Below are 57,671 nucleotides of genomic sequence, written 5' to 3'. Positions count from 1 at the left end.
GGGGTGCCGCGCAGGTGGCGGCGGTGTACGGGGTTCTTGCTGCGGGAGCGGCGTATGTGCCGATCGCCGGGGACCAGCCGGTACGGCGTCGGAACGCGATCCTGGAGCAGGCCGGAGTCTCCGCGGTACTGACCGACGACACCGGCCGATTCACCACCACTACGCATCCCGGCGACACCGGCGACTATGACGAGCTCTCCGAGCGCACCCCGCTGATTCGTTCCGGCGACCCTGCCGAAGCCACTGACACTGTTCGCTCCGACGGCATTGCCGGAGGCGCCGGTCCAGCGCGTGTAGCCGCCGGTTTCGCACCGAATGGTGGTGTGGCCGAAGGGGGTGCAGGCCCGGCCGGATCCGGCGGCGAGAGTGCCGATGCCGATCGAGCGGCCGGACCGCGGGCCGGTGGGGTGCCGGTGGTGGCGATCGCGAACGCACGGCAGCACGAGCCCGCGCCGGTATACCGGGGCGGTGGCGCCGATCTTGCGTACGTCATCTTCACCTCGGGTTCCACCGGCGTCCCGAAGGGAGTCGAGATCGAGCACGGGCAGGCGGTGAACACGCTTCTCGACCTGGAAGATCGCTACGAGCTGGGCGAACGGGACCGGGTGCTTGCGGTGGCGGCTGTCGATTTCGATCTGTCGGTGTTCGATCTGTTCGGTGTGCTGGGTGCCGGTGGGAGCGTGGTGATCGTGCCGGACGAGGATCGGCGTGATGCGGAGCGCTGGCTCGAGTTGGTGGGCGAGCACGGTGTGACGGTGTGGAACACGGTGCCGGCGATGCTGGATATGCTGCTCACGGTGGCCGAATCCGGGCCGGGGCTGTCGTCGACGCTGCGGTTGGCTCTGGTGTCCGGGGACTGGGTGGGGCTGGACCTGCCCGGCCGCCTCACCGAGTTGTCCCGGAATTGCCGTCTCGTCGCGCTGGGTGGTGCTACGGAAGCGGCGATCTGGTCGAACTATTTCGAAGTCGATTCGGTGGACCCGGAGTGGACGTCGATTCCCTATGGCCGGCCGTTGCGTAATCAGCAGTTCCGGGTGGTCGACGAGAACGGCCGGGATCGGCCCGATTGGGTGCCGGGGGAGTTGCTGATCGGTGGTGCCGGAGTCGCACGGGGCTACCGGGGCAGGCCCGACCTCACTGCGGCCTCGTTCTTCGACGATGGTGGGACTCGCTGGTACCGGACCGGCGATCTCGGCCGGTATCGGCCCGATGGTGCGCTCGAGTTTCTCGGTCGTGCGGATCGTCAGGTGAAGATCCGTGGTCATCGGGTGGAACTGGGGGAGATCGAGCAGGCCATCACCGCTCATCCGGAGGTTCGGCGGGCGATCGCGCTCGCGGTGGGGGAGCGCGCGCAGGCGCGGCTGGTCGCCTTCGTCGAACCGGAGGCACCGGCCGATCCGGCGCGGCTCCCGGACAGTCTGCCCGGCTTCCTCGCCGGCCGTATTCCCGCCGCCTGGGCCCCCGAACTCATCCCACTCCTCGAGCCGCCACTGACCGGGAACGGAAAACTCGATCACGCCGCTCTGGTGCGCCGAGCCGAATCAGCCGCCGGCCCAGCGATTTCCGAGTGCAACGAGCCGATTCGTCCCGGGCTGGAGACCCGGATGGCGCAGATCTGGTCGGAGACGCTGGGTAGTGGGCCGGCCGATCGGCATACGAGTTTCTTCGGCTCGGGTGGTGATTCGCTGTCGGCAACCCGTCTCGTGGGCCGCCTCACCCGGGAACTGGGCATCTCGGTGACGCTGCGCGAATTCTTCACGACTCCGACTATCGCCGGACTCGGCAAAAACCAACCGCATACCGGTATCGATCTAGAAGAAGGTGCTTTGTGAACGTCCCCGGCCTGGTAAACGATCTACGACAGCGCGGAGTTCAGCTCTGGGGCGACGGTGAGCAATTGCGTTTCCGAGCTCCCCAGGGTGTGCTGACCGCCGAGCACCGGGAAACGCTCGTGGCGAACAAGCCCGCGGTCCTGGAGTTCCTCGCTCGGGATCAGGCGATGATCAGCGTGTCCGCCGATTCCGCTGCCGCGCACGAACCGTTCCCGCTGACCCCGGTCCAGCAGGCCTACCTTGTCGGCCGCGATCCCACCTATCCGTTCGGTGGTGTCGCCTGCGCCAGTTACCTCGAAATATCCTATGCCGGTGCCGAGCCAAGGAGCGTCGAAGCGGCCTGGAACGCACTGGTTCGCCGCCACGACATGCTGCGGGCGACCGTGCACGGCGACGGCTACCAGCAGGTCGCGGCGACCGTGCCGTACTACGAGATCCCGGTGACCGACATCCGAGGCGACGAGCCCGCACAGGTCGGCCTCGTGCTCGACCGGCAACGCGACGATCTGCTGGGCCCGGCGGGCGCCCCCGATACGTGGCCGTTGTTCGCCCTGCGCATCACCCGCACCGACACCGCGTGCGTTCTGCACGTGCTGGTGGAATTGCTGGTGGTGGATGCCGCGAGCCTGCACATGCTGCTGGCCGAACTCGACGAACTCGTTCACGAGACCGGCAACGAGAGGGTGGCGCGGCCCGCACCCGGGATCGGATTCCGCGACTACGTCCTGGGTGTACAGCAGTTGCGTAACGGATCGCGCTACCAACGAGATCGTGACTACTGGCACGAGCGGATCGACAGCTTGCCGGCCGCGCCGGAGCTGCCCACCCGGGCGGCCGAGGACGGTAGCCGAGTCGACGCCGACCCCGCTTTCGACCGGCTGCACCACTGGCTGCCGGGCCCGGTGCTGGCCGGTTTGGCCCGCAATGCGACCCCGCACGACGTCACGCCCTCCGGTGCGGTACTCGCCGCCTATGCCGAGGTCGTCGGGCGCTGGAGCCGGAAACGGCAATTCACCCTCAATCTGCCGGTGTTCAACCGGCTTCCGGCGCATACCGAGATCGGTGCGGTACTCGGCGATTTCACCTCGGTCAACCTGCTCGGCATCGACCTCGACGCACAGGACACTTTCGCCGAGCGTGCCCGCGGTATCGGTACCCAGTTGTTCACCGACCTCGATCATCGGCTCTTCGACGGTGTCGAAGTACTCAGCGAACTCACCCGACGCACGGGCAATCCGGTCCTCATGCCCGTCGTGTTCACCAGCACTCTCGGTAGCGGCAATCCCGACGCGCCGCCGAACCGGGGCCGGATCCTGCGTGGACTCACCCGCACCCCACAGGTATGGCTCGACTGCCAGGTGACCCCGTACGACGACGGCCTGATGATCGCCTGGGACGTGCGCCGCGATGTCCTGACAGGCGATACCGCCGCCGAGGCATTTACCGCATTCGTGGAGCTGATCATTCGATTGGCCGATATGCCCGCCGCGTGGACCGAGCAGTATCCGGTCGCCCTGTCGTCCGGGCAGCAGCGCTGCCGCGACAACTACAACGACACCGCCGCCGGCACAGCACCACGTATGCTGCATCAGCCGATTGTGGAACGAGCGGAAACGGACCCGGCCGCCCCCGCGGTGATCCACCGGGACACCGTCCTCGGCTTCGGCGAGCTGCGCCGCCGTGTCGCCGCGACCGCCGCGGCCCTGCGCGAAGCCGGCGTTCGCCCAGGGGACCGGGTGGTTGTCCTGATGGAAAAGGGGCCCGAGCAGGTCGTTGCCGTGCTCGCCACATCGGTGGCCGGCGCCGCCTACGTACCGATCGCGGTGACCCAGCCGATGGCGCGCCGCCGGCGAATCATCGACCGCGCCGGTGCGACGGTGATACTCACCCAATCCTGGCTCGGCGAATCCGGCCAAACCCCCACGACCGCACGGTCCGTGGCCGTGGACCGGTTGACCGGCATCGACACCCTGCCCGAAGTGGCCGGCGACCCGGACGCCCCGGCCTATGTCATCTACACCTCCGGCTCCACCGGAGAACCGAAGGGTGTCGTCGTCACCCACCGGGCCGCGGCGAACACCCTCGACGATATCGGCGAGCGCTTCGCCCTCACCTCCAGCGACCGGGTACTCGGCGTCGCGAGCCTGGCGTTCGACCTGTCCGTATGGGATATCTTCGGTGTGCTCGCGGCCGGTGGTGCCGTGGTGCTTCCCGAACAGGACCGCGCGACCGACCCTTCGCACTGGCTCGAACTGGTACAACAGCATTCGGTCACCCTGTGGAACAGCGTCCCGGGCCAGCTGCAGATGCTGCTGGATGTTCTGGACTCTCTGCCCGATTCGGGGGCTTCGGGGTCGGCTGGGCGGCTACGCTCGCTTCCAGCACCGGGCCGGCCCTCCGCCGCCGGGCCCGGAGGCCGTGCCGAATCGCTGCGGCTGGTACTGCTCTCCGGTGACTGGATCCCCCTGGATCTGCCCGGCCGGATGCGCGCGAACCACCCGGATCTGGCCGTGGTCGGACTGGGCGGCGCCACGGAGGCCGCCATCTGGTCCATCCACCACCCGGTGGGCGATATCGACCCGCAGTGGCGCAGCATCCCCTACGGCTCACCCTTGCGGAACCAGACCGTGCATGTGCTGGACACCGCCCTGCAAGACTGTCCCGAGTGCGTCACCGGTGAGATCTATATCGGCGGCAGTGGCCTGGCCGAGGGATACCTGGGCGACGACGAGCTGACCGCTCACCGGTTCATCCGGCATCCGCGAACCGGTGCCCGGCTCTACCGCACCGGAGATCTCGGCCGCTTCCACCCGGACGGCCGACTCGAATTCCTCGGCCGCGAGGACACCCAGGTCAAGATCCGCGGACACCGGGTCGAGCTGGGCGAGATCGAATCGGCATTGCGCCGCCATCGGGCCGTGGCCGATGCCGCGGTGGTGGTGAACGGCCGGGGGCCGGGGGTGCGGTTGCTCGGTTTCGCCGAGATCGCCTCCGATGCCTCCGCCGCTCAGGATCTCGGCGAGCAGGCCGCGGCCGATGTGCTCGCCACCGCCGAGAAGGCGGCCACCGCGGCGCAGCAGGAAGTCGACGGCGAATCCTTCGTCGCGCTGATGCAGGCAGTCGACGAGATGGCCATGCTGTCCATCGCCGCCCAGTTGCGCAGTGGGGGGTTGTTCGGTGATCGCGACCGCTGGCACGACCTCACCGAAATCGCAGCGGCCACCGGTGTTTCCGAGCGTCAGCACGGCCTGCTGAAGCGCTGGCTGGCGGCCCTCGCGGAGGGGGGAGCGGTGGTGCACGATCCGGACACCGGCCGTTACAGCGACCTGATCGCCGCCGGACCCCGTGCTGTCGAGGCAGCGTGGAAACGGATCGACCAGCTGGAGGAGATCGTCGGCTACGGCAGCGAAACCCTGTCCTATATCCGTGCCTGTAGTAGCCGGCTGGACGATCTGTTGCGCGGTGCGCTCGATGTGCGCGAATTGCTGTTCCCCGCGGGGAAGCCCGGTGCCGCGCACGCTGTCTACCGTACGAACCTGGTGGCACGCAGTTCCCACCGCATCGTGATCGATACGGTGCGCGAGCTGGCCCGGCAGTCGCCGCATCGGCTGCGGATACTCGAAGTCGGTGCGGGTATCGCCGGCACCAGCACCGATCTGATTCCCGCGCTCGCCGAGTTCGAACCGGACTACCAGTTCACCGATGTATCGGAGTACTTTCTCGGTGAGGCCCGCAAGAAGTTCACGGACTATCCGTGGGTGCGCTACGGACGCTTCGATATCAACGCCGCTGCGCCGGCTCAGGGGCTGCGGCCCAACTCGGTCGATATCATCCTGTGCGCGAACGTATTGCACAATTCCGTCGACGCCGATGAGGTGCTCGCACGGCTGCGCGATCTGCTCGCACCGGGCGGCTGGCTGGTATTCCTGGAACCCACCCGGCAGCACAACTACGCGCTGCTGGTGTCGATGGAGTTCGAATTCTTCAGCGAACTCACCGCTTTCACCGACGTCCGCGCGGGTACCGGGCAGGCGTTCTTCACCCGCGATCAATGGCTGCGCCAACTCGATACCGCCGGCGCCGACCACGTCCGGGTGCTGCCCGCCGAGAACACTCCACTCGCCGCCTCCGGACAGGGCGTATTCCTCGCCCGGTTCAAAGGCGAGCGCCACACGGTCACCGAAGAACAGCTCATCGAACACGTCTCGGCCCTGCTGCCCGATCATATGGTGCCGGATGAGATGACTCTTCTGGACGCGCTGCCGCGCTCGGCGAACGGCAAACTCGACCGCGCGGCACTGGCCGGACGGGGGACCGCGGCCTCCACCGGCGACGACGCGGATTCCGCCTACATCCCGCCCGCCGACGAGATCGAAGAGCGGATCGCGCAACTCTGGCAGGAAATGCTCGGTGTCCCGAAGGTCGGCCGCGACCAGAACTTCTACACCCTCGGCGGCGATTCGCTGCTGCTGTCACAGATGGTCGGCAAGCTTCGCGACCGGGTGCCCGAGGTCGCCGATATCGAATGGCAGGAACTGCTCCGCGATATGTTGCGAAACCCCACCGTCGCCGCGCTGGCCGCCCGCCGCCATCGCGCACAGACACCGGCGGCGCCGGCGGCTCGGCAGACGGCGGTGCGGTCGCTGGGTGGTGAACCCGGGCACGGTAACGGCACCTGGGTGCTCGTGCACGGCGGCACCGGTACGTTGTCGCCCTACGATGCGCTGCTTCCGCATTTGCGGCAGGCGCACCCCGGTCCGCTGCTCGGGCTCGAAGTCGCCGATCCGGCGAAATACCTGGATCTCCCGGCCGATACCGTGATCACCAGGCAAGCCGCCGACTATGCGAAGGAGTTGGTCGAACACGACCGGCGCTTCCGGATCATCGGATACTCCGTCGGAGGCCTGCTCGCGGCCGAGGTCGCGCGCAACCTCACCGAAGCAGGCGCGGCGGTGGACGAGCTCACGGTGATCGGCTCCTACCAGCCGCCCGCGGTGCACGACGAGCTGGTGACCGAGTACGTTTTCGCCCAGTCCCTCGGTATCGCCCCGGCCACAGTCGGATTCCCGGCCGACGCCGAAGAATTCGAGGCCGCGCTGCGCACAATCCTGGCGCGCACCCCGGACCGGGTGCCCGCCGGCGCCCTCGCCGGGTTGAACGGCGAGGCGGCGACGCTGGCGCCGAAGCTCCGGGCGTTGGCGGCCGTCCCGCGCGCGGATCGTGTCGCGGCGTTGTACACCGCCGCCACTTCGGGGACCGGACCATACCGGTCTGGTGACCTCATGCTCGAGGAGTTCGGCAGGCAGTTCGATATTTTCGCGCACAATCTGCGGGCGATGGGCGCCCATCGGGCCGAGCCGTACTTCGGCCCGATACGGGTGCTGAGCAACAGCGGGACCGCGACTCTCATGGGTACGCGCGCGGAAGTGGACCGGTTCTGGTCCCGGATCGGGCTCGGCGCTCTCGTCATCTCCGATATTCCCGGCGACCACCTCACCAGCATGTCCGCGACCCATGCCGCCGAGGTCGCCGCCCAAATCATCGCGCCACTCCCGGCGTAGCGAGCTGCCGGCGTCACCGTCGGTCCGAAAGATCACGAGAAGGATTCATGACCGAGTACGAAGAGCCGGCCGCCGGTCCGGCACCGGCGGTTGTGCCCGCGGCCGTGCCGTCGAGGAGATGCGGTAATGACAGGGACCGGTAGCCGGATAGCGGTGCTCGGTGCCACCGGTGTCGTCGGGCGGGCGGCGGTGCGGATGCTCACCGGGCTCGGTATCGGTGAACTGCGGATCGGCGCGCGAACTCTCGGCGGGATCGACTCCGCGGCCGTGCCGCCCGGGGCCGAGGTGCGACGGGTCGATGCCGGCGACCCGGTATCGCTCGAGCAGTTCTGCGCTGGAACACGGCTGGTGCTCAACTGCGCGGGCCCGTCCTACCTGTTGACGGACCGGGTGGCGCGGGCTGCGCTGGCGGCCGGCAGTGACTATGTCGATGTCTCCGGGGACGGGCCCACTCACCGGCTGCTCGATGGGTCGCCGCTGCTGAACGGTGGGCGGACTGCGGTGCTGTCCGCCGGTATGTTGCCCGGGCTGGCCAACGTCGTCCCCCGGCTGCTGGTAGACGACCTCACCGGCGCCCGGCTGGTTGTCTACGCGGGCGGTATCGAGCCGTTCGCGCCGGCCTCGGCGGCCGACCTCGCCCTATCGCTCGACAGTTCCGACGGCGCGGGTGTCGACGGCCACTGGTACGGCGAGACCCGCACCGCGTGGGCCGGCGGCCGGCGCCGTCGCAATGCCCTTCCGGTGCGTGAGGACGTCGAGGTCGCCGGGTTCCCCGGCCGGGTGACCACGATGCCGTTCCTGACCGCGGATGCCGAACGGCTCGCCCGCACGACCGGGCTCGACGATCTCCACTGGTACAACGTGTTCGTAGGCACTGCGTTGCGGCTCACACTCACCCGGCTCCGCGGCCGTGTCCGCAGCGACCCGGTTGCCCTGGCCGCCATCGCCGGCGAGATCAGCGCGGCGGCCGGACTCGACCTGGCCGGACTCGACCCGTTCTATCTGATGGCGTTCACAGTGCACCGCCCGGACACCACCGTGACCGCGGTGTTGCGTACCTCCAGCAGCTTCGAGCTCACCGCCGCCACAGCCGCGTACACGGTCGAATCCGTGCTGGCCGGGAAGGTCGCTGCGGGTCTGCACTATGCCGACGATGTCCTCGACCCCCGCGGGCTTGTCGGCGCGGTGACCGGCCTCGGCGCGCTACCGGTGTTTCAGACCCATCGTCATGCCCATGACGCACCCATGGAGATCGGCAGCCTGTGAACGAACCGCCAGAAATGCCGAGCCGGTACAGCATGCAGTCCGCGCCACCCAAAGTTGTGGTCTGCGGTACATCGTTCGGCCGGGTGTACCTGAAAGCCGTGCACGAAGACCCGGGAGCCGAACTCGCGGGCGTCGTCTCGCGTGGCAGTGCCGCGTCGCTGGGGTATGCGAAATCCTATGGAGTGCCGCATTACCTCGGCGTCGAGCAGCTCCCCGGTGATATCGATATCGCCTGCGTCGCGGTGCGGGCCGGCGCCGCGGGCGGCGACGGCGCGGAACTGTCGCAGAGCCTGCTGAACCGCGGCATTCACGTATTGCAGGAGCATCTGCTGCATCCCGATGAGCTCACCGATTGCCTGCGCACCGCCCGCGACAACGGGGTGTGCTATCGGCTCAACTCGTTCTATCCGCATCTACCGCCGGTCGAGCTGTTCTTGCAGGCGGCGGAGATCCTGCGGGAGCGGCAGCAGCCGTTGCATATCGACGCCGCGGCAGGCAGCCAGGTAGTCTTTTCGCTGCTGGATATCGTCGGCCGAGCGGTCGGCCGGCTCCGGCCGTGGGCGATCGGCGACCCCGCACCTGTCTCGCCGGAACTGGCCGCACTGGCCGATCCGCCGATGCCCTACACCCACCTCACCGCGGTGATCGGCGGTGTTCCGGTGTCTTTGCGGGTGCAGAATCAGATTCACCCTGCCGACCCGGACAACCATGCCCTGCTGCTGCACCGGCTCGCGATCGCCTTCGAAGGCGGAGTGCTGTCCCTCGCCGATACCCACGGTCCGGTGCTGTGGAGTCCGCGACTGCACACCGATCGCGACGCGACCGGACGATTGGTCATGTCCGGACCCGGTACCGAACGGCTCGAAGTACCGAGCACCCAGATTCTCGGCCCGGCGGACGTATCGACGTTCCGGACCGTCTTCGACGAACTCTGGCCGGGCAGTGTCCGGGTAGCACTCGATCTCTTGCGCGCAGATATCGCCGATCCGCGCCGTTGCCTGGGCGCCGGCCAGTGGGCCGTGACCGTCACCGCCATATGGCAACGACTCACGACGGTGCTCGGGCAACCCGAGTTGATCCGGCCGGCTACACCCGTGCCGGTGCCACTGCCCGGACTGCTGGCCGCCCGTCCGCCGTGGACCGGTGATGCCCGATGACGACCACCGGCTCGCTACGCGAACTGGCTGATCTGCAGGCCTTCTCGGCCGACCCGTTCACCACGATGCAGCGGCTCTATCGAGACAACGGTGCGATTTCCACAGTGGGCGCCGGACCGATGCGCTTCCGGGTGGTCCTCGGCACAGAGGCGAGCGCCTACATCCTGGCGAACAGTCACGTTTTCAGCTGGGAAGCGGCATTCGCCGCGCTGACTCCGCTGACCGGACGGTCTGCCTTGCTCGTCAACGACGGTGACCGGCATCGCCGCCTGCGCCGGCTCGTTACCCCTGCTTTCACCGCCCGCCGGGTCGCCGACCACCTCGATACCGTCACCCGGCATATCGAGACCGCCGTGGCGGAATGGGCACCGGGCGATGCTGTCGACGTGTATCCCGCACTGCGGCGGGCCATGCGACTGGCCACCCTGGAGAGCTTGTTCGGCTCGGCCGCCATGGAACGTTCAGAGGGCCTCGACGACTGGCTACGCGATATCCACCGCGCCATCGACACCGACGTGGTGGGCGGCAGCATAGAACGCGGATCGGGGTCACCCGTCTGGCGCCGGGCGCTGCTGGCGCGTTCTTCCGTCCACCGCTGGGTGAGCGCCGAGATCGAGCGACGGGCCACCCAGGACGATCCGGGTAACGACGTCCTGGGTGCCTTGCTGCGCGGGGTGGACGGTGCCCGGCTCACCGACGACGAGATCACCGACCAGCTGGTCAGCCTGCTCGAGGCGGGCGCCGAAACCACGGCGGCGCAGCTGTCGTGGCTGCTGTACTGCACGCTGCGCGATCGTCCCCTCTGGACGCGGATCACCGCGGCGATCGCCGAGCGGCACGCGGTCGAGCCGGATCCGCCCGGTCTGGATCATGTCGTCTCCGAGACCATGCGGCTCTACCCGGCCACCGCCATCATCTCGCGTACCGTCGCCACCGAGTTCACCCTGGCCGGACAGCGGTTCGCCCCCGGTGATCTGTTGATCTTCAGTCCATACCACACCCACCGGCTGGAGTCGGTGTGGCCCGAGCCGCACCGTTTCGACCCCAGCAGATGGGATCCGGGTTCGGAGCGCTATCGCCGTCCGGCGCCGCACGAGTTCCTGCCCTTCGGGGTCGGCCCGCACCGCTGCGTCGGCGCCAATTTCGCCACCATGGCGATCAAAGCCGCCTTTACTGCCATCGCGCGACGAATCGACGGTGAACTGATGACCACCGATGCGCGGCCCGTGGGATTGATCGGCATGCACCCGAGCGGTGGCATCGTCATACGTATCGACGAAAACCACTGAAGGATCGGGATGTACCCGCGGCCCGTGCCACGGGTACATCCGCTCGGCTCAGTTGCGCAGAGCGCGCAGGACACCGGCTTGGGCGGTGAGCTGTTCGCCGGTCAGACCCGTTTCGTCGGCCAGATCCTCGATGCCGAACGTATGCCACTCGCTGATATTCCGGACAACCCGAGTGGGTACCGCATCGCCACTTATCTGCCACGTCGACGTCATCCGGATCAGATCGCCACCGGCCGGCTCGGCCTCGAGTGACCCTTCGTAGAGGAGATCGCCGATCTGTTCACGGGCCAGTTCCATTGTGGGCAGCGTCGTAGGGCGGGTGACCGGTAGCAGTTCCACCAGCACCGGCGCTCCGGGCGCCAGCCGGGGGAGTACTCGATCCCACAGTGCACGGCGCTCTTCGGCTCCGATATGACCGAGTACGCCGAAGACGATCAAGGCCGAGATGGAGTCGGGCAGGACAACCGATTCCGCCGGCTCTGCCACGATGGTGACTCGGCGCCGGAGGTCCTCGTCGGCGACCACGTCGTGGGTCAGGACCGCCCGCATCGCCGGAGCGGGTTCGCAGGCAAGGATTTTCGCCGTCGGGAGCACCTCGGCGACGATGCGGCAGGTGCGCCCGGTACCGGCGCCGATATCGACCACCGGACCAGCGCTCGGGTCGACATCGGTCAGTATTTTCCGAAGGGCGGCTTCACCTTCGGCGTGCGCGCGGGGGACCAGGTCGTAGAACTCGGCGACCGGCGAGTAGAAGTCGTCCATGCACATCTCTCCTGCTTCATGACCACAGCCACACGGCTGCTTAATGAAAAAGATTATCATTATGCTTGTGTGGTTCGATTCCGATAAAGGGGGTGTCGTCGGCCGTGGTCCGCGATTCCGCCTGGCTGAAAATGATTTTCAATAGTAAGCTGCCAGCGCCTGACGGTACGCCACCCGGGCCGTCGACGGATATGGCTGTATCCGGGTGTGCAGCCGCCGGGGCCGTGTACGCGTCCGGGTCGTGAAACACGGTCGTGTGCAACGGGAAACGCTGCGGCGGAGCGATCTGCCCTACGATTCGAATTTTGCTGGAGAGGTAGATGACTCAGCTCAACAGACCGGCTGCAGTGCTGGCCACGGTCGTGATCGTGCAATTCATGGTTTCCCTCGATTTGTCCGTGGTGAATGTCGCACTGCCGGCGATCCGATCCGAGTTCGGGATGTCGGCGACCGCGCTGCAGTGGGTCGTCAACGCCTACATCGTGGTGTTCGGCGGTTTTCTGCTGCTCGGTGGCCGGCTCGGTGATGTGATCGGCCGCCGCAATACGATGCTCATCGGTCTCGGGGTCTTCGGCGTCGCCAGCCTCGTCGGCGGGCTCGCGCAGGATCCTGCGTTGCTCATCGTGGCGCGGGCGGCCCAAGGCCTGGGCGCCGCGGCATTGTCGCCGCTGTCGCTGGCGTTGATCAGTGTGACCTTCGAGGAGGGGCGAGCGCGCACCAAGGCCATGAGCCTCTGGGGTGCGTCCACGATGCTGGGTGGCACGCTCGGTGTCGTCGCCAGTGGTGTACTCACCGATTTCGTGGATTGGCGGTGGGTTTTCCTGATCAATATCCCGATTGTCATCGTTGCCGTGGTCACCGCGGTGACCGGAATCGGCGGGCTCAGGGAAGGCGAGCGCCCCCGGCTCGATGCGCTCGGGGCTCTGCTGGTCACCGCGGGAATGATCCTGTTGATCCTCGGCGTGGTGCGGACCGACGAGCAGGGCTGGGCATCCGGTGCCACCGTGGCCACCTTCGCAGTGGCAGTGATCCTGCTGGCCGGGTTCGTCCTGGTGGAATCCCGGGCGTCCGAGCCGCTGATGCGACTGGGATTGTTCGCGCACGGAAGTGTTCTGGGCGCCAATGTTTTCGGCTTCATGATCACCGCGGGCCAGCTGGCCGCGTTCTATTTCCTCTCGCTGCACATGCAGAACGTGCTGCAGTACTCTCCCGTGGCGGCCGGCCTCGCGTTCGTTCCGTTCTCCATCGGCGCGGTGATCGGCATGTTCGGAGTCGGGCCGATCGTGCGGCGTTTCGGTCAGCGTGCCGCCCTGGTGGCCGGTGGCCTGCTCGGTGCGCTCGGTATCGCATGGTTCGGCCTGGCCGGGCCCGGCGGCTCGTTCGCCGCCCAGCTTCTCGGTCCGTCCATGGTGGCGAGTATCGGCATCGGCGCCGGCTTCGTCGTGATGGGTGCAGTCGCAATGCAGGGAATTTCGGCCGAGGAAGCGGGGATGGCCTCCGGTCTGCTGAACAGCTCCCGCCAGCTCGGTGGTGCGATCGGCCTGGCCGTGTTGACGACGGTCGCGGCTGCGGTAACCGGGGAAGATCGTTCGCCGCAGGCGCTCAGCGACGGCTATTCCGCAGCCCTGTTGATGTGTGCCGCCCTTATCGCGGCCGGCGCGGTGGTGGCGGGGGTGCTTGTCCCGCGGCCCGAAAAGAAACAGGCGGCGCCGGTGGGTGCGTAGGCTCGGCGACTCGGACCCTGCCTCTCCGAGGTGTGCGTCGTGGACTGTGCAGAATGCTGGATTCCGCAGCCCACGACGGGGCCTGCCGGACCGTCTCGCGCGCCCGGGGACTCGATGCCGGGCGGGTCTCGTTCGCGTATGGCACACCCATTCGCGGACGTTCGTCGGCTGCTGGTCTGGTTGCGTCTGCTGGTGGCCTTCGCACTGATTCTCGTGGTGGCGCGACCGGGTGGGTGGCTCGCCGCACGTGCCGCCGCCGATCCGGCGGTGCGGGCGGCCGCTGCTCTGGTCGCCGGCACCGGTGCCGTGCTCTCTCGCGGACAAATCGTGCGCAGTGTTCGCTGCGAGAGGCGATCTTCACCTCGGTCGCGGGAAGCCGGCCGGAAATGCGCGACATTCTGCTGTACACATCGACCGCCGGTGACTCGGCCCGGCGTCCTCCTGCCGAGGAAGGAGCCCGACGCCGGGCAGGGTCGCTACTCTGGTAGCGGAAACCTTTGCCGTGCAGACGCTCCGGATCACTGTCGCGGCTCGTCCGGTGCCGGCGGCCGAACTCATGGGGTGGAAAGGAGATCGAACACTTCCGACGGGCACCGAGGGTACCGGCAACGGTGGTGCGGTGCCGTAGCTCGAACAGGAGATGAGGGTGGAGCCGGAACCGATCCTGGAACCACGGGTGGACGGACTGCTGAGCGATGTTCTCGCCGAACCCGAGCGGTTGTCCGCGATGGTGGAGGCGCTGGGTTCACCGCTGAATGTGGTCGTCCCGGAGCGGATGGCCGCGAACGCGGAGCATTATCGCGACGTGTACCGCAGGCACCGACTGAGCGGGCGAACCTATTTCGCGCACAAGGCCAACCGATCGAGCGCCTTCATCCGGTGCCTGGTGGCCGGGCAGTGCGGGGTCGATGTGGCCTCCCTGGGGGAATTGCGGCACGTTCTCGCGGCGGGATTCCCCGGGGATCGCATCATGGCGACCGGTCCCAAGGATGCCGAGTTCCTGTGGCTGGCCGCCCAGGTCGGTGCGGTGGTCAACGCGGATTCCAGCGAAGAGCTCGAGGAGTTGGCGGGGATCGCGGCGCGTTTCGGAACGGCGCCGGTGCGGGTGATGATCCGGCTCTCGGGGTTCGATTCCGCGGGTGTGCCGATTCTGAGCCGGCCGAGCCGGTTCGGCGTACACGCCCGGGAACTGGACGCGACACTGGATCTGCTCGACAAGTATCGGGACACCCTGCGGTTGCTCGGCGTCTCCTATCACCTCGACACCACCGGAGTGGAGGAGAAGGCGCTGGCGCTCGAGGGGTGCCTACTGGCCATGCACCGGGCCCTGACTCGCGGCTTCGCGCCCACCGCGATCGATATCGGCGGCGGTTTCGGCGTGAACTACCTGGCCGATCGGGAACAATGGGAACGCTACACAACGGAACTGGGTTCTGCCGTCCTCGGCAGGCGCCCGGCGATGACCTGGCAGAACCATGGCTACGGTCTGCACGCAGAGGCGGGGACGGTACGCGGCACGCTGGGGGTCTATCCCGCGTATCGAGAGATTGTGGGTGCCCGCTACCTCGACGAGCTGCTGTCGTGGAAATCTTCCTCGCTGGGTAGATCACTGGCCACCCTGCTCCTGGAGAACCTCTACGACCTCTACATCGAACCCGGCCGCGGGCTGACCGATCAGTGCGGTCTCACGCTGGCCCGGGTGGTCGAGGTCCGCACCACCCACGCGGGTGACACGCTGGTCCGCGTCGCCGCGAACTCCCGTGATATCAGCGCCGAAAGCCATGCGGTACTGATGGACCCGGTGCTGTTGCCCGAACGGCCCGGCGTAGCTACCGGCGTGTATCTCACGGGCAACCTGTGCCTGGAGGACGATTTCATCACCCGCCGGCGCGTGACACTGCCGCGTACGCCGGTGCCCGGCGATCTGCTGGCCTTCGTGAACACAGCCGGCTACTTCATGGATTTCGCGGCGGACCACGCATTGATGCAGCCCACCGCCCGCACGGCAGCGGTGTTTCGCGACGCGGGCGGCTGGTCGTGGTGCCTGGATGAACAGTACTGGCCCGGGAAAGGTAGCCGCTCATGAAGTACGAGAGCATCCTCGACGTGGTCGGGGACACGCCACTGGTTCGTATCGGCCCGGAGGTACACGGGCTTCGAAATATCGACCTCTACGCCAAACTGGAGATGCTCAATCCGTTCGGTTCGGTGAAGGACCGGCCCGCCTGGAACATGGTGCGTGACGAACTCCCCGGCGCCGTAACGCGGGGGGACGCCATCGTGGAACTTTCCAGCGGCAACACCGCGAAGGCGCTCGCGGTGATCGCTGCGATGCACGGGTTGCCGTTCAAGAGCGTCACCAACCGGATGCGGGTGCCCGAGATCAAGGACCTGTTGCTGTTGCTCGGCGCGCAGATCGAGGAGCTGCCGGGGCAGACCGAATGCCTCGATCCCACGGATACCGAGGATCCACTGAGCCGGATGTATCGGACGCTCGCCGGGGACGGCCACGGCTACCTGCACACCGATCAGTACTTCAATCCCCGCAATATCGACGCGCACCGGGCCGGCACTGCGTCCGAGATCGTCAAGGATCTCGACGGGCAGGGGCCGGATGTGTTCATCGCCTGCGTCGGCACCGCGGGTTCGTCCGCCGGTGTGGCCGAAGTCCTGCGCGAACACAATCCGGCGGTCGAGGTGATCGGATTGGTCGCGGCCAAAAGCGATTTCATCCCGGGAATCCGCAATATCGACGAGGTGAACGAGGTCGGGCTGTTCCATCCGGAAAATTACGACACCATCGATTCGGTGAGTGCGGACGAGGCCATAGCGGGAATGCTCACCCTCAACCGCCGATGCGGCATCCTGGGCGGCCCGACGGCCGGTGCCGCTTATTTCGGTGCGTTGCGGTATCTCTCGGCTCTCGATGCCGAACTGGCCGAACGTCGTACCGCGGTGTTCATCGTCTGCGACCGCATCGAAAGCTATATGAGCTATATCCGCAAGCGCAGGCCGGACCTGTTCAACCAGCCTGCGCGCCCGAACTCGGTGGATACGCTGACCGAGGCCGAAATCGCTGCGGCGACGCAGCTGGACGTCGCCGAGGCGCGCGAGTGGATCACCCGGCAGCGCCCGCTGATCGTGGATCTGCGTGGAGCGTTCGCCTTCACCGCCTTACATATCGAGAACTCCGTGAATATCGTCGACGACCTGTTCGACGAACTGGTACACGGCGGCCTGCCGTTCGGGGCGAGCCGGCCCGTGCTGCTGGTCTGCCCGGTCGGTGAGAAATCTGCGCGATACGCCGCGCTGCTGACCCGAATGGGGCACCGGGACGCGCGCAGCCTGCGCGGCGGTGTCGTGGCCTGGCGTGACGCCGGTGCGCCCTTGGTCCGGGACTGACGCCATGACCAGCGTGACGAACCCGAGCGAAGTGCTCGACCGCCTCGCCGGCTGGCAACGATCGCTGCGCGCGCAGTTCCCCATCATCGCGAACAACCCGCAACTGGCATATCTGGACAATGCGGCGACCACACAGAAACCGCAGGCGGTGCTGGATGCCGTCACCGACTACCTCACGACGGGAAACGCCAACGCCGCGCGCGGTTCCTACCCGTGGGCCACCGCCACCACCGCCCGAATCGAGGCGGCCCGGCGGCGCGTGTGTTCGGCGCTGGGCGATCACGGCGGCGATTCGGTGGTCGAGTTCGTCGACGGCACCAGCGCCGGGCTGCGGGCGGTCGCCGGATGGCTGGCGAACCGGCTCACCGACGGCGACGAGATCATCGTCCCGTTCGGCGATCACGAGTCCAATTTGCGGCCCTGGCTCGATATGCGGGATACCCTTGCCCGGAGCGGTATCCGGGTAAGGGTATTGCCGATGCCGGTGGATTCCGCCTCCGGCGATTACGACCATCGCGCGCTTCCGGCGCTGGTGACCGAGCGAACCCGGTTCATCGCAGTCACCCATGTACACCATGTCTTCGGTGCCGATATGAATGTGCATCGCGTGCGTGCGGCGGTCGGACACGAGATACCGATCTGCTTGGACGCCGCGCAGAGCATCGGACACCGCCCGGTTTCGGTGGCCGAACTCGACGTCGACTTCGTGGTTTTCTCCGGGCACAAGATGCTGGCCCTGCCCGGTGTGGGCGCGGTGTGGGCGCGTAACCGGCGCGGACCCCGCTTCGGGTTGCCCGGCTGGCCGGGGTCCCCGAACACTGCGGGAATCGTCAGCTTGGCGGCCGCGTTCGACTGGGTCGATGCCGCCGGCCCGGCCGAGATCCACGCATGGACCGTGGCTTTGAGTAGCCGGCTCACCGAGGGCCTCGCCGGACTCCGCGGGGTGCGGGTGCTCGGTTGTCAGACCAGTCTCTCCGCGGATTCTCCGGTACAGCGCCGGGAGGGCATCGTGACTTTCCGGCACGACCGGGTGCGCGCCGACGACCTCGGTTTCGTTCTCGCGGATGAGGGGATCATGGTGCGGGCGGACAGTCAATGTCAGGCCGGTCGCGGCTCCGACGACCACGCTGTCCGGGTGAGCGCATATGTCTACAACACGCCTGAGGAGATCGACCGGGTGCTCGAGGTCGTTCGGCGATGCGAGGAGATGACGAGCTGAACCACGCAGTGCCGGTCGGCCTCCCGCACCCTCGTTCGTCTACTCGGGTTTGCGTCCGCTGAACCCGGTCCGGGCGGTGAGCAGCGCCAGATCGGCGCGGTGCCCGAGCCAGGCCGCGTGCTCGGGATCGAGCAGCCACGACCAGACCGTGGCATCGCTCTCGGTCAGGAACGGTTGTGCCCGCCGGACCCGGGCCGCCAGTTCGGCGAGTACCACGTCGCGAACGGGTTCGGAAAGCGGCGCAGGAATATCGACCAGCACGCTGAACGCAGTGATATCGAGGAGCCCGGCGGAGTGCAGGATCTCGTTCCAGCCCCGATTCGGCCTGGTGGCGCCCGGCCGACCGAAGAACCATTGTGTGAAATGCCTATCGTGGGCCTCGTCCAGCCGGACCTCCAGCCCGGGCCGTCCGATCCCGATATCCCAGGGCAGGCACCGGGCCGGCAGCCCGCCCTCGGCCAGGCACATCCGGCCTCCCGGCCGCAGCATGCCGACGAGTGCGCGTGCCGCGGCGTCCCAGTCCCGAGCATGGTGCACACACCACGACGACCAGACCGCGTCGACCGGTCCGGGCAACGGCGGCACACCCTCCTCGATGTTGTGCAGCACCGGACGGATCCGGTCGGCCACACCCGCCGCCCGGGCGGTATGACCGGTGGCATCCAGCATTGTGGAATCCACGTCGACGGCGTAGACACAGCCCAGTTCACCGACGGCCTGCGCCAGCGCGACGGTCGCGGATCCGGCGCCCGGCCCCACCTCGACGACGGTCTCACCCGGCTGCACGCCCAGTGGTTCGAGCAGGCGCACGGTGGCATCGAGGAACACGGCTTCTGCGGCGGCCGGGTCGTCGGTGGAAGTCCCGGTCCCCGCTACGCTGGTCCGTCGGCGCTGGCTGATCGTCACGGCAAGCGATAGTACTGAACATCATTTTCAATGAATAATCGGCGCGCGGCGGGGTGCGGTTCACCACCCACCGCTTCGGCGAGTTCGGCGACCGTGCGCGAATCCTCGCGGAGTTCGGTGAGGAGATCGGTAGCCGGCTCGGCGTCGCGAGCGCCTGCGGTGTGGTCGCCACGCGCGCGGCGGACTCGGCGTCCACTCGCGCGGCGGGCCGGTCGCGGCCGTCGACTCCATGTCCCATGAGTACGGAGTCCAACCGGGGAGGAGTCTATAGATGAAGACATGTTCATTTGTGCTGTTATGGTGAGGCGGTTGCCGCTCCGATCCTTGGAGGTCTTTCGTGGTTTCCACCACTGCCACGGCCCATCCGTCCGCCTCCATGCCGACGGTGTTGTCAGGGCGGACTCGGCTGTTCGCACTCCCCGAAGTGCGCTGGGCCGCCGCCGCTCTGGTGTTGTTCCTGATCGGCTTGGCCACTCAGGGGCTGGGGGCGCCGGCATGGCTGTGGTGGACGCTGTATCTGGCCTGCTATGCCACCGGCGGCTGGGAACCGGGCCTGGCCGGCCTGCGCGCCTTGCGGGAGAAGACCCTCGATGTCGATCTGCTGATGGTGGTCGCGGCGATCGGTGCCGCCGCGCTCGGCCAGGTTCTCGACGGTGCGTTGTTGATCGTCATCTTCGCGACCTCCGGCGCCTTGGAAGCGCTGGCCACCGCGCGGACCGAGGATTCGCTGCGTGGTCTGCTGGACCTGGCCCCCGATACCGCCACGCGGCTCACCGGCGATGGTGGTGAGGAGACGGTCGGCGCCGCAGATCTGGCGGTCGGCGATGTGATCCTGGCACGCCCGGGCGGCCGGATCGCCGCGGACGGAACGGTGATCGCCGGTGCCGGCGAAGTGGATCAGGCAACCGTCACGGGTGAATCGATGCCGGTGGACAAGTCCACAGGCGACGAGGTGTATGCCGGAACCCTCAACGGAACCGGTGCCTTGCGGATCCGGGTAGACCGTCGCGCCGAGGACTCCGTGGTGGCGAGGATCGCCGGACTGGTCGAAGAAGCCAGCCGGACCAAAGCGAAAACCCAGCTGTTCATCGAGAAGATCGAGCAGCGGTACTCGGTGGGCATGGTCGTGGTCACCCTCGCTGTCTTCGGTGTGCCGCTGCTGTTCGGCGCGGACGTGCAGTCAGCTCTGCTGCGCGCTATGACCTTCATGATCGTCGCCTCACCGTGCGCGGTGGTCCTCGCGACGATGCCGCCACTGCTCGCGGCGATCGCCACCGCCGGGCGCCACGGGGTGCTGGTCAAATCCGCCGTAGTGATGGAACAGCTGGGCACCACCACCCGCGTCGCGTTCGACAAGACCGGCACGCTGACCCGCGGCGTCCCCGAACTCACCGAAATCCGGCCGTTGTCCGGGAGCCCGTTCACCGAGGACCAGATCCTGCGGCTGGCCGCGGCCGCCGAACATGGCAGCGAACACCCGCTGGCCGCCGCCGTCGTGCGTGCCGCCCGCCGCCGCCACTTGTCACTACCTGCCGCCGATGAATTCAGTGCCCGACCCGGCCAGGGCGTATCGGCACTGGTCGACGGCCAGTTCGTCCAGGTCGGCTCGCCCCCTGCCTTGCTCGGTACGGACGATCTGGCCACACAGGTGGCCGCTGTCGTCGAGGAATTGCAACAGCGGGGGAACACCGCGGTGGTCGTCCTGTGCGAACGGAACCCGGTCGCGGTTCTCGGACTGATCGATCAACTGCGCCCCGAGGCCGTTGTCGCCGTCTCCGCGGTCACTGGGCTGACCGGCGCCGCACCGGTGTTGCTCACCGGCGACAACGCGGCGACGGCCGGCCAACTGGCCGGGCACGTAGCGATCACCGACGTGCGCGCCGGGCTGCTCCCGGAGGACAAGGTCGCCGCCATCCGCGGGCTCGAGCGCGACGGCGAGCGGATGACCGTCGTAGGGGACGGTGTGAACGATGCGCCCGCCCTGGCCGCCGCCCACGTCGGAATAGCCATGGGCGGTGCCGGATCCGATCTGGCCCTGCAGACCGCCGACGCAGTCGTGGTTCGCGACGACCTGAACACCATTCCCACCGTGATCGCGCTGGCCCGGCGGGCCCGCCGCATCGTGCTCGCCAACCTCGCGATCGCCGCCACCTTCATCACCGTCCTGGTGCTCTGGGACCTGTTCGGCCACCTTCCGCTGCCGCTGGGCGTGGCCGGTCACGAAGGTTCCACGGTGATCGTCGGACTCAACGGCTTGCGTCTGCTCACCGGCCGGGCCTGGAAAAAGGCCGGGCGAAGCGCACAGCGCGTGCATGCGCCCCGCCCGGATGATCCGGAATTCCATCGGCCGATCGATATGGTCGGAAGGTCGAAGCGGTCGGGCTGATGATCCCGATCGTGGAGTGCATCACGTGCGCCTTCCCGCCGGCCATCGGGCAGCGAAACGCCCTGGAAATCGGCAATCCAGCCTCTGGCCGGGCGGGCTGTCTCCGATGAGTCGGTGTGATCAGCGCGGGACCGTGGATCCGCCACCAGGAAGTGCCCGGGCCCTGTCGCCCGCCTCTCGGGTCAACCAGAAAAATACCGGTGGCAGAGTGAATTCGACGACGGTGAGGGCGATGACGAACCAGTGCGGCCGGCCGTGTACGGCCACCGAGAGGAGCCGGGCAATCCCACCGGCCAAGAAGACCGCGGCGAGGAGGCGGACCGCGTCAGCGGGGATCGGGGACTGCCGAGCCGCCCACACCCAGGCGATTCCGTAGCCGGCGAATATCGCGCTGAAGAACCGGTTCTGGCTGTCATCGGTGGCGGTGAGGTCGCCGGTGTCCGGAACGGTCTGCGGACCGACGATCAGATGCTCCAAGCCGATGAGGACGCAGGCGACACCCATGACCCAGCACAGTCGTCGCAATGTCTTCTGCATGTGCGGGCCCTCCTCCGGGGGTGGCGGCCCGGGAATCTCGCCATCGGCACCGGAATTAGTAGACATTTGTCTACTAAGACCATAAGCCCGCTGGTAGACACACGTCAACTAAGCTGTGTGAAATGACCACCCGCCGTCGGCTCGCCCCCGAAGAACGCCGCAGACTGCTGGTGCAAGCCGGTGCGCGACTGTTCGCCGAGCGCGCCTACGACGATGTCCTCATGGACGACGTCGCGACCGCGGCAGGTGTCTCCCGGGCACTGCTGTACCGGCACTTTCCCGGTAAGCGGGAACTGTTCGCCGCGGTATACCGACAAGCAGCCGAACACCTGCTGGGACATACAGTGCTGACGCCGGGACTGCCCCTCGCAGAGCAACTCGCAGCCGGACTGGACGCACACTTCGATTACTTCGAAGCCAACTCGTATGCGGTGATCACTGCCAACCGGACGTTGGCCGGCGACCCTGCGATCCAGGCGATCATCGCGGACGAACTGAGCGAGCTGCGTCAGCGAATACTCGACGCCATCGGACTCACCGGCGTCCGCCGGACACTGGCCTCGTCAATACTCATGGGTTGGTTGACCTTTGTACGGATCGTCACGGTCGACTGGCTGGACACGCGGCCGTGCCCGCGCACGGAGTTGCGCGAAATCTGTATCGCCGCCCTGCTCGGCGCACTCGAACCACTGATCGCGCAGGAGGACTTGAATACCACCTGATCACCGGTGCCGTGCTTATAGCCGCCGAGGCGCCCGTAGCGGCCCCGCGATTTGCCGGGACACGGGGCTGATGCGTTGCGCAGGCGGGTTCGATACGGGCCACATGGAAGTCCGGCGTCCCCCTGTGCGCAGGTGAGGGGTTCATCCCGGCGGATGGGGACCGTCAGCCGGGGCCATGTCCGGGGACGCCGATCCGCCGGCGGACGCAGTCGGCAGTGAGGTGATCGCGAGTTCTGTCGGCAGCCCTGCCGACGGCCGGCTGCGGCAGTCCGGAGATCAGCGGCCCGAGGTAGCCTCGGGCCGCCGGCGTCCGCGCGGAACGCCGGTCATCCGGCGGAGGCGTACCTGGCTGGGTGGGAAGGTCGTGGTGCTTCTGACGGAACCGTCACGCTGCCGATGCAGTATGACGTCGGGAGTCGAGCCGTCGGCCGATTGCGCTTCGCACCGCGATCCCCAGTGCGACCGCAGGGCCGGCGAGTAAGAATGCGACGGGAACGGAAACCGGGAGCGTCGGTGCTTACGAGTCCACCAGCCCCGCGCGGCGTCGTTGCTCGCTGTCGAACCGCAGTTGAAATAGGACGGCGCTTCGGGGGACGGGTATGCGCGGGTTCGGTGTCCGGTGACCGAGCGGAGGTTCCAGGATGTACTCGTCGAGCGTTTGACGGGGCCGACGATGGGCGCGGGGGTGTGGATCCCCGGACACCAGGTACTCGCCTCGTTCCCGGCGGTTCGGATTGCCGGGAGGCATTCGGGCACACTGCACGCCATGAAGTACAGCGCTGGAGTTCTGCTGTTTCGTCGTGAGCCGGAGGTGCACGTGCTGCTGGGACATATGGGCGGGCCGCTGTGGGCGCGTAAGGATTCGGGGGCTTGGTCGATCCCCAAGGGTGAGTACGAGCCGGCGGCCGAGGAGGCTCGCGCCGCCGCGGCCCGCGAATTCGAGGAAGAGTTGGGTATGCCGGTGCCCGACGGGGAGTGGATCGCGGTGGGTGAAGTGCGGTACGGCAGCGGGCGGAGTAAGAAGCAGGTCACGGTGTGGGCGGTCGAGGGCGAGCTCGATCCGGCCCGGGTCGTGCCGGGGGTGTTCGAGATGGAATGGCCGCCGCGGTCGGGCGAGTACCGCGCTTTCCCCGAGGTCGATCGAGTCGAATGGTTCGATCTGACCACCGCGCACGACAAGCTGACCACCGGCCAGCGGCCATTGCTGCCCCGGCTTGCCGAGCGACTTCGCTGACATCGGTGGAGCCCTCGGGAACTGAATTAGTATCGAGGCGGTGAGCACTCCGTCGCCGGATACGGCGATCCGATCGGATTCGCGTACCTCGTCCGGGCCCGTGCGCGTACTGGCGGTCACTACGACGATCGTCGCCGTGCTGCTGGTTCTCTTCGCTGTCCCATGGTGGACGCTGGTGATGTCCGGGACTCAGTGGCCGGCGCCCGCGGTCGCAGTGGGAACAGCGGTCTTCGCGATAACACTCGTGGTTCTCCCCGTGGCGCTGGTGTCGAGCCACGGCCGCCGCCCTCTCGACTGGGCAGGCATGATCGGCGACTCCCTCCTGGGAATCGTGTGGGTGCTCTTCGTGTGGTCGGTGATCGGCACCCTCGCGCGGCTCGTGCTCGCCTTCGTGGGCGTAGAAGACCCGGCTCGCTCACGGGCGGTGGCCACAGCGGTCGTATTCGTCACTGCCGCTCTCCTGATCTGGGGCCACCGGGAGGCGATGCGAATTCCCCGGATAAAGCATGTGGATATCACCCTGCCGCGACTCGGCCCGGGGCTGGACGGCACCCGGGTCGTCGCCGTCACCGATACCCATTTCGGTCCGATCAACCGGACGAAGTGGTCGCTCGGGGTTGCTGCGGCCGTGAACGAACTACGTCCCGACATCGTGGCCCATGTCGGTGATATCGCCGATGGCCCCGTGGAGCTACGACGTGGGCAGGCGGCCCCGCTTGCCACCATGGAGGCCGAGCTCGCCCGGGTCTATGTCACCGGCAATCACGAGTACCTCGGAGAGGCGCAGGGCTGGCTCGACTACATGGATTCGATCGGCTGGAAAACTCTGCACAACGAGCATATCGTCGTTGATCGCGGCGGTGACCGCCTCGTCGTTGCAGGCGTCGACGACGCTACTGCGAAGTCGGCGAAACTGAGCGGTCACGGCGCGGACTTCGACAATGCCTTGGCGGGAGTCGATCCCGGGCTGCCGGTGCTCATGCTCGCGCATCAACCGAAGCAGGTGTTCGAGTCCGCGGCCGCCGGTGTCGACCTCCAGATCGCCGGCCATACCCACGGTGGGCAGATCTGGCCGTTCAACTACCTGGTCCGCCTCGATCAACCCACGGTGCACGGGTTGAGCCGGCACGGCGAACGGACACAGCTCTACACCAGCCGGGGCTCGGGTTTCTGGGGTCCTCCTTTCCGTATCTTTGCCCCCAGTGAAATTACGGTGATAACGCTGCATTCCGCTTGACGTTTGCCATCCTGGGCAGTGGGTCGACGGTGTCCGGAGATCGGCGGATCTACGGCACATGGAGATCCGCGGTGTATGAGCGGGGGTTCTGGGTCGATTCCCCTCCGCAATCACAACACCCGCGATACCGTGCTGCACCGCGACGGCATCGGCGTGTCCGTTCGGGCCGGCTTACGCGGGCGCAGCCGGAATGCGGTCGCGTGCCTCCTTCATTTTCCGGTGATACTCCGCGACGCTGTCCAGCTTGATCTGTTCGTATCCCCGGATTTCCTGCGGCATGGCGAGAATGGCCTCGACGCGGTCGGCGTTTTCCGGTGTGGCGAGCGGTACTATTTCCGCGGTGAGTTCCGTGAATTCATCGATCAGTGCTCGCTCGACCTTCCGTACGTGGGCGTAGCCGAAGAAATCTAGCCGGGTGCCCCGGAGCACGCGGCCGCGGCGCAGTATGTGCAGCGCGAGCTTGAACCACGGGCCGAGTGAGAGTTTGGTCTTCAGTCCCATCGCGCGGAACACGGGCGGATGTAGCTTGTAGCGGTAGGTCGCGTCCTCGCCGAACTGCTCGCGCACCGCCCGGTCGAATTCGGGATCCAGGTAGTGGCGTGCCGTCTCGTATTCGTCCTTGTAGGCCATCAGTTTGAACATCGACTCCACGGACGCCGCGGTCAGCGCGCCGGAAGTCCCCAGTGCTCGAGCTTCTCGAGCAGCGGTGTTGTCGACGAACGCGATGAAAGAGAGGGCGTACGCGATATTCTGGTAGTCCGCGAGGTCGGCCGCCAGGAATCCGACACGGTCCTTCAATGCTTCGCTGATACCGTCCAGCCGCATGAGTGCCCGGTGCAATTCGGCCGAGTCGCCGGCTTTTCTGGACTTCGGCGCCCGGGGTTTCGCAGTCGTGCCGGTGTTCGGTTCGAGCACATGCCTGCGCCCGACTGCGATCGCCCTGTGGTTCCCGGCAACCGCCACTCCATTGAGTTCGATTGCCTTCTCGATCGACGCCAGCGGAATCGGCAGGGCACCGGCCTGCAGCGCTATCCCTATGAGCACCATATTGGCCAGCTGGTCGGTCCCGAATTCGCGGTGTGCGATAGCGCGCGCGTCGGCGTACACCGAATCGTCTGCGCGGCTGATTGCGTCGAGAGGTTTCCGGATCGATTCCACCGTGGGAAAGTCGGTGCCCGGGTCGAGGATCATCGATCCGGTGGGCACCTGGGCGGTCGAGATCACCGCGATCGTTCGCCGTCCCGACGCGGCCTTCGAATTCTTTTCGTCGGCCGCGACCAGCAGATCGCAACCGAGGTACAGATCGCATTCACCGTCGGCGAGTTTGTTGGTTCCGGTAATCGGCACGGCCGAGAATTTCAGATCGGAGACGACTGCGCCGCCTTTCTGTGCCAGACCCAATTGATCGAGACCGCGGACATGCAGGCCCGCGAGTGCGCCGGCGGTCGCGAGAATCTGCGCCGCGGTGACCACTCCGGTGCCGCCGACACCGGTGATCCGTACATTGAAGGCCTCGGGGTTCACCTTCGGAGCCGGTTCCGGCAGTTCGGGCATATCCGGCTCGGCGGTTTTCTTTCGCGCGGAGGTGCCGGGTTCGACAGCCACGAACGACGGGCAGTCGCCGTCGAGGCAGGAGTAGTCCTTATTACAGGATGCCTGATCGATGCGGGTCTTTCGCCCGAACGCGGTCTCGACCGGTTGAACGGACATGCAATTCGACTTCTGCCCACAATCCCCGCAGCCCTCGCACAACCGTTCGTTGATGAAAGCCCGGGTCGACGGCTCCGCGACAAGTCCTCGTTTGCGTTTGCGTCGCAATTCGGTCGCACATTCCTGATCGTGGATGAGCACGGTCACCCCCGGTGTTGCGGCCAGCTTCTCCTGGACCGGGATCAGCTCTGCCCGGTCGAGCACCTTCACCGATCGAGGCAGCTTGACCTTGCGGTACTTCTCGACCCGGTCGGTAGTGATCACGACACGGGAGACCCCTTCGGCCAGCAGTTCCTGGACGATCTGGGGTACGGACATCTTTCCCACAGCCGTCTGTCCGCCGGTCATGGCGACCGCATCGTTGTAGAGCAGCTTGTAGGTGATATTCACCCCGGCGGCCACCGCGGCGCGGATAGCAAGGCTCCCGGAATGGTGGAACGTGCCGTCACCGAGGTTCTGGAACATATGCTTATCGCTCACGAAGGGTTCCATCCCGATCCATGTCGCGCCCTCGCCACCCATTTGGCTGAGGGAGGCGATATCGCCCACGCGGTCTTCGGGCATCAGTTTGGCCAGTGTGTGACAGCCGATACCGGCACCGACCAGCGAACCTTCCGGTACGACAGTGGAGCGGTTGTGGGGGCAGCCCGAGCAGAAGTAGGGGGTGCGGGTAAGCAATGGCAGTGACAGCCGTGCCGGCCGTCGCTCGATATCGGCCGCCCCGATCTGCGCCACGGTGTCCGGCAGCACGGTACGGATGCGTCGTAGCAGTGTCTCGGCCAGTAGTTCGGGCGGCAGGTCGGAGTCCGCGCGAAGGAGCGGGCGGGAATTCTCATCTCGTTTCCCGACTACCCGAGGTGCGCCGGGGGTGCCGTACAGTGCGTCCTTGACGGCCGATTCCACGAACGGCCGTTTCTCCTCGATGACGACGACTTCATCGAGGCCCGTGCAGAAGGTGCGTACGGCATTACGGTCGATCGGATTGATCACGCCCAGTTTGAGGATCCGTATACCGGATCGTTCGAGATCGGCCTGGGTAATCCCGATGCGCTCGAGCGCCTGGAGGGTATCCCGGAAGGGCGCGCCGGCGGTGATCACGCCGAGCTTCGCTCGGCTGTCACCGATAACTCGATTGATCTCGTTGACCTGGACATACCGGGTCGCGAGTTCGTAGCGCTCATACATGAGGCTCTTTTCGAGCCGGGCCAGGTTCGGCTGAAGAAAATCCGCGGAAACCCGATGCGTGAACTCGGTATCGTCGATGACTCGGCTGGGTGAGGTCGTGGCTACTCGTGCGCGGTCGAGTTGCACCGTCGCTGCACCGTCGACGACATTGGTGGCGAGCTTCATCCCGGTCCACAAGCCGGTGAATCGCGACATCGCGATCGCGTGTAATCCGAAGTCGAGGACCTCTTGAGGGTCCGCGGGAACGAAGATCGGCAGGCCGAGCTCCGCCATCGCCGTCTCCGAACTGCTCGGTACTGTCGAGGATTTCGCGATCGAATCGTCGCCGACGAGAACGAGGGCCCCGCCGTTGGATGCGGCCCCGCCGAGATTGGCATGGCGCAGCGCATCGCTTGCCCGGTCCAGCCCCGGCGCCTTGCCGTACCAGACGCCGATAACGCCGTCGTACTCGCAGTTCGGCGAGGCGGAGGCCAGCTGCGAACCCTGCACAGCATTGACCGCCAACTCTTCGTTGACGCCCGGCCGGAAGACGATGTCCTGCTGGTCGAGGAGCTCACGCTGCCGGTTGAGCTCCAGGTCGTAGCCGGCGAGTGGTGAGCCTTCGTAGCCGCTGATCAGGATTCCCGAACGCAGTCCCGCCGCGGTATCGCGGCGGCTCTGTTCCAGCGGAACGCGGACCAGCGCCTGCAGGCCTGTCAGGAACAGCTCTCCATCCGTCATGTTGTATCGGTCGCGCAAGGTGAAATCTCGCGTGTGCAACTCGGGCACAACCGCCTCCTGTCCGCCGGGCCTCGTCGCCCGGATGTCTGGATAACTTTGTGACATTCTTCCGTGGTTTACGATGTGATTCCACGGCGAAAACCGCGAAATATCGGTTCGCGAGACCGCTCGGATTGTGAGAGTTACACAAAAGGAGATTCTGGTGGGCCAAGACTCTTGGGGGCCGGTGATCGACGTTGTCGACTCGGTGCTCCACCGGCTCGACACGATCACCGACGAAGCTGTCGCCCGGATTCGCACCGAACTCGCCGACTTCGCGCTTGTTCCCTACGAAGAACACCGGGAAGCTGTCCGGGAACAACTCCGGCGCAGGCTCATAGCGTTCGGGGAACGGCGAACCTGGAATCAGGACGATCTCGGCGAAGTGCGGGCCCTGGCCCGGCGCCGCGCTCGCCAGGCGATCGCCCTCGACGTGGTCATCAGGGCGTACCACGTCGGTGACAGAGAGCTCTGGCGGCACTTGAGTGCCGCGCCCGGGGAAGTGCAGAAAATGCTGCCGGAACTGGCTTCGCTGATGCTCGAATCACTGCAATCGGTGACATCTACCCTTGCCCTGGCACACGGATCCGAGACCCGTGCCCGTGATCGGATACAGATGGCGGTGTCGCAGCGACTGATCGACCTGCTCAACACCGAAACCCCCGATGCCGAAGCCACCCGGCTGGCGGAGTATCTCGGATTCGACTCCACCCGGCCCTTCGTCGGACTCGCGTACGTCCCGGGAAGCGGAGGATCGGACAGCGCCGCCGAAACCGGACCGCAGTTCGCGGACGAGCTGATCATCGCTCGCGGGGGTATCGGTGCTGTACACGTTCTCGTGATCCAAGCCGATGACAACAGCATTGCCCAGGTGGCGGAGTCGCTCGCGACCGCCGCCTTCCGAGTCGGTGTCGGTTCCGGTCATCCCGGGGTCGCCGGAGCCGCACGGTCCTTGCGGCAGGCTCAGGTCGCCCTGTCCGCGACGTCTGCCCGCAACGCCGTCAGCAGGTTCGGTTCGGATTGGCTGATCAACTGTGTGATGAGCCTGGCCGATCTCCTCGATCACGACGTCTACCACGCCGCCGAGGTCGCCGGCGTACACCCGTCCCTGCGTGAGACAGTCATTGCTTTCGCCGAGGCCGATATGTCGATCACCCACTGTGCGCGACGCAGTCACCTGCACGCCAACACGGTTGTCTACCGCCTCGGCCGCTGGCGCGAACTGACCGGCTGGGACCCCCGCACCTTCACAGGTCTCACCCGGTCGATCGCAGCATGCGCGCTCGCGGACTCCCCGGCGATCCCACCGACGCGCTGACCTCAGCGATCGAACTCGCTGGTGCAGGCGGACTGTGCGGACTGCGGTGATCGACGAGCCGCCCGTCGGATAGCGATCAGGGCTCGAGAATGAGCTTGCCTGTCGATGAGCCACTTTCGAGGAGGCGATGAGCTTCGGCGGCATCGGCCAGTGGCATGGTCTGGATCGGAGGGCCGGTGATCGTGCCCTCGGCGATCCACCCCATCAGTTTCCCCAGAGCGCCGATCGTCACCTCGGGACGCAGCGCAAACCACACGCCCAGGTTGAACCCGGTCAGCGACTGGCCGGGTGCGGGGTCGTAGATCAGCGGAGTGAGGGCGTCGCCGTCGAGGTGATGTCCTTCCAATCCGGTGACCGCTCCGTACGTGATCAGTCGGCCGAAGGGGGCGAGCGCTGCGAGCGTTGTCGGGAGATGCTTCGGGCCGGTCATCTCCAATGCCACGTCGACGCCCTTGCCCTCGGTCAACTCACGAACCTGCTCGGGCCAGTCCGGCCGACGGTAGTCGATGGCGTGGTGCGCGCCTTGGTTCAGGGCGATTTCACGTTTCTCCGGGGTCGACGCACCGGCGATTATCGTCTTGGCGCCGAGAGCTTTTGCGATCTGGACGGCAAAACTACCCACTCCACCGGCCGCGGCCGGGATGAATACAGTCTCCCCTTCCGCGAGTCCGGCCACCTCGGTCAGGATCAGTGTCGCGGTCGCTCCGACAGCCGGCAGGCCGGCCGCCAGGTCGGGATCGATTCCTGGGGGAAGAGGGATCACATTGGCCTGTTGGGTGACTGCCAGCTCCGCGTAACCACCGTTGGAGTACCGCCCGACTGTACCGAATACCGGTGTCCCGACCTCGAGTCCTGCAACATTCTCGCCGACAGCGGCGACAGTGCCGGCCACCTCCATGCCGGGAGTGAACGGCATCGGCGTGGGTTCGGGATACCGATCGCCACGACGACGCGCGACGTCGGCGAAGTTCACCGAGGCCGACCGGACGCGTATCACGACCTCACCGGCCATCGGTACCGGGTCTGGAACTTCGACGTACTTCAGTACATCGGCGGTGCCGGTTTCGGTCATCAGGATTGCCTTCATGGTCGTTCTCCTCTTTGTTCGGCAGTTGGTTTTCGTGGCTGCCGGCGTGGCGAAGAATGCCCCGGGTTTCCAGGTCGGGCATAGAAGAAATGCATAAGGTCAGCCGCTGATCAAGCTCGGGCGTAACCTCCGGATACCGTGCGCGGGCTGCTTGTCACGGACGGTCAGATTCGCATCAGCTGCTCTGCGTTGCGGTGCGCGATCGCGTGGCGCTGATCGTCGTCGAGATCGGCTTGGATCAGGAACTCCGATACATCGTCTCGCACCAGATAGGGGAAGTCTTCGGAGTGAATGATCCGGTCGGCGCCGACTTCGGTCAGCATGTAATTCATCTGATTGTGGGTGTACATACCCGACGGAGTCACCCACACGTGGTCGCGGTAGTAGTCGCGCACTGTGCGTTCGAGGTGGCCGGTTTTCGCGAAGGTTCCGTCGAGGCGATCGAGCCATCCTGCGGCGAACTCGCCCCAGTGGCCGCTGAGGAGCTTGAGCCCGGGGTGACGGTCCAGAGCTCCGGACAGGATCAGCCTGAGTATGTGGATCCCGGCCTCCATATGCCAGCCGAAGGCATGGGTGGCCAAGGTGAATTGGACTGATGCCGGCCAGTTTCCAGAGTAGTAGCCGGCCAACGTCGGATTGTCCGGCATACCGGGATGTACATAGATCGGGAGGTCGACTTCCTCGGCGGCGGTCAGGATCGGGTCGAAGCGCTCGTCGTCCAGAAACCGCCCGCCGCAGGTCCCCGTGACCAGAGTTCCTACGAAGCCGAGCTCGTTCACGCATCGCTTCAGCTCGTCGGCTGCCGCCGCCGGATTGTGAAGGGGGATCGTGGCGAATCCGCGAAACCGGGTCGGGTGCTCTGAAATCTGCTGTGCCAGCCGGTCATTGACCCGACGGCAGAGATCGACGGCCTCGGGGCAGTCCAGGTTGTTCGGGCTGAACGCGCCGTGCGACACGACTTGGATATCGATCCCGGCCTTGTCCATATGGGCAAGGCGCCTACCGCCGAGCTGTTCGGCCGACTCCCGATCGGGCATGAACTCTGCCTGGATGAAGTCGGCGAATCCGTCATCGGGCTCCACCGGCAGCGGTCCCGACAGCGCCCGAACTTCGGCGCTGACCTCAGGGTGGTGGAAGTGTTCTTCGATAGTGATGACGCGCATCGGTTTCATGATTGATAGAGTAATAAAGAAAATAGATTGTGTAAACAACTTTGCTGCGACCGCCCGGTGCAGTCCGAGCCGCCGACGCGATATCGGCTGTGCAATGCTGAGAGTGGCCGAACCTAGGAGGAAAGATCCATGTCAGCTGCATCGTCACGTCGTAACGGTCGAGGCGGCAAACTGGCGAAGTCGGTGGAACCGTCGCAACGGGGCGCTGCTACGCGAGACGTGATTCTGGAGACGGCCATCGACTGCTTCGCGCGCTCCGGTTATGAAGGTACTTCCATGTCGGCCGTGGCGCGGAGTGCCGGTGTTGCCCAGCCGTTGATGCATTACTACTTCGCGTCGAAGGACGAGCTCTGGCGAGCCGCGATCAGCAAGGCGTTCAGCGAGATGCTGGTGCAGCAAAAACTCAACCATGAACTGGAGGAGCTGGATCCCGTCTCGGCGTTGCAGGTCTTGATTCGCCGGCACATCTCCTTCCTTGCCAGGCACCCCAACGTCGCGCCGTTGCTGGCGAGCGAGGCCCAGTTCTCCACCGATAGGGTCAACTGGCTGACCGACACCTATATCGCTCCTTTGGAACAGCATCTGTCCAAGTTGATCGAGCTCGGCCGGCGAGACGGCCGGATCCGCGACGATCTTCCGATTCCGTTCGTGGCCCGCTTCATCGTCGGCAGCGCCTCGGCGTTCTTCATGACGAGTGCCTTGATGGAGCGGATGTACGGTATCGACACAGCCGACCCGGATGCTGTCGAAACGTACACCCGGGTCACGATCGACCTGACGTTGAAGGGTCTTCTGGCTACCGAGCAGGAATGATCAGGACGGCCGCGTAGCTCCGGCATCCGCCGACGGGTGTGCGACGACACGGTTGCTCAACGTTCCGATCCCCTCGACCTCGATATCGATGAGGTCACCGGGCTCGAGGAAACGGCCTGTCGCCGCTCCGACCCCGGCGGGTGTACCTGTGCAGATCAGGTCCCCCGGTAGCAACGTGACCATTCGCGATACCGCCGACACAAGCGTCGGAATATCGAATATCAGATCGCTCGTCCTGCCCTGTTGCCGGATTTCTCCGTTCACTGTGGTCGTCAACCCGATATCGAGCGGTAAGGAAAAGGAGTCCGTCGTCACCACGGCGGGGCCGATCGGCTTGAACGTATCCAGCGCCTTCGAGAATCCGAGGCCCGCCGAGCCCGCTTCCTGGAGTGCGGCCGCCTGTAGATCTCGGGCCGATACATCGTTGACGCAGGTCAGCCCGCCGACGAAGTTCCACGCATCCTCGGCCGGCACGTTGTATGCGGCACGGGCGATCACTACGCCTACCTCTCCTTCGTAATCCACGAAATCCGGTGCCGCCGAGGGCAGGACGATGCGGTCCCCGGGGCCCGTCACCGGTCCACCGTCGACGCAGAAGAACGTCGGCGAGGCCGGAATCTCCGCGCCGGTCTCCGACGCATGAGCGCGGTAGTTCAGGCCGACCACAACGATCCGGCACGGCCTGCCGATCGGGGCCAGCAGTTCGACCTCATCGAACGTGACCTGTGCACGGACGGGCGCCGTCGCGGCCTGCTCGGGGCCTGCTTCGAACAACGCTGCCACGTCCGGGTAGGGCAGGTCGAGTAGCAGTAGGCCGTCGTCGCCGTTGCGCGCGAGTCCTCGAGAAGTTCTGTAGAGGTGCATCTGTTCCCTGTCTTCCAGGCGGTTGGTGATGGGCCGTTTCGTGTGGCGCGTACCCGCTCGGGGTTGACGCCCTGGACAAGCCGTCCTAGTTTGATAGTACTATCAAGAAGAATGATAGGTGCAACAAACCCTGGGGGAGAACAGGAGACCGCAGTGTCACAGGAGGCTTCGCCGCACGCCGCGGAGGCCGAGGCGCCGATCAGTCCGGCACGGCTCGCGCACGTCGTTCTGCGCACGACTCGCTACGAAGAAATGCTCACTTGGTACAAGACGGTGCTGGCTGCCCGCACGACATTCGAGGCGCCGGGTGCGCTGTGCTTCTTGACTTACGACGAGGAGCATCACCGCGTCGCAGTGGCCAATGTGCCGACATTGGCAGAGCGCCCGGCGATGTCCACAGGACTCGAGCACGTTGCCTTCACCTACGCCACACTCGGACACCTCGTGGCGACCTACGAAAGACTCAAAGCGCTGGGAATCGAGCCGTATTGGACGATCAACCACGGGCCGACGATCTCGTTCTACTATCGAGACCCGGACAGCAATCAGATCGAGCTGCAGGTAGACAACTTCTCCACTATCGACGAGACCAACGCCTTCCTTGCCGTGGAATTCCCCAAGAATCCCATCGGTGTAGAGATCGACGCCGATGATTTCGTACGAAGGTTCCACGATGGGGTGCCCGAATCCGAGTTGCGCAAGCGGCCCGACACGGGGGCAGGCGGCTTCGATGCCGTCCGTACGATATGAGGGGCAATCGTATGCGCAACGAATCCGGCCTTGTCGTAGACGATGAAACACGTCGCGCGATCGAAGCTCTATCCACCGAATATTCCTGGCTCGTCGACCATGGACATGCCGACCGAGCAGCGGATCTGTTCACCTCCGACGCGGTCATGTCCGTGGCGGGGAGTGAGGTCAGCGGGATCGTTGCCATTCGCCGGCATCTGGAACAGCGTGCGCGTAGCCAGGACATCCTGTCTCGTCATGTCGTGTCCAATATCCGGCTGACCAGAGAAGCTGCCGGCCAGGTCCGGGGAACAATCATCATGACCATCTACCGGAAAACCGGCGAAGCCGAACGACCGCAGGTGATCATCGGCGATGTCGATGATGTGTACCGACTCGAAACGGACGGACGCTGGCGCCTTGCGCAACGCACGTTGACGCCGGCTTTCGTCGTCGACGGCCGCTGATGTCGGCGGCCGGCGATATATCGATCTACCCATGCCGTTTCGGCGCCCGAAAGGAAGAATGCAGTGCCACGCTGTGATGTACCAGTACTGATCGTCGGCGGCGGTAGTACCGGACTGATGATGTCCATCATGTTGTCGGACTACGGAATCGAGCACATGCTCATCGAGCGCCACGATTCGACCTCGGAGCTTCCCAAAGCTCACTACCTGAATCCGCGCACGATGGAGATATTCCGGCAGTTCGGCATAGCCGACGCCGTGTACGCGCAAGGTATCCCACTGAAAGACATGTCCAAGGTCGAGTGGCGGACAACCCTGACCGGCGCGGGTCCACGCAACGGGAAACAGATATTCGAGATGGAATGCTTCGGTGCCGGCAATTCTACCGCAGAGTACCGGCGCCATTCTGTATGTCCGCCTACCAATCTTCCGCAACTTCGCCTGGAACCGCTGTTGCGAGCCGCCGCAGATGACCGAAATTCCGGAGCAGTGAAATTCGGGCACGAATTACTGAACCTGTCGCACAACGATCAGGGCGTCGAGGCGCTGGTGCACGACCGCGCCGGCGGCGAGGAATACTCGGTACACGCGGACTATGTCGTCGGTGCCGACGGAGGAAAAACCATCGGCCGGCTCCTGGGAATAGGTATGGTCGGTGCGTCCAAGATCTTCGAGACCGTTACCGCGCATATATCCGCGGACCTTTCCCGCTGGTGGAACGAGGGAGTCATCATCTCCCACTTCCTGCCCAGCGGCGGACGTCTGGTCCCGATGGGGCCCTCGTGGGGTCCGAAATCAGAGGAATGGACGGCGCACTTCGCGGTGCTCCCGGGTGAGCCCGTCCCCGACGACGCAGCGATCGTCGGAAAGATCGGTGAGCTGGTCGGTGCCGATATAGACATCTCGGTGAAGAAGATCAGCCACTGGTGGGCCGAATCCGTACTCGCGGAACGTTATCAGGACGGCCGCATTCTTCTCGTCGGCGATTCCGCTCATCGTCTTCCGCCGACGACAGGCCTCGGCCTCAACAGTGGAATCCAAGACGTGCACAATCTCGCCTGGAAACTCGCGGCTGTCCTTCGCGGCCATGCTTCGCCACGCCTCCTGGACAGCTACGGGACAGAACGTCAGCCAGTCGGACTCCGCAACGTCGAGTGGGCCATGTTTGCCGCACAGAACCACCTCGCCATCGACGCCGGATTCGGGCTCATCCCCTTTCCGTTGCCACCCGAAGTGAACGAATTGATCATCGACGGATTCTTCGCCGACGGTCTGGTGGGTGAGGCGCGTCGCTCCCGCTTCCGCACGGTCGCCGAAACGCAGCGCATCGAGTTCAGTGCACAAGAACTCGAGATGGGCTACGACTATGCGACCGGGGCCCTGGTGCCGGACGGGTCCGCACCGACACCAGGTGACCCTCTCGGGCAGGTCTATGCTCCTACGACCCGCCCGGGACACCGGCTTCCCCATTCCTGGCTGGAGCACGCCGGCGAGCGGATTTCGACCCATGACCTCGTCGGCGCCGAGGATGCCGTCGCGCTGATCACGGGGAGCCGGGGCAGTGCGTGGGTCGATGCGGCAACGGAAGTGGCCGAGAAACTGGCCATCACCCTCCCGACAGCTCAAATAGGCATAACGCATCGCGACGTGGACGGGCAATGGAGTGCTGTGCGTGAAATCGAGGAGGACGGTGTGGTTATCGTCCGCCCGGACAATCACGTCGCCTGGCGTAGCCTGTCGAGCAACGAGCAGCCTGTCGCGGCTCTCGCCGCTGCCGTTGAAACGGTCCTCGCGCGGTGACCGACGCGCGCAACCGGGCGTCGGGCGCGGGCGCATCGCGGTGGCGGGTCGACCCGGCCACATCCCGGATTTCGTTCGAAGCCCGCTGGATGTTCGGGGCGCATACGGCGCGCGGAGTTTTCGAGCGATTCGCTGGATGGGCAACACTGCACGACGATGGGTCGCTGGTCGGAGAGCTGACCATGGACCCGTCGAGCGTGAACACTGGCATTCGGCTACGAGACCGCCATCTACAGAACAGGCTATTTCTCGATTCCGGAAACCATCCGGTTATCACTTTCATGTCACGTGACATCCGCCTCGACGGTCCATCGCTTACGGGTGCGGGACACCTCGTGGTCCGCGATCGAGGCGTCGAGGTACCTCTGCGCGGAGCAGTCCGCATCGATGCCGAGCAGTTGACCCTGTCCGGCAGTGCGACTCTGGACGTGCGCCGATTCGGATGGCCCACAGCATTGGGCTACATCGGGCGCTCGCTCGTCGTGGACGGTGCCATATCACTGGAGCGCCATGCGTAACTCCGGCGCGGACACTTCCCGGAAGGCTGCCGTACTCCCGAAGGAGTTCAACAGACCATGAAAACAAGCGCTCTACACCAGCCGAACCATAACGGTCACCTTCTTGTCGAGTCCTTGCGCCGTTATGCGGATTCGCCGATGCTTTCGTCCCGGGCCACCACGCTGTCGGGGCATCGGCTAGGTGAAGAAGTCAGCCGTTATATTCAAGCATCCGAAGCGCTGGGTGCGGGGTCCGAGTCGTCCGTGGCCCTGCTTTCGCGCAATCGTCCTGAGGTTTTGATCGACATCGCCGCCATGCATATTCGCGGCTATCGGCGCGTTGCATTGCATCCGCTCGGCTCCCTGGACGACCACGCCTACATTGTCGAGGACTCCGGTGCCACCGCGCTGATCGTCGACCCCACACCCGAGTACGTGCAGCGCGCGCTGGCCCTGATGGAGCGTGTCGAATCACTGCGCCAGATCTTGACGTTCGGCCCGGTGCCGCCGGAGTTGGCGCACGTCGCGTCAGACATCGTCGGCCACGCGGCGACATTCCGGCCGCAACCGCTGGCTGCGGCCGCATTGCCACCGCATCACGTCACCAGCCTGGTGTACACCGGCGGCACCACCGGGAAGCCGAAGGGCGTCCAGTTGACTGCACAGAGCTATTTCACTATGACGACGATCCAGCTGGCCGAATGGGAGTGGCCCAACCGCCCCCGGTTCCTCGGCTGTACACCTCTTTCGCATGCTGGTGCGGCTTTCGTCACCCCCGTATTGGTGAACGGTGGAACGTTCCTCTTGTTGCCGAAGTTCGACGCGGCCGCCGTGCTGGAAACAATCGAGAAGGAGCGAATAACAGCACTGATGCTCGTCCCGTCGATGATCTACGCGCTGCTGGATCATCCCGATCTCGATAAGCGCGACCTCTCGTCGCTCGAGATCGTCTACTACGGTGCATCCGCGATCAACCCGGCACGGCTGGCGGAGGCGCTCGACCGCTTCGGTCCGAAACTCGCCCAATTCTACGGCCAATCCGAAGCTCCGATGGCGATCACCTACTTGTCCACGACCGAGCACGACGAACAACGGCGCAGCTCCTGCGGCCGGCCGACACAGTTCCTGCGATGCGCCCTGCTGGGCGACGACGGCGAGCCGGTGCGCCGAGGCCAAGTGGGGGAGATCTGTGTAAGCGGTCCGTTGCTCAGTGACGGCTATCGGAATCAGCACGAGATCACCGAGGCCACATTCCGCGATGGTTGGTTGCACACCGGAGATCTCGCTCGCGAAGACCGCGACGGTTACCTGTACATCGTGGACCGAATCAAGGACATGATCGTCACGGGCGGCTTCAATGTCTTCCCGCGGGAGGTGGAGGACATCATCTCGGAACACCCGGCCGTGGAACAGGTCTGTGTCGTCGGAACCCCCGATGACACATGGGGGGAAGCGGTGACCGCGGTGCTCGTGCTCCGCCCGAGCGCTCACCGTGACGACGAGTTCATCCCGGTCCTCAGTTCCGAGCTCCGGGAAACAGTACGAGACCGGAAAGGCCCGGTGCACACGCCGAAGCGTGTAGTGGTGGTCGATTCCATACCGTTGACCGGCTTGGGAAAGCCGGACAAGAAAGCGGTCCGAACAATCCTCGAACACATATCGGCAGCCGAGTAACCAGCTGATCGAGATCACACCATCCCGGCTACTGCCAACGATGACAGGAGTACACATATGACCGCGATCGAGACCACAGCCGGACCGGCCGTTCCCGCCCGGCACTGGATCAACGCAGAATGGACCGAATCTGCCGTTACGGGACAGTCCGTCAATCCGTCGACCGGGGAAGTAGTCGGAGAATTCCGAGACGGAGGTGACGACGAGGCGACCGCCGCCATCGCCGCTGCCGGCGCCGCCTTCGCCGCACAGGAGTGGTCCCGGGACGTAAATCTGCGGGCGCGTGCGATATCTCAGATCGCCGACGGTATCGAAGCGCGGTCTGGGGAACTGGCATCGAGGCTGAGCCAGGAGAACGGCAAACTTCTGTGGCAGGCCGTTTTCGAAGTCGATACCGCGGTTCAGTGGCTGCGTTACAACGCTGCCGCCTGCCTTATCAGCTCTGATATCGGCCGACATGCCGATATCACTACAGACGTCCATTTCCGTTCCAGTCCTGAACCGCTCGGCGTCGCCGGGATCATCACCCCCTGGAACGCCCCGATCACCCTTACCGCGCGGGCGCTGGGCCCAGCGCTGGCCGCAGGATGCACAGCTGTCATCAAGATGCCGGCACAGACAGCCTTGACCAATACTCTTTTCGCGGAAGCCGTCGCGCAAAGCTCGATTCTCCCGGCCGGCGTCGTGAACATATTCACCGAGTCGGGCAGCTCGGGCGCGGAGCTGATGGTGAGTTCTCCGGAGGTGGCGGTAATCAGCTATACGGGCAGCACCTCGGTCGGCCGTAAGATAGTCGAGGCGAGCGCCCCCCGGCTGAAGAGACTCAATCTCGAGCTGGGCGGAAAAACGCCGCTGATACTTCTGGACGACGCGGATCTCGACGCGGCCATTCCCATCGTGGTGTCTGCCGCAACGATGTTGAACGGCCAGTTCTGCGTCACCGGGTCACGGGTACTCGTACACCGCGCTATCGCCGACGAAGTCCGTACCAGGCTCAGCGCGGCACTGGCGGCAGTACAACCGGGTCCGAGCGATGACCCCGCCAGCCAGATCGGTCCGCTGATCGACAGGGCGAGTGCTGTGCGGGTCGACCAGCTGGTCGACGCTGCCCTGGCCCATGCAGTGCCGCTGGTCAGAGGAGGACTCGTTACCGAGGGGCCGTTGGCCGCCGGCGCGTTCTACCGGCCCACCCTACTCGAGGTCGAGCGGCTCGATATCCCCGTGGTTCAAGAGGAAATATTCGGACCGGTGCAGACATTCGAGGTATTCGATTCCGACGCGGAGGCAATTCATCGAGCGGATGCCACCGAGTACGGGCTGGGAGCAGCGATTTTCACCCGGAACTCCGGTCGTGCGCGCGCGATCGGCCGTGAATTGCAGACTGCGGGCGTGTGGATCAACACGTGGGGACTGCTCAACGAGAAGTTCGAGCAGGGGGGATACAAGGCAAGCAGCAACGGAGGGTTCCTCTGTGGTCCACGCGCACTCGAGCAGTTTCAGCAGATCAAGGTGTACGGGGAAGTCACGTCCGTCCAGAGGTGAGGGGAGAGGGCCCTATCCAGATCTCGTCGACAGAGGAACATTCATGACGTCGCAACATTCGCTGTCCGGCCTGACGATTCTCATGTCCGGTGGTAGCCGCGGTATCGGATCGGCCATTGCCGTGCGCGCGGCCTGTGCCGGCGCAAATATTGCTTTCGTCGCCAAGACCGACGTTCCGGATCCACGATTGCCCGGCACCGTCCACACCGCTGCCGCCGCGATCGAGAGCGCCGGTGGCCGAGCACTTCCGATCATCGGCGATATCCGCGACGACGAGACGATCACTCGGGCGGTGACACAGACTGTCGATCGATTCGGCGGTATCGACGTAGTCGTCAACAACGCCTCGGCAATTACGCTGAGCGGCATCGGCGAGCTCTCACTCAAACGCTATGACCTGATGCAGGACATCAATACCCGCGGAACCTTCGCCCTGATCTCGGCGGCGCTGCCACACCTGCTGGAATCCCACCACCCCCATGTGCTGACGCTGTCTCCGCCGTTGAACCCGGATCGCCGCTGGCTCGCCGAGTATGCGCCCTACACTGTCAGCAAATACGGTATGACCATGCTGACCCTCGGGGTCGCCGAGCAATACCATGAGCGGATTGCGGCGAATTGCCTGTGGCCGCGCACCCTGATCGCCACCGCCGCGGTACAGAATGTCGTCGCCGGTGCCGAGGGGATGTGTGCGGCGCGCCGCCCCGAGATAATGGCCGATGCGGCCGCGATCATTCTCGGTCTCACTGCTGCCCAGGCCACGGGGCGGTGCTTCATCGACGAGGACGTTCTCACCGAGGCCGGCATCTCGAACCTGGACCGCTACCTTCACGACGGTGCGACCGCAACGAACCTCGAACCCGATTTGTTTCTCTGACTATCTGAATTGCAGAATGCACCGAGCCAGGGCCGGTGTACCCGACTGCCACATCAAAGGCATCACAGAGGCTGCTGCACAGACAGTCTCTTGCGAGTAGTTCGCTCTGCGACGAGGACCAGAACGAGTGGATCGGGGCGGTGTAGCGCTTGCGGCAGACGGTCCCGAGGACCCGCGTCCGCGCACCTGTCTTGCCTCACGCGGACGATTGCAGCGTGCGCTCGCGGACTCACGGGACGGATTCCACCGACGCGGTGGCCCGAGGGCCCTCCGAGGTGACCACGCAATGCTCACCTCATCCCTGCGCAGCGCTGCCGAGAACCCCTGCTTCGACCAGATCGGTGATCTCCGACTCCGGCACCCCGGTGACCCGGGTGAGGGTGTCGGTGGTGTCCTGCCCGAGCTCCGGTGCGCCTCCGCAGTGCAGGTGCCGATTGTCGAACAGGGCTGCCGTGCCGGCCGCGAGGTAGTTTCCGACGCCTGCCTGGTCGAGTTCGGCGAAGAGCGGGTTGTCCTGGACATCCGGTGAGGCGGAGGTTTCGATGAAGGTCCGGTAGCGCTCGTGGAGGACACCGCATTCACGCAATGCGGAGGTGATCCGGTCGGCGGTGTGCTGTGCGAACCAGTCGGCGAACAGCGCGGTGAGCACATCGCGGTAGCGGAACCGGTCGGCGTCCTGTGTGAAGTCCGCGCCCAGTGCCGACTCGAGCGCCTCGACGGTGGCGGCGGTGCCGGTCGCCGCGACGAGCCCGCGGAAGTGTCTCGGAGTGAGGGCGACGATCATGAAGCGGGAACCGTCGGCGGCCACGAAATCGGTTCCGTAGGTGCCGTACACATCGTTACCGGTCCGGGGTCTTTCGGTGCCGTTGACCTGAACTTCGGTGAGGTATCCGAGGGTTCCGGCAAGCGATAACGCGATGTTTTCGAGCGGAAGGGTGATGTGCGTGCCCGCACCGGTTTTCGTGCGGTGCAGCACCGCTGCGGTGAGCGCGAATGCGGCGTAGAAGCCACACGCGATATCCCATGCCGGAAGCGTGTGATTGATCGGTTCCGGATAGTCGGCCGGGCCGGTGAGGAACGGGAACCCGACGGCCGCGTTGACGGTGTAGTCGACGCCGGGCGTGCCGTCGCGCCGGCCGAGGATCTCCAGCGTGATGACATCCGGGCGGATCCGTTCGAGGACGTCGTGTCCGAGCCATTTCCGCCCGCCGGCGTTGGTGACCAGGATGCCGCCGCCGTCGCCCGGTGCGGTGATCAGCCGCTGGATCATGCGCTGCCCTTCCGGGCTGCGCATATCGCAAGCGACGGATTGTTTGCCCCGGTTCAGGCCGGTCCAGTAGATACTGGTGCCGTTGCCGGCGGTCGGCAACCGGGTGTGGTCGGCCGCGCCTCCCAGCGGATCGACACGAATCACCTCGGCGCCCAGTTGTGCGAGTGTCAGCCCGCACAGCGGCGAGGCGACAAAGCTGGATACCTCCACGACTCGAAGTCCGGATAGGGGCAGATTTTCGGAGTCGTGGGGCATGAAATTCCATCCTTTCGGTGGTGGGCTGTCGAGCGAGCCGTGGATGTATCGGTGCTCTGCGTTCAGTGTCTCGGCCGGTACTCGCGGAGCAGGCCCCGGCTGATGATGGTCTTCTGGATCTCGCTCGTCCCTTCGCCGATCAACAGGAAAGGCGCTTCTCGCATCAGTCGTTCGATTTCGAACTCCTTCGAGTACCCGTAGCCCCCATGGATTCGGAACGATTCCTGGGTGACTTCGGCGCAGTATTCGCTGGCCAGCAGTTTTGCCATACCGGCGCTGATATCGTTGCGTTCGCCGGTACTCTTCAAGCGTGCGGCGTTGACCATCATGAGATGTGCGGCCTCGATTTTGGATGCCATTTCGGCGAGCTTGAACGCGATGGCCTGGTGTTCGGCGATCGGCTTTCCGAAAGTCTTGCGTTGCTGTGCGTAGTCGATGGCCAGTTCGAACGCGCGGATAGCGACTCCGCACGCACGCGCCGCGACATTGACGCGGCCGACCTCGACGCCGTCCATCATGAAAGCGAATCCTCGATTCGGCGCGTCGCCGAGAACCTGGGCCGCCGGGATACGGAAACCGTCGAAGACGGCTTCGGTCGTGTCTACGCCCTTGTACCCCATTTTCTCGATTTTCGCGGGAATTGTCAGGCCGGGCACCACCTCGCCGAAGCCCGCCGGCTTCTCGACCAGGAAGGCGGTCAGCCCACGGCTGGGCTTCAGGTCGTCGCCGCCGGTTCGCGCGAGCAGTGCGATGAGGTTGGACGAGGCGCCGTTGGTGAGCCACATCTTGGTGCCGTCGATGATGTAGTCGTTGCCGTCGGGCCGGGCGCGGGTTCTGACGGCCGCGACGTCGGAGCCCAGATCGGGTTCCGACATCGAGAACGAACCCCGGATCTCGCCGGTCGCCATCAGCGGCAGATACTTGCGCTTTTGCGCCGGGGTGCCGTGCCGAGCGATCATATGCGCGACGATGAAATGTGTGTTGATCACCCCGGAGACGCTCATCCAGCCGCGGGCGATCTCCTCGACGACCAGCGCGTAGGTGAGCAGCGACTCGCCCAGCCCTCCGTACTCCTCGGGAACGGTCAGACCGAACAAGCCCATTTTCTTCATGGCATCGACGATCTCGGCGGGGTAACGGTCGGCTCGCTCGAGCTCCGGTGCGTGGGGAATGATTTCCTTGTTCACGAAAGCGCGTACGGTGGCCAGAATCTCGGTCTGGACGTCGGACAGTCCCGCAGTCTGTGCAAGCACGATATTCCTCCTTCAGGGCCGGTTCAACCGACCTGTGCAGCGCCGGCGTAGATCGACTTGTACTCGAGGTAACCGTCCAGGGCTTCCGGCCCGAGTTCACGTCCGATCCCGCTGCTCTTCATGCCGCCGAAGGGCGCACCGAGATCCTGCATGTAGTAGTTCACGCCGATAGTGCCGGTGCGGACCCTGCGGGCCACGGCGATACCGCGGTCCTCGTCGGAGGTCCACACCGATCCGCCGAGTCCGTACTCGCTGTCGTTGGCCAGCCGGACGGCATCGTCGTCATCGTCGTAGGGCGTCACGGTGACAACCGGCCCGAAGACTTCTTCCTGTGCGATGCGCTCCGAGTTGTCGACATCGGCGAAGACAGTCGGTTCGACGAACCAGCCGTCCGGCAGGCCGGCCGGGCGTGCGCCGCCGGCAACGAGCCGCGAGCCGGACTTCTTGCCCAGGTCGATGTAGCCGAGCACGCGCTCCAACTGGGCTTCACTGGCCATCGGTCCGCACGTGACCGCAGGGTCGAGCGGGTTGCCCAGCACCATATCGTGCGCGTACTGGGCGACAGCGTCGACGACTTCGGCGTAGCGGGAACGGGGCGCGAGCACGCGCGTCTGCGCAGTACATGTCTGTCCGTTGTTCTGGAACGAGGCGTCGCCCAGCCCGGCGACGAAGGTGGCGAGATCGGCGTCGTCGAGCACGATGGCAGCGGACTTTCCGCCGAGTTCCAGTGTGCAGCGGCGGATCAGCCGGCCGCATTCGGCGCCGATGATCCGTCCGGCCGCGGTGGAACCGGTGAAGGCGATCTTGTCCACCAGCGGGTGCGATACCAGCGCCGCCCCTGCCTCCCGCCCCGCCACCACGATGTTCAGCACGCCCGGCGGCAGACCGGCCTCGGTGGCGGCCTCGCCGAGAACGTAGCCGTCGAGTGCCGTTTCCGGAGCCGGTTTCAGCACGACCGTGCAGCCCGCGGCCAGCGCCGGAGCGATCTTCATCATCGCCAGGACCTGCGGATAGTTCCACGGTGTGATCGCTCCGACCACACCGACCGGTTCACGGCGCACGATGGTGGCCCCGGCCTGGCTGGGCCGGGCCCGTTCCAAGGGGGTGGACTCGATGGTGTCGGCATACATCCGGAGCAGTCCCGCGGGCGCTGCACCGTTGAAGGCACGGGACAGTGCGATGGGCATGCCGTTCTCCCGGCTGACCAGGGTTGACGTGCTATCGGCCCGGGCAGCCAGCGCGTCGGCGAACCGGCGCATGATGGTTGCTCGCTCGGCGGCTGTCGTGCTGCCCCATGGACCGTGCAGTGCTCGTTCGGCGGCACGGACGGCGGCGTCGATATCGGCCGCGGACCCGAGAGCTGCCGTCCCCAAGGGTTTGCCGGTGGCGGCTTCGAGGGATACCTGGGTATCGCCCGCCGGCGGCGCCACCCATTGGCCCTCGATGAAGAAGCGGGTGCGGTCGAGTTCGGTGCTGTTCATTGACATCTCTCCTCGAGTGATCGATTACTGGATGGCCGGTTTCGGCGGGGTGGCGGGCCGGAAACTTGTCGGGCGGTCAGCACTGCGGCGCGCGCAGTGCGATCACTTTTCCGGGGTTGAAAATGCCGTGCGGGTCGAGCGCCTGTTTCACCGCTGCGTGCATGGCCAGAACCGGCTCGGTCAATTCCCGGGTCAGCCCGTCCCGTTTCAACAGCCCGACGCCGTGTTCGCCGGTGACCGTGCCGCCCAGATCGATCGCGGAATCGAGTATGCGCTCGAAGGCGTATTCGGCCCGTCGCCGCGCGTGGGCGTCGTCGGCGGGGACGATCAGTAGCGGGTGCAGATTCCCGTCACCGGCGTGGGCGACATTGGCGATGGTGATTCGGTTCTGCTTCCCGATGGCCTCGATCCTGGTGAGCATCTCGGGAACGGAGGCACGGGGCACGCAGACGTCTTCGGTGAGGACGGGCCCGAGTCGCTCGAGGGCGGGGTAGGCGAGCCGGCGGGCCGCGAACAGTGCCTCGGCCTCCTGGGCGTCGGAGGAGATCGCCGCCCAACTCGCATCCGACTCGGTGAAACAGGCCAGAATTGCCGCGGCTTCCTCATCGCCGCCGGACCCCGGGGTATCGGTGCGCGCGAGTAGTACGGCATCCGCTTCGTCGGACAGCCCCATGTTTTTCCATGCATCGACGGCGAGAAGGGTGTGGCGGTCGATGAGTTCGAGCGCCGACGGTATGAGACCTGCCGTCCCGACCGCCGCAACTGCGCGCCCGGCGGCGGAAAGTGAGTCGAAGTAACCGGCGATCGTGCGTTCCGGTGGGCGTGCCGGGCGCAGGCGTACTGTTACTTCGGCGATGATGCCGAGTGTTCCCTCGGATCCGACCATGAGACCCGCCAGGTCATAACCGGCGACGCCTTTGGCGGTCCGGCGGCCGAGCCGCACCAGCTCCCCGCGTCCGGTGACCACCTGCATGCCGAGTACGTAATCGCGGGTGACGCCGTACTTCACACAGCAGAGACCGCCGGCGTTCGTCGCGACATTCCCGCCGATGGTCGACCACGGTGCGCTCGCCGGATCCGGCGGATACCACAGACCGTGTTCGGCACATGCCTTCCGGAGATCGTCGTTCACTACACCGGGCTCGACGACGGCGAGTTGTTCGGTCTTATCGATCTCCTTGATCGTTGTCATCTGTTCGGTGCACAGCACGACGGCGCCGTCGATCGAGTTGGCCCCGCCGGACAGCCCGGTTCCCGCGCCGCGGGCCACCACTGGTGCGCGGTGCTCCAGGCAGATGCGAACGATCTGCTGGATCTCGTCCGCGCTTCGCGGCCGCACGACGGCCACCGGCCGGCGGTGCGGGGCCCATGCGGCTTCGTCGTGGGCGTAACTGTCGAGAATTCCGGGGTCGTCGATGGTCCGGCCGGGTGGAAGCGCGCGGCGCAGATCCTCGATCACAGCGGTACTCATCGCGAACATTCGCTGACCGCCGGCCCGAACTCCGGCAAGGTCGTGTGCTCGCCCGCCGCCCGGAACGACACCGAAACCGGCTCGCCGATGACCGGTTCCGTGGCGCCCGCCCAGGTTGTCGTGATGTTGGGTCCGCTGTCGAGCCGGACCTGGACCACTACGTAGGGAACGTCGTCTCCGGCGAAATACTGTTTGTGGAACCGGACCCAGCTGTTGACACTGCCGGTTCCCGGATCGGTTTCCCAGCCGATATCGCTGGTGAAGTCGTGGGGACATACCGGGCCGGGTGGCCAGAAACGCCGATCGCAGGTCCGGCATCGGGGGATGCGCAGCAGGGAATTCGCCGCCCCGTCGAGGTGCTCGATGTCCTCGGGGTAGCGGAGGGGGAGTGGACGTCGGTCCGACACTGTCTGCTCACCTGTCCTTCGTGAAAATGAGCGAGTCTCCGAAAGGGGTGGCCCACTGAACCGTTTCGCAGCCGGCCACTTGCCGGGCACCGGCCTGACCGCGAAGCTGGCGGGCCGCCTCGACCATGTGACCCCACCCGCAGATATGTGCCTCGGAGAGCAGACCCCCGGCGGTATTGGCCGGCAGCTCACCGCCGAGCTCGATCCGGCCGTTCTGCAGCCAGTCGAGGCCCTGTCCTTCTCCGGTGAATCCGAAGCGTTCGAGGACGAACACCAGGTTGGGTGAGAAGGCGTCGTACAGCTGCAGTGAGTCGATATCGGCCGGTCCCGTCAGCCCCGCCTGGGCGTAGACGGTGTTGTGCTCGACGCGCCGGGTGTCGCCCTGGGAGAAAACCCCGAGTCCGGGCGGAGCGAAGATGAATTCGTCGCGACCGGCGTGCAGTCCTTGCATTCCGGCCACGACCACGGCGGGCCGGCGCAGGTCGCGGGCACGTTCGACGGTGGTGACGAGCAGACATCCGCCGCCGTCGCTGAGCAGAGCGAAATCCGGCCGGCGCAACGGTTCGACGACGAACGGCTGGTCTCGGTAGTTGCCGGTTTCGAGGGCGTCGGTCATCTGCGCGGCCGGATTCAGCCGGGCGTGCTTGCGGAAGGCGATCGGCACCGCGGCGATCAGCTCCGGGTCGTAACCGTATCGGGCGCAATAGCGTTGGAAGGCCATCGCCGCCCCGGCGCCCGGTGCCGTCATACCGTAGTGCGGAAGTTCCCCGTGCGACCCGCCACCTTGGCGCATCCCTTCGAGATCTCCGGCTCCACCGACCGTGCCGAGCCCGGAGAAAGATACGCCCGCCACGCATGCCGCGATATCGGACATGCCCAGGGCAACCGACTGCACCGCCGCCTGCAGAGCCGGTCCGACGAAGCGTCCATGGGTCCACGTCTGCACCGCTGCCCGAATTCCGAGCCCGAACGCTTCGGCCATGCGGTCGTAGTCGACGGCCAATGGATAGCCGACATTGGTGAACAGCCCGTCGACTTCGTCGACGCGCAGGCCGGCATCATCGAGTGCCAGCCGCAGCGCTTCGGCGGCGAAATCCAGTGCGGTGCGGGGTGAACGCCGGGAGACTTCGGTCATCCCGATCCCGACTATGGCTACCTGGCGGAGCGGACCGAGTGGCACAGCGGAGTTCCTTTCCTCTGTGAAGACGGATCAGATGATGGCGTGGGCGTTCGCGGGGCTGCCCACTCCGCGTGGCAAGGGAAGGACTCCGGATACCAGAAGGAATTCATAGTGACCGCGGTCGGCGCACGCGGCGGCGAGCCTTTCGAGATCCCACAACTCGCCCAGCGGCATGCCCTGCAGTGCGATCAGGCGGCGGTGCAGGAATCCCTTCCGGCGGTCGACCGGGAAGACTTCCACGCCGACGTTGTCGGCAGCCACCGCGGCGAACTCGTTGTCCCAGAGGTAGCCGGCCATCTGTTTCGATGAATCCAGCCCCGGGCACGCGAACCCGGCACCGATCGTGTCTCGCATACGGAGCCGGTGCTGTTGTGGGCGCGTGCGATACCACTCGGTCCAGCCGGTGCGAATAACGAGTATGTCGCCCGACTCGAAGGTTGTCCCCTGGGCGGCCGCCGCCGCGTCCAGCATGGCTGCCGTGATCACGACCGGTTCGTCCGGAACCAGCGGGGTTCCCATGTCGGCGAGGTAGCGGGCGATATCGACCAGGACTCCGCGCCCGCCGAACCCGTGGGCTGCCCAGTGATCGACTCCGAGGGTGTCGGTGGTGGCAAGATCGGACTCTTGCCGGCCGCCCCAGTAGCCGTGCCGTCCGGCACGGATATGCCTGAGCCCGTCCCATTGCGAGGAGCTCTGCAGGTAGAAGTGGTCGAGCCGGTCGTCGTGTCCGGCTGCTGTGTCTTCGACGATGTGGTCGTAGGGACCGCGTTCGCCGAACAAGCCGGGATTCGGCTCGTCCAACGGCAGGCACAGCGAGATCATCTCGCCGGTCCGGATGGTGCGGGCCGCGGCGAGCCGCTGCCGGGGTCCGATGAGGTTGAGCGTGCCGATTTCGTCGTGGCGACCCCATACCTCCCAGCCGTGGTGTTCGTCGCGGTCGGGCAGTGCCGGAAGCTCGGCGAAGCGCGGCGTGCGCCGGATCTCTTCGGCGGTGCTCATCGCACGCCCTCGGTGAGCATGTCGCGCAGTTTCAGCTTGCTCACCTTGCCGGTGGCAGTCTGCGGTACCGCCGCCGACTCCATCACGACGAAACGGCCGGGCACCTTATAACTGGCAGCACGAGCGCGGATGTAGTCGGTCAGCGTGCGGGCAAGCGCTTCATGGTCGCCGACAGCGACGGCCGGGACCACAACGCAGGCCATCTCCTGGTCGCCTTCCCGGGTCTCCAACCCGAATACGTACGCCTGGTCCACCGAGCTGTGGCCGGAAATGATCTCCTCCACCTCGAGCGGCGCGACGTTGATGCCTTTGATCTTGAGCATTTCCTTCCAGCGCCCGCCGAAGGACAGCGTGCCGTCGGCGTCGAGCACACCGAGATCACCGGTGCGGAACCAGTCATCCGCAGTGCGGGTGCCGATATTGATCTCGGCGCCGCCCAGATAGCCGGACATGACACAACCACGGATCTCGATCTCGCCCGCCGAGCCGGCCGGACACGGTGCGCCGGTGGAGTCGGTGATCCGAATTTCCTGCGTGGGAAGGGGTTTGCCCTGCGTGTCGAGCTTGACCGCGAGGTCGTCGTGAGCGTCGGACATGGTGACGAACCCGTATGACTCGGTCAGCCCGTAGGCACTGCACGCCTCGGTTATGCCGAGGCCTTCGATCGCCAGTCGCTTGTCCTCGGCATTGAAGCCGACCGGCCCCGTCCGCAGCGACGAGATGTCCCGTCGTCCGAAGCTCGGGGAAGCCAGCAGGGCGCGTACGGCGGTGGCGAGGCCGTAGAACACAGTGCAGCGCTCGGCCTCGATGAATTCCAGCGCCGCCTCGCCGTCGACCTTCTCCTGGATACAGAGGGTGATCCCGTGGGCCAGTGCGACGGGAAGGGCGTTGCATGCGCCGTACCCGAAGAACAACGGCATCGCGAACCACAGCCGATCTCCGGGTGCCACATGCATGCGATCACCCATCGCGCGACCATTGCGCAGCAGTTTGCCGTGCTCGAGGGGAACCGGTTTCGGAAGTGCTGTGCTGCCGCTGGTGTAGAGAATCATCGCCGGATCCGACGGTCCAGACGTCTGCGGTGGGCACGGTCCGCGCTGTGCAGCAGACGGAAAGGGTTCGGCGGCCGGCCACAGTAATGCCCCCAGGTAATGCTCTCCGCGGGTGGCGGACGCGTATGTTCCGGGATATCCGGCAGCGGCGAGTTCGGCTGGGATGTCCTTCCCGAAGACGAGGTGCTCGGTCACGATCAACCGCAGGTCCGCGGAGGCGACCAGATGTGCCAGTTCGTTGGAGCGATACCACGTGTTGATCGGGACGGCAGTCAGTCCGGCGCGCTGGGCGCCCAGCACGGCGACGAGCCAGCGCAGGCCGTTCGGTAGCAGTACTCCCACCCGTTCACCGGGACGCAGACCGGCCGCGGCCAAAGATCCGGCGAATTCTTCACAGCGGGAATTCAATTCGGCAAAGGTCAGCCGGCCTTCCGGCGCCACCACGGCTTCCGTGCCGGCACATGATTCGGCCAGTGCGGCCATCGCCTCGGGGAAGGTCTCGGGCCGACCCATTTGGATCTCGTTCACTTGACTGGTCCTGTCTTCCGGATGTGGAGCACCTCGGTGGGCATGCCACCGGTCGGAGAGGCGGTTCGTCATCGGATCGATGGCACCGCGCGGAGATCGGCGTAACCGCGCAACAGGTACCCGGCGTCGAAAGACCGGTCCGTCGGCGGTTTTCGCCGTTTCACCATTCGCGGGCAACATTACGCACAACATGATGATGAGTCAAGCAACAATATGTCGAGTCAATTGCGAGATGTTGCGAGTGGTCGCTCCGCGAGCAGGTGTCGATGACCGGCCCACCGCCGGGGGCGGTGCGCCGGTCTCGGTGTCACGCTGCGGCGACAGGAGGGGGGTAGGTGAACCGGACTTCGGTTCTCGACTGCGCGAAGTGTGGCGACTCGTCGAGCGTGCCTGTGTCTACATACCGAAGCGCCCGGGTGGTGCGGAGGTCAGGAGCTGCGGTCCTTCTTCAGGTTCAGGGCGTCGCCCCACAGTCCGGTCACCACATCGAGCAAGGTCTCGCGCTCCAGTACGAAGACCTTCTGCACGATGCATCGAAAGCACAGCTGGTCCAGCTGGACCATCAGCAGTTCGATGCGTAGTTGTCGTTCGTCGCGGCGCTCCGGCGGGATCGTCTGCAGGTATCCGTCGAGTTCGTGGGCGAGCTGGTCGATCTGGTCCTTCCAGCGCCCGGCGACCTCGAGATCGCCGGCCATGGCTTCATGGATCGCGGGCAGCAGTTTCGCGTGGTCCTCCCACCAGGCCAAGGCGTTGTCGAGCCAGTGTCGCAGCGCGGACTCGGTGCCCTCCTCGAGTGCGACGTTCAGCAGTGACCAGTAGCGTGCGCTTTGCTGCTTGCGGACGGCCTCGTAGACCTCGTTGAAAACCTCGGCTTTGTTGGCGAAGTGGAGGTAGAGGGTGGATCGATTGATCTTCGCGGCCTTTGTGATATCTCCGATGGACGCTTCCCCGTAACCGCGCTCTTCGAAAACCGTGCGTGCCGCATGCAATATTCGACGGCGTGTCATCAACCGCTGCTGCTCACGCACCGGGAGCAGCTCTGTTGTCTCAGTCGATGCAGTGTTGTCCATGCTGCGAGCGTAGACCCGGGAGCGCTGCGGGCGTGAGGCAGCATCGGTCGATGCCCTGGTGGCGGACCTGATCAGACAAGCCCAGGATTCACGCAACAGGGTGATGCTTGACACAACGACCTGTTGTCTTTAGGCTCGCTTCCGGACATACGCACTTGCCAGTGCACGCAGGTCGCCGCGCACAACCCGGCCGATCGCCGCGAGCCGAGGCCTCGAACGTTGCCGCAACGCGCTACTCGGTATGCGGCCGGAGGTTTCGATTCGAACCGGTTCTTCGGCGAGGTATTCACGCCTTCCCGCCCGTTCTGCCGCCGGGGCGAAGCCGCGACGACAGCTCGGCACCTCTCGGCATAGGGAGCGCGGAATGTTCTCGATACAAGGGAGTTACCATGTCCAGAGTCAACGCCAGATTCCGAATCCCGGTACTGGCACTGTGTTTCGCCGGATTGGCGTTCGAAGGGTATGACCTGGTCTCCTACGGGACAGTGCTGCCCCAGCTGGTGTCCCCGCAGGGATGGGATATCGGGCCGGCGACAGCGGGGCTGATCAGCACTCTCACGGTCGTGGGTATGTTGATCGGCTCGCTCGTCTCCGGTGCACTGGCCGATTTCATCGGCCGGCGCATGCTGACCATCGCCTCCTGCGGCTGGTTCTCGGCGTGGATGGCGATCTGCGCTGTGGCGCCGACGGCTGAAACGCTCGGCGGGGCCCGTTTCATGGCGGGGCTGGGTATCGGCGCGTTCGTTCCGCTCGCGGCGGCGCTCGCGGTGGAATTCGCGCCCGAGGGAAAGGGGAATCGGTACAGCGCCATCGCCTGGTCCGGATACCCCGTCGGAGGTGTTGTCGCCGCGCTCGTCGGCGTGGTAGCGCTGGAGCCGTTGGGTTGGCGCTTCCTCTTCGCGCTCGGTGCGCTACCGCTGGTCACCCTGGTGCCGCTGATGTATTTCACCCTTCCCGAATCCACGGCAACGCGCCGGTCTGCGGACGATGTCGATGCACGGCAGGGGGACCGGATCTCCGGCACTGCGCGGGGCCCGAAAGCGTTGTTCGTCGACGGAGTATGGGTGCGGACCATCGTTTTCGGGCTGATGAGTGCGAGTGGGCTGGTACTGACCTACGGATTGAATACCTGGCTTCCGCAGTTGATGCGGGCGAACGGATACGAACTCGGGTCGGCATTGACCTTCCTGATTGCTCTCAATCTGGGTGCGGCCACAATTCCGCCGCTACTCGCCGGGCGCGCTGACATCTCGGGGCCGCGGACGGTGATGATCGCAGTATTTCTCGCGGCCGCGGCGAGCATTCTCGCGTTGAGCATTGCACTTCCGCTCGGAGTGGTCTATCTCCTTGTATTCGTCGCCGGTGCCGGAACTCTCGGGGCGCAGCTGCTGATGTCCGGATTCGTGGCGACGGACTATCCCGACAATTCCCGAGTCGCCGCGCTGTCATGGATTTCGTGCGCCGGGCGAGTCGGAGCCCTCGGCGGACCGACGTTGATCGGATTCCTCGTCGCCGCCGGTAGCAGCGTCGAAACAAGTTTCTTCGTCTTTGCCGGATTCGGAATTCTCGGTGCGATACTCGCAGCCGCGATACCTCGACGGCCGCAGACGTGGTCTGTCACCGATGCCGATGGAATAGCCGCGCGTTCCGAAGCCTGATTCAGAAAGTGGAGTTTTTTCGATGACTGTCAGCTCTTCCTTCGAAGTCGTCGCCGACGGATACTCGTTCACCGAGTGCCCGCGCTACCACGACGGACGCGTCTGGTTTGTCGACATGCATCTGAACCGAGTGATCTCGGTTCGGCCGGACGGTTCGGATACACGCACGATCGAGGTGGCAAGCGCACCCGGCGGCATCGGGTGGTTACCCGACGGACGTCTCCTGGTGGTCCTCATGCAGGATCGGAAGATCCTCCGGCTCGATGACGATGAACTGGTAGTGCACGCTGACCTCTCGGATTCGGTCGCATCGACCCTGAACGATTTGGCAGTGGACACCACCGGCCGATGCTACGTCGGCGAAACCGGATTCGACCCCCACGCCTACCTCTCCGATCCGGAAGATATCGACAACGTATGCCGCGGCAGATTCACCCCTCCGGCAACCAGCCGGCTCTTCCTGGTCGACATGGACGGCGAATACCGGGAGGTGGCTTCCGGTCTGGCGTTCAGCAACGGAATCGTCGTCGACGAAACCCGGAAGTACCTATTCGTCGCGGAGTCGTTCGGCGCACGACTGACTCGCTTCCGCCTTGCTCCCGACGGGAGTCTCACCGAGCGCAAGGAGCTGTTCGTCGACTTCGCACCGGACGGCATCGGAATGGATATATGGGGATATATCTGGGTATCGGATGTATTCGGCCACGCCGCAGTTCGTATCGACGCGGAGGGCCGGGAGATCGAGCGGGTGCGGTCCAGTCAACTCGTCCTGGCCTGCGCAACCGGTGGTGCACGCGGTGATCAGCTCTATCTGTGTGCCTCGCCGGCGCTGGACAGCACCGAATGTCTGCGGTTGCGCGAGTCACGGATCGAGGCAATGTCCATCGCTTCGCCGACACGCGTCGCGAAGTGAACGGCAGGTCATCGTGATTGCTACCTGCCGGCGAGTAACTCTGGTGGCGCCTGGTTCGGATGAGCGTAAAGCTCGCAAGGCACTCGATTCTGCTGTCGACGAGGTGGTTCTCGATCTCGAAGATGCTGTTACAGCCGGTCGCAAGGACGAGGTGCGGGAGTCCGTGGCCGAGTTGGTCGGTGAGTACGGACCCCGGCGGCCGGTATCCGTCCGGGTCAACGGCCCGGATACCCGATGGTTCGGCCGTGACCTGTCCGCACTCTCCGAGGTGGCGGATGCCCTGGCGTCGATCGTGATTCCGAAAGTGGAGTCGACCGCGGATCTCGAGGCCGCCGACCGGATACTCGACAAGGCCGGCAGCCCGGATATGCGACTGCAGGCCCTTGTGGAAACCCCCGCTGGAATTCACAATGCCGACCGGATCGCTTGCTGCCCCCGGATCGAGGCCGTGATCATCGGATACGCCGATCTGGGTGCCGTACTGGGCCGGTCGCCCGAGGCCCCGCCCGAACAGTGGCTCTATGTTCAGGACCGGGTACTACACGCCGCGCGTGCGGCGGGAGTGCAGGCAATCGACGGTCCCTTCCTCGGAATCACCGACGGCCCGGCGTTCCACCGCGCCTGCCGCTGGGCCGCGGATCTCGGGTTCGACGGCAAATGGGTTGTTCACCCGGCACAGGTCGGCACCGCGCTGGAATTGTTCACCCCGAGCGTTGAACAGGTCCACTTCGCCAGGCGCGTACTGTCCGCACTCGAACACGCGGAGGAACAGGGGGTGGGAGCCGTACAACTCGACGGCCGGATGCTCGACGAAGCTCTCGCCGTCGCCGCCCGCCGTACGCTGACCAAGATCGGAGCCAGACGATGACAACTCTCGACCACACCCGGACAGTCGTCGTCGGCGGCCCCTACTTCGACCGGTTGACCGTCGGGCAGATCTTCGATTCCGCCCCCGCTGTCACCTTGACCGACGGGCTCGCGGCCGCGCACCGAGCCATCGTCGGCAACCGGTTGCGCCTGACGCTCGACCGGTCGCTGGCGGCAACGGTCGCCGGTGGCCCGGTTGCGCACCCCGGGCTTGTCACCGATATCGCGATCGGGCAATCGACCGTGGCCACTCATCACGTCAAAGCAAACCTCTTCTACCGAGGCCTGCGGTTGCATCGCCTGCCACTGATCGGTGACACGCTGTCGACCACCACCGAAGTCGTCGGCCTGAAAAGCAATTCGATCAGACCCGGTCGCCCGGCGACGGGTCTCGCCGTATTACGCATCAGCACAGCGGACCAGCACGGACGGACCGTGCTGGACTTCCACCGATGCGCCATGCTGCCGGTCGACCCCACGGTCGATCCGGCCGAGGTGACCCGCAACGACGATCTGTCCACGATCGGCGAATCGAACACAACGGAATGGGCAATGCCCGAAGGAATCGATCTCGACGCCTACCGATCCGCAGTGCCAGGCCCACATTTCGACCCGTCATTGGTGGGGGCCGGGTTCACCTCGAGTGGCGATGTCATCAGCAGTGCACCCGAACTGGCCAGGCTCACCCTCAACATCGCCGCCACACACCACGATGAGCGGACGAGCCCGACCGGTCGCCTCGTCTACGGTGGCCACACCATCGGCATCGCCCTCGATCAGGCAGTACGGGCGCTGCCGAACCTGGTGACGGTACTCGGCTGGCAGTCCTGCGACCACACGGCCCCAGTCGCTGAAGGAGACACCCTCACCAGCGACCTGTACGTCGAGGGCACATCGATACTGTCCACGGGCGGCACCCTCGACCTGCGCTCGATCGTCTTCTCCCATCGCCGGCACGCACCGCCGCAGCAGGTACTGGACTGGCGATTCACCGCTCTGTTCGCGTGACATCCGGGCACCTGGTCGAACACCGACGCCGGCAACTCCAGGTCTGGCCGGATGGTCCCGACCGGCGCCATCCCGCACAGCGTGAACAGGCTTACGCCGCCCCCGAACCGGCGTCGTGGCCACTACCCCGACCCGCCCGGGAAGCCGGGCAACCGATTGCCGGAGGGCCGTGGTATGCGGGTACGGAAGGCGACAGGGCAACCGGCCATCGAGTGTGGTCGTCGACGCTTTCCGTTCGCGTGTTCCTGCTACCGGCTTCCACCGCCGATGCGCGAGAGCAGGGCGGGGATCCGGGATGCCGCGAAGATCGATTTGAACTGCCAGCTGTCGTCGCGAGGGAGGATACCGCCGCGCTGCAGGCCGTCGAAGGCGTCGTAGAGGGTTTCGCCTTCTTCCATGAGGCGGTCGGCGTTGAAGTGGTAACGGTCGACGGCCGGGCATTGGATGAAGCGACCGTTGCCGTAGAGCACAGGGGCGGATTCGTCGTAAGGGTACAGGCGCAGCGGGCCGGACCAGTGCCCGCTGCCGATA

Annotated in this window: 41 protein-coding genes and 2 pseudogenes (1 of these 43 running past the window's edge); 26 read left to right on the top strand and 17 right to left on the bottom strand. The window is 65.6% G+C overall.

Annotated elements, in window-relative coordinates; translation table 11 throughout:
* The 5 genes and pseudogenes from NFL01S_RS34410 to NFL01S_RS13250 all read left to right on the top strand — a co-directional run.
* Window positions 1-1,832: pseudogene (locus NFL01S_RS34410) on the top strand (non-ribosomal peptide synthetase) (its annotated part extends 8,506 nt beyond the left edge of the window); the annotation flags it as partial.
* Window positions 1,829-7,393 (top strand): non-ribosomal peptide synthetase, encoded by a 5,565-nt coding sequence (locus NFL01S_RS13265; protein WP_063915934.1) that lies wholly within the window; start codon window positions 1,829-1,831, stop codon window positions 7,391-7,393. The pseudogene NFL01S_RS34410 and the gene NFL01S_RS13265, both read left to right, overlap by 4 nt.
* Before the next feature lie 126 nt (window positions 7,394-7,519).
* Window positions 7,520-8,659: a saccharopine dehydrogenase NADP-binding domain-containing protein gene (locus NFL01S_RS13260; protein WP_062974961.1), complete on the top strand. Its 1,140-nt coding sequence runs from the start codon at window positions 7,520-7,522 to the stop codon at window positions 8,657-8,659.
* Window positions 8,656-9,816 carry a Gfo/Idh/MocA family oxidoreductase gene (locus NFL01S_RS13255; protein ID WP_245670673.1) on the top strand — a complete coding sequence of 387 codons (1,161 nt, stop codon included), beginning with the start codon at window positions 8,656-8,658 and terminating at the stop codon, window positions 9,814-9,816. The genes NFL01S_RS13260 and NFL01S_RS13255 overlap by 4 nt, the downstream gene beginning before the upstream one ends.
* Window positions 9,813-11,105, top strand: coding sequence for a cytochrome P450 (locus NFL01S_RS13250; RefSeq protein WP_062974957.1), 1,293 nt, complete (start codon window positions 9,813-9,815; stop codon window positions 11,103-11,105). The genes NFL01S_RS13255 and NFL01S_RS13250 overlap by 4 nt, the downstream gene beginning before the upstream one ends.
* Window positions 11,106-11,153: 48 nt before the next feature.
* Here NFL01S_RS13250 and NFL01S_RS13245 read toward each other — a convergent pair whose 3' ends face one another.
* Entirely contained in the window at window positions 11,154-11,867 is a 714-nt protein-coding gene (locus NFL01S_RS13245; protein ID WP_062974955.1) for a class I SAM-dependent methyltransferase, read from the bottom strand.
* A 320-nt stretch (window positions 11,868-12,187) separates the two neighbouring features.
* On the opposite strand from NFL01S_RS13245, the gene NFL01S_RS13240 reads away from it, so the two are divergent.
* The 4 genes from NFL01S_RS13240 (at window position 12,188) to NFL01S_RS13225 (ending at window position 18,212) form a co-directional block, all read left to right on the top strand.
* On the top strand, window positions 12,188-13,591 hold the full coding sequence (locus NFL01S_RS13240) for an MFS transporter (RefSeq protein ID WP_062974953.1): 1,404 nt from the start codon (window positions 12,188-12,190) through the stop codon (window positions 13,589-13,591).
* A 646-nt stretch (window positions 13,592-14,237) separates the two neighbouring features.
* The gene (locus NFL01S_RS13235) at window positions 14,238-15,677 is read left to right on the top strand and encodes a type III PLP-dependent enzyme domain-containing protein (protein ID WP_210745020.1); all 1,440 of its coding nucleotides are present in this window, start codon (window positions 14,238-14,240) and stop codon (window positions 15,675-15,677) included.
* Entirely contained in the window at window positions 15,674-16,993 is a 1,320-nt protein-coding gene (locus tag NFL01S_RS13230; RefSeq protein WP_062974949.1) for a pyridoxal-phosphate dependent enzyme, read from the top strand. Before NFL01S_RS13235 ends, NFL01S_RS13230 begins: the two co-directional genes overlap by 4 nt.
* 4 nt (window positions 16,994-16,997) lie before the next feature.
* Window positions 16,998-18,212: an aminotransferase class V-fold PLP-dependent enzyme gene (locus NFL01S_RS13225; protein WP_062974947.1), complete on the top strand. Its 1,215-nt coding sequence runs from the start codon at window positions 16,998-17,000 to the stop codon at window positions 18,210-18,212.
* 39 nt (window positions 18,213-18,251) lie between these two features.
* On the opposite strand, the gene NFL01S_RS13220 is transcribed toward NFL01S_RS13225, so the two are convergent.
* Window positions 18,252-19,118, bottom strand: coding sequence for a class I SAM-dependent methyltransferase (locus tag NFL01S_RS13220; protein WP_062974945.1), 867 nt, complete (start codon window positions 19,116-19,118; stop codon window positions 18,252-18,254).
* 376 nt (window positions 19,119-19,494) lie between these two features.
* On the opposite strand from NFL01S_RS13220, the gene NFL01S_RS13215 reads away from it, so the two are divergent.
* Window positions 19,495-21,504: a heavy metal translocating P-type ATPase gene (locus NFL01S_RS13215; protein ID WP_084492709.1), complete on the top strand. Its 2,010-nt coding sequence runs from the start codon at window positions 19,495-19,497 to the stop codon at window positions 21,502-21,504.
* Between the two features lie 120 nt (window positions 21,505-21,624).
* On the opposite strand, the gene NFL01S_RS13210 is transcribed toward NFL01S_RS13215, so the two are convergent.
* Window positions 21,625-22,041, bottom strand: coding sequence for a DUF4345 domain-containing protein (locus NFL01S_RS13210; RefSeq protein WP_062974943.1), 417 nt, complete (start codon window positions 22,039-22,041; stop codon window positions 21,625-21,627).
* A gap of 122 nt (window positions 22,042-22,163) precedes the next feature.
* Here NFL01S_RS13210 and NFL01S_RS13205 point away from each other — a divergent pair, with 122 nt between their 5' ends.
* The 3 genes from NFL01S_RS13205 to NFL01S_RS13190 all read left to right on the top strand — a co-directional run bounded on the left by NFL01S_RS13205 (window position 22,164) and on the right by NFL01S_RS13190 (window position 25,234).
* A complete protein-coding gene (locus tag NFL01S_RS13205) occupies window positions 22,164-22,763 on the top strand; it encodes a TetR/AcrR family transcriptional regulator (protein ID WP_062974941.1) in 600 nt (199 codons plus the stop codon).
* Window positions 22,764-23,529: 766 nt separating this feature from the next.
* Entirely contained in the window at window positions 23,530-23,997 is a 468-nt protein-coding gene (locus NFL01S_RS13195; protein WP_062975817.1) for an NUDIX domain-containing protein, read from the top strand.
* 40 nt (window positions 23,998-24,037) lie between these two features.
* Window positions 24,038-25,234, top strand: coding sequence for a metallophosphoesterase (locus tag NFL01S_RS13190; RefSeq protein ID WP_245670672.1), 1,197 nt, complete (start codon window positions 24,038-24,040; stop codon window positions 25,232-25,234).
* Between the two features lie 171 nt (window positions 25,235-25,405).
* Here the strand turns inward: NFL01S_RS13190 and NFL01S_RS13185 are convergent, their stop codons facing one another.
* Window positions 25,406-28,897 (bottom strand): indolepyruvate ferredoxin oxidoreductase family protein, encoded by a 3,492-nt coding sequence (locus NFL01S_RS13185; protein ID WP_062974936.1) that lies wholly within the window; start codon window positions 28,895-28,897, stop codon window positions 25,406-25,408.
* Between the two features lie 154 nt (window positions 28,898-29,051).
* Between NFL01S_RS13185 and NFL01S_RS13180 the strand changes: the two genes are divergently transcribed.
* Complete coding sequence (locus NFL01S_RS13180; RefSeq protein ID WP_157116508.1) at window positions 29,052-30,206, top strand: PucR family transcriptional regulator; 1,155 nt, start codon at window positions 29,052-29,054, stop codon at window positions 30,204-30,206.
* Between the two features lie 76 nt (window positions 30,207-30,282).
* Here NFL01S_RS13180 and NFL01S_RS13175 read toward each other — a convergent pair whose 3' ends face one another.
* On the bottom strand, window positions 30,283-31,293 hold the full coding sequence (locus NFL01S_RS13175) for a quinone oxidoreductase family protein (RefSeq protein WP_062974933.1): 1,011 nt from the start codon (window positions 31,291-31,293) through the stop codon (window positions 30,283-30,285).
* 164 nt (window positions 31,294-31,457) lie between these two features.
* Window positions 31,458-32,504, bottom strand: coding sequence for an amidohydrolase family protein (locus NFL01S_RS13170; RefSeq protein ID WP_245670671.1), 1,047 nt, complete (start codon window positions 32,502-32,504; stop codon window positions 31,458-31,460).
* Window positions 32,505-32,594: 90 nt separating this feature from the next.
* On the opposite strand from NFL01S_RS13170, the gene NFL01S_RS13165 reads away from it, so the two are divergent.
* Complete coding sequence (locus tag NFL01S_RS13165; RefSeq protein ID WP_084492653.1) at window positions 32,595-33,278, top strand: TetR/AcrR family transcriptional regulator; 684 nt, start codon at window positions 32,595-32,597, stop codon at window positions 33,276-33,278.
* On the opposite strand, the gene NFL01S_RS13160 is transcribed toward NFL01S_RS13165, so the two are convergent.
* A complete protein-coding gene (locus NFL01S_RS13160) occupies window positions 33,279-34,142 on the bottom strand; it encodes a fumarylacetoacetate hydrolase family protein (RefSeq protein ID WP_062974928.1) in 864 nt (287 codons plus the stop codon).
* Between the two features lie 153 nt (window positions 34,143-34,295).
* On the opposite strand from NFL01S_RS13160, the gene NFL01S_RS13155 reads away from it, so the two are divergent.
* The 7 genes from NFL01S_RS13155 to NFL01S_RS13125 all read left to right on the top strand — a co-directional run bounded on the left by NFL01S_RS13155 (window position 34,296) and on the right by NFL01S_RS13125 (window position 41,728).
* Window positions 34,296-34,892 carry a VOC family protein gene (locus NFL01S_RS13155; RefSeq protein ID WP_062974926.1) on the top strand — a complete coding sequence of 199 codons (597 nt, stop codon included), beginning with the start codon at window positions 34,296-34,298 and terminating at the stop codon, window positions 34,890-34,892.
* Between the two features lie 11 nt (window positions 34,893-34,903).
* Window positions 34,904-35,338, top strand: coding sequence for an SgcJ/EcaC family oxidoreductase (locus tag NFL01S_RS13150; RefSeq protein WP_062974924.1), 435 nt, complete (start codon window positions 34,904-34,906; stop codon window positions 35,336-35,338).
* 63 nt (window positions 35,339-35,401) lie between these two features.
* Window positions 35,402-37,138: an FAD-dependent monooxygenase gene (locus NFL01S_RS13145; RefSeq protein WP_157116505.1), complete on the top strand. Its 1,737-nt coding sequence runs from the start codon at window positions 35,402-35,404 to the stop codon at window positions 37,136-37,138.
* On the top strand, window positions 37,135-37,656 hold the full coding sequence (locus NFL01S_RS13140) for a YceI family protein (protein WP_062974922.1): 522 nt from the start codon (window positions 37,135-37,137) through the stop codon (window positions 37,654-37,656). Before NFL01S_RS13145 ends, NFL01S_RS13140 begins: the two co-directional genes overlap by 4 nt.
* A 57-nt stretch (window positions 37,657-37,713) precedes the next feature.
* Window positions 37,714-39,309, top strand: coding sequence for an AMP-binding protein (locus NFL01S_RS13135; RefSeq protein WP_062974920.1), 1,596 nt, complete (start codon window positions 37,714-37,716; stop codon window positions 39,307-39,309).
* A 57-nt stretch (window positions 39,310-39,366) separates the two neighbouring features.
* Entirely contained in the window at window positions 39,367-40,851 is a 1,485-nt protein-coding gene (locus NFL01S_RS13130) for an aldehyde dehydrogenase family protein (protein WP_062974919.1), read from the top strand.
* 43 nt (window positions 40,852-40,894) lie between these two features.
* Window positions 40,895-41,728 carry an SDR family oxidoreductase gene (locus tag NFL01S_RS13125; protein ID WP_062974915.1) on the top strand — a complete coding sequence of 278 codons (834 nt, stop codon included), beginning with the start codon at window positions 40,895-40,897 and terminating at the stop codon, window positions 41,726-41,728.
* Window positions 41,729-42,023: 295 nt separating this feature from the next.
* Here the strand turns inward: NFL01S_RS13125 and NFL01S_RS13120 are convergent, their stop codons facing one another.
* The 9 genes from NFL01S_RS13120 to NFL01S_RS13080 all read right to left on the bottom strand — a co-directional run bounded on the left by NFL01S_RS13120 (window position 42,024) and on the right by NFL01S_RS13080 (window position 52,694).
* Window positions 42,024-43,253, bottom strand: a complete 1,230-nt coding sequence (locus NFL01S_RS13120; protein ID WP_062974913.1) for a CoA transferase — start codon at window positions 43,251-43,253, stop codon at window positions 42,024-42,026.
* 62 nt (window positions 43,254-43,315) lie between these two features.
* The gene (locus tag NFL01S_RS13115) at window positions 43,316-44,506 is read right to left on the bottom strand and encodes an acyl-CoA dehydrogenase family protein (protein ID WP_245670670.1); all 1,191 of its coding nucleotides are present in this window, start codon (window positions 44,504-44,506) and stop codon (window positions 43,316-43,318) included.
* A 23-nt stretch (window positions 44,507-44,529) separates the two neighbouring features.
* On the bottom strand, window positions 44,530-45,993 hold the full coding sequence (locus NFL01S_RS13110) for an aldehyde dehydrogenase (protein ID WP_062974908.1): 1,464 nt from the start codon (window positions 45,991-45,993) through the stop codon (window positions 44,530-44,532).
* 70 nt (window positions 45,994-46,063) lie between these two features.
* A complete protein-coding gene (locus NFL01S_RS13105; RefSeq protein ID WP_371851823.1) occupies window positions 46,064-47,458 on the bottom strand; it encodes an FAD-binding oxidoreductase in 1,395 nt (464 codons plus the stop codon).
* Window positions 47,455-47,865: a Zn-ribbon domain-containing OB-fold protein gene (locus NFL01S_RS13100; protein WP_062974904.1), complete on the bottom strand. Its 411-nt coding sequence runs from the start codon at window positions 47,863-47,865 to the stop codon at window positions 47,455-47,457. The genes NFL01S_RS13105 and NFL01S_RS13100 overlap by 4 nt, the downstream gene beginning before the upstream one ends.
* A gap of 7 nt (window positions 47,866-47,872) precedes the next feature.
* Entirely contained in the window at window positions 47,873-49,045 is a 1,173-nt protein-coding gene (locus tag NFL01S_RS35400; RefSeq protein WP_157116504.1) for a thiolase family protein, read from the bottom strand.
* Window positions 49,046-49,075: 30 nt separating this feature from the next.
* The gene (locus NFL01S_RS13090) at window positions 49,076-50,044 is read right to left on the bottom strand and encodes a cyclase family protein (protein WP_062974900.1); all 969 of its coding nucleotides are present in this window, start codon (window positions 50,042-50,044) and stop codon (window positions 49,076-49,078) included.
* Window positions 50,041-51,624, bottom strand: a complete 1,584-nt coding sequence (locus NFL01S_RS13085; protein ID WP_245670669.1) for a class I adenylate-forming enzyme family protein — start codon at window positions 51,622-51,624, stop codon at window positions 50,041-50,043. The genes NFL01S_RS13090 and NFL01S_RS13085 overlap by 4 nt, the downstream gene beginning before the upstream one ends.
* A 428-nt stretch (window positions 51,625-52,052) precedes the next feature.
* Window positions 52,053-52,694 carry a TetR/AcrR family transcriptional regulator gene (locus NFL01S_RS13080; protein WP_084492649.1) on the bottom strand — a complete coding sequence of 214 codons (642 nt, stop codon included), beginning with the start codon at window positions 52,692-52,694 and terminating at the stop codon, window positions 52,053-52,055.
* A 389-nt stretch (window positions 52,695-53,083) separates the two neighbouring features.
* Here NFL01S_RS13080 and NFL01S_RS13075 point away from each other — a divergent pair, with 389 nt between their 5' ends.
* From NFL01S_RS13075 to NFL01S_RS13060, 4 genes are read left to right on the top strand one after another with little or no spacing between them, the layout of a single operon-like run.
* The gene (locus NFL01S_RS13075) at window positions 53,084-54,352 is read left to right on the top strand and encodes an MFS transporter (RefSeq protein ID WP_062974897.1); all 1,269 of its coding nucleotides are present in this window, start codon (window positions 53,084-53,086) and stop codon (window positions 54,350-54,352) included.
* Between the two features lie 22 nt (window positions 54,353-54,374).
* A complete protein-coding gene (locus NFL01S_RS13070) occupies window positions 54,375-55,265 on the top strand; it encodes an SMP-30/gluconolactonase/LRE family protein (RefSeq protein ID WP_062974895.1) in 891 nt (296 codons plus the stop codon).
* A gap of 40 nt (window positions 55,266-55,305) precedes the next feature.
* The gene (locus NFL01S_RS13065) at window positions 55,306-56,133 is read left to right on the top strand and encodes an HpcH/HpaI aldolase/citrate lyase family protein (protein WP_210745025.1); all 828 of its coding nucleotides are present in this window, start codon (window positions 55,306-55,308) and stop codon (window positions 56,131-56,133) included.
* A complete protein-coding gene (locus NFL01S_RS13060; protein WP_062974890.1) occupies window positions 56,130-57,140 on the top strand; it encodes a MaoC family dehydratase in 1,011 nt (336 codons plus the stop codon). Before NFL01S_RS13065 ends, NFL01S_RS13060 begins: the two co-directional genes overlap by 4 nt.
* A gap of 248 nt (window positions 57,141-57,388) precedes the next feature.
* Here the strand turns inward: NFL01S_RS13060 and NFL01S_RS36095 are convergent.
* Window positions 57,389-57,671, bottom strand: a pseudogene (locus NFL01S_RS36095) (nuclear transport factor 2 family protein); the annotation flags it as partial.

Source organism: Nocardia flavorosea NBRC 108225, from assembly GCF_001613385.1.
Classification (GTDB): Bacteria; Actinomycetota; Actinomycetes; order Mycobacteriales; family Mycobacteriaceae; genus Nocardia; species Nocardia flavorosea.
Note: the sequence above shows the minus strand (reverse complement) of the source record. Positions and strands in the feature narration are given on the sequence as shown.

Coding starts and splice junctions, on each gene's coding strand:
- NFL01S_RS13260 (WP_062974961.1), top strand. CDS start 7,520: ATGACAGGGACCGGTAGCCGGATAGCGGTGCTCGGTGCCACCGGTGTC.
- NFL01S_RS13250 (WP_062974957.1), top strand. CDS start 9,813: ATGACGACCACCGGCTCGCTACGCGAACTGGCTGATCTGCAGGCCTTC.
- NFL01S_RS13245 (WP_062974955.1), bottom strand. CDS start 11,867: ATGGACGACTTCTACTCGCCGGTCGCCGAGTTCTACGACCTGGTCCCC.
- NFL01S_RS13240 (WP_062974953.1), top strand. CDS start 12,188: ATGACTCAGCTCAACAGACCGGCTGCAGTGCTGGCCACGGTCGTGATC.
- NFL01S_RS13230 (WP_062974949.1), top strand. CDS start 15,674: ATGAAGTACGAGAGCATCCTCGACGTGGTCGGGGACACGCCACTGGTT.
- NFL01S_RS13225 (WP_062974947.1), top strand. CDS start 16,998: ATGACCAGCGTGACGAACCCGAGCGAAGTGCTCGACCGCCTCGCCGGC.
- NFL01S_RS13215 (WP_084492709.1), top strand. CDS start 19,495: ATGCCGACGGTGTTGTCAGGGCGGACTCGGCTGTTCGCACTCCCCGAA.
- NFL01S_RS13210 (WP_062974943.1), bottom strand. CDS start 22,041: ATGCAGAAGACATTGCGACGACTGTGCTGGGTCATGGGTGTCGCCTGC.
- NFL01S_RS13205 (WP_062974941.1), top strand. CDS start 22,164: ATGACCACCCGCCGTCGGCTCGCCCCCGAAGAACGCCGCAGACTGCTG.
- NFL01S_RS13195 (WP_062975817.1), top strand. CDS start 23,530: ATGAAGTACAGCGCTGGAGTTCTGCTGTTTCGTCGTGAGCCGGAGGTG.
- NFL01S_RS13175 (WP_062974933.1), bottom strand. CDS start 31,293: ATGAAGGCAATCCTGATGACCGAAACCGGCACCGCCGATGTACTGAAG.
- NFL01S_RS13165 (WP_084492653.1), top strand. CDS start 32,595: ATGTCAGCTGCATCGTCACGTCGTAACGGTCGAGGCGGCAAACTGGCG.
- NFL01S_RS13160 (WP_062974928.1), bottom strand. CDS start 34,142: ATGCACCTCTACAGAACTTCTCGAGGACTCGCGCGCAACGGCGACGAC.
- NFL01S_RS13150 (WP_062974924.1), top strand. CDS start 34,904: ATGCGCAACGAATCCGGCCTTGTCGTAGACGATGAAACACGTCGCGCG.
- NFL01S_RS13135 (WP_062974920.1), top strand. CDS start 37,714: ATGAAAACAAGCGCTCTACACCAGCCGAACCATAACGGTCACCTTCTT.
- NFL01S_RS13130 (WP_062974919.1), top strand. CDS start 39,367: ATGACCGCGATCGAGACCACAGCCGGACCGGCCGTTCCCGCCCGGCAC.
- NFL01S_RS13125 (WP_062974915.1), top strand. CDS start 40,895: ATGACGTCGCAACATTCGCTGTCCGGCCTGACGATTCTCATGTCCGGT.
- NFL01S_RS13120 (WP_062974913.1), bottom strand. CDS start 43,253: ATGCCCCACGACTCCGAAAATCTGCCCCTATCCGGACTTCGAGTCGTG.
- NFL01S_RS13110 (WP_062974908.1), bottom strand. CDS start 45,993: ATGTCAATGAACAGCACCGAACTCGACCGCACCCGCTTCTTCATCGAG.
- NFL01S_RS13105 (WP_371851823.1), bottom strand. CDS start 47,458: ATGAGTACCGCTGTGATCGAGGATCTGCGCCGCGCGCTTCCACCCGGC.
- NFL01S_RS13090 (WP_062974900.1), bottom strand. CDS start 50,044: ATGAGCACCGCCGAAGAGATCCGGCGCACGCCGCGCTTCGCCGAGCTT.
- NFL01S_RS13080 (WP_084492649.1), bottom strand. CDS start 52,694: ATGGACAACACTGCATCGACTGAGACAACAGAGCTGCTCCCGGTGCGT.
- NFL01S_RS13075 (WP_062974897.1), top strand. CDS start 53,084: ATGTCCAGAGTCAACGCCAGATTCCGAATCCCGGTACTGGCACTGTGT.
- NFL01S_RS13070 (WP_062974895.1), top strand. CDS start 54,375: ATGACTGTCAGCTCTTCCTTCGAAGTCGTCGCCGACGGATACTCGTTC.
- NFL01S_RS13060 (WP_062974890.1), top strand. CDS start 56,130: ATGACAACTCTCGACCACACCCGGACAGTCGTCGTCGGCGGCCCCTAC.